43 protein-coding genes and 5 pseudogenes (1 of these 48 cut by a window edge) are annotated in these 57671 nt (G+C 44.0%); 12 read left to right on the top strand and 36 right to left on the bottom strand.

Going from position 1 to position 57671, the window contains the following annotated elements:
- From PTE_RS13175 to PTE_RS13095, 17 genes are all read right to left on the bottom strand, one after another.
- Window positions 1-78, bottom strand: partial view of a hypothetical protein gene (locus PTE_RS13175; RefSeq protein ID WP_241826174.1) — the 5' end (the start) only. Its footprint begins 1161 nt before the window's first position; 78 of the gene's 1239 nt are visible here — the first part of the coding sequence; the start codon lies at window positions 76-78; its stop codon lies beyond the left edge, outside the window.
- Window positions 79-188: 110 nt separating this feature from the next.
- Window positions 189-2732, bottom strand: coding sequence for a type VI secretion system ATPase TssH (gene tssH / locus PTE_RS13170; RefSeq protein WP_036847218.1), 2544 nt, complete (start codon window positions 2730-2732; stop codon window positions 189-191).
- Window positions 2725-6228 carry a type VI secretion protein IcmF/TssM N-terminal domain-containing protein gene (locus tag PTE_RS13165; protein WP_036847215.1) on the bottom strand — a complete coding sequence of 1168 codons (3504 nt, stop codon included), beginning with the start codon at window positions 6226-6228 and terminating at the stop codon, window positions 2725-2727. The genes tssH and PTE_RS13165 overlap by 8 nt, the downstream gene beginning before the upstream one ends.
- Before the next feature lie 15 nt (window positions 6229-6243).
- Window positions 6244-6867: a DotU/TssL family secretion system protein gene (locus PTE_RS13160; RefSeq protein WP_036847212.1), complete on the bottom strand. Its 624-nt coding sequence runs from the start codon at window positions 6865-6867 to the stop codon at window positions 6244-6246.
- Window positions 6864-8261 (bottom strand): type VI secretion system baseplate subunit TssK, encoded by a 1398-nt coding sequence (tssK, locus tag PTE_RS13155; RefSeq protein ID WP_036847209.1) that lies wholly within the window; start codon window positions 8259-8261, stop codon window positions 6864-6866. Before tssK ends, PTE_RS13160 begins: the two co-directional genes overlap by 4 nt.
- A 4-nt stretch (window positions 8262-8265) precedes the next feature.
- Window positions 8266-8925: a type VI secretion lipoprotein TssJ gene (locus tag PTE_RS13150; protein ID WP_036847206.1), complete on the bottom strand. Its 660-nt coding sequence runs from the start codon at window positions 8923-8925 to the stop codon at window positions 8266-8268.
- Window positions 8918-10015 (bottom strand): type VI secretion system protein TssA, encoded by a 1098-nt coding sequence (tssA, locus tag PTE_RS13145; protein ID WP_036848335.1) that lies wholly within the window; start codon window positions 10013-10015, stop codon window positions 8918-8920. Before tssA ends, PTE_RS13150 begins: the two co-directional genes overlap by 8 nt.
- 13 nt (window positions 10016-10028) lie before the next feature.
- On the bottom strand, window positions 10029-10328 hold the full coding sequence (locus tag PTE_RS13140) for a PAAR domain-containing protein (RefSeq protein WP_021323682.1): 300 nt from the start codon (window positions 10326-10328) through the stop codon (window positions 10029-10031).
- 11 nt (window positions 10329-10339) lie between these two features.
- Entirely contained in the window at window positions 10340-10924 is a 585-nt protein-coding gene (locus PTE_RS13135) for a DUF6931 family protein (RefSeq protein ID WP_036847203.1), read from the bottom strand.
- A gap of 33 nt (window positions 10925-10957) precedes the next feature.
- Window positions 10958-12964: a type VI secretion system Vgr family protein gene (locus PTE_RS13130; protein ID WP_036847200.1), complete on the bottom strand. Its 2007-nt coding sequence runs from the start codon at window positions 12962-12964 to the stop codon at window positions 10958-10960.
- A 21-nt stretch (window positions 12965-12985) separates the two neighbouring features.
- Window positions 12986-13963: a type VI secretion system baseplate subunit TssG gene (tssG, locus tag PTE_RS13125; RefSeq protein WP_036847198.1), complete on the bottom strand. Its 978-nt coding sequence runs from the start codon at window positions 13961-13963 to the stop codon at window positions 12986-12988.
- Entirely contained in the window at window positions 13954-15765 is a 1812-nt protein-coding gene (gene tssF / locus PTE_RS13120) for a type VI secretion system baseplate subunit TssF (RefSeq protein WP_036847194.1), read from the bottom strand. The genes tssG and tssF overlap by 10 nt, the downstream gene beginning before the upstream one ends.
- Window positions 15766-15770: 5 nt before the next feature.
- Window positions 15771-16217, bottom strand: coding sequence for a type VI secretion system baseplate subunit TssE (gene tssE / locus PTE_RS13115; protein ID WP_036847190.1), 447 nt, complete (start codon window positions 16215-16217; stop codon window positions 15771-15773).
- 54 nt (window positions 16218-16271) lie between these two features.
- Entirely contained in the window at window positions 16272-16766 is a 495-nt protein-coding gene (locus PTE_RS13110) for an Hcp family type VI secretion system effector (RefSeq protein WP_036847187.1), read from the bottom strand.
- A gap of 51 nt (window positions 16767-16817) precedes the next feature.
- Window positions 16818-18299 carry a type VI secretion system contractile sheath large subunit gene (gene tssC / locus PTE_RS13105; RefSeq protein ID WP_036848332.1) on the bottom strand — a complete coding sequence of 494 codons (1482 nt, stop codon included), beginning with the start codon at window positions 18297-18299 and terminating at the stop codon, window positions 16818-16820.
- Between the two features lie 7 nt (window positions 18300-18306).
- Entirely contained in the window at window positions 18307-18840 is a 534-nt protein-coding gene (gene tssB / locus PTE_RS13100; protein ID WP_036847184.1) for a type VI secretion system contractile sheath small subunit, read from the bottom strand.
- Window positions 18841-19524: 684 nt separating this feature from the next.
- The gene (locus PTE_RS13095) at window positions 19525-19899 is read right to left on the bottom strand and encodes a VOC family protein (protein ID WP_036847182.1); all 375 of its coding nucleotides are present in this window, start codon (window positions 19897-19899) and stop codon (window positions 19525-19527) included.
- Between the two features lie 522 nt (window positions 19900-20421).
- Between PTE_RS13095 and PTE_RS13090 the strand changes: the two genes are divergently transcribed.
- A complete protein-coding gene (locus PTE_RS13090; RefSeq protein ID WP_036847180.1) occupies window positions 20422-20754 on the top strand; it encodes a helix-turn-helix transcriptional regulator in 333 nt (110 codons plus the stop codon).
- A complete protein-coding gene (locus PTE_RS13085) occupies window positions 20744-22000 on the top strand; it encodes a type II toxin-antitoxin system HipA family toxin (RefSeq protein ID WP_036847178.1) in 1257 nt (418 codons plus the stop codon). The genes PTE_RS13090 and PTE_RS13085 overlap by 11 nt, the downstream gene beginning before the upstream one ends.
- 102 nt (window positions 22001-22102) lie before the next feature.
- On the opposite strand, the pseudogene PTE_RS26545 reads toward PTE_RS13085, so the two are convergent.
- The 6 genes and pseudogenes from PTE_RS26545 to bla form a co-directional block, all read right to left on the bottom strand.
- Window positions 22103-22204, bottom strand: a pseudogene (locus tag PTE_RS26545) (multidrug transporter subunit MdtI); the annotation flags it as partial.
- Entirely contained in the window at window positions 22168-23448 is a 1281-nt protein-coding gene (locus PTE_RS27010) for a cupin domain-containing protein (protein WP_036847176.1), read from the bottom strand. The gene PTE_RS27010 and the pseudogene PTE_RS26545, both read right to left, overlap by 37 nt.
- Window positions 23449-23461: 13 nt before the next feature.
- Window positions 23462-23602: a hypothetical protein gene (locus PTE_RS25745; protein WP_157890179.1), complete on the bottom strand. Its 141-nt coding sequence runs from the start codon at window positions 23600-23602 to the stop codon at window positions 23462-23464.
- Window positions 23603-24116: 514 nt separating this feature from the next.
- The gene (locus tag PTE_RS13075; protein ID WP_036848329.1) at window positions 24117-24533 is read right to left on the bottom strand and encodes a type II toxin-antitoxin system VapC family toxin; all 417 of its coding nucleotides are present in this window, start codon (window positions 24531-24533) and stop codon (window positions 24117-24119) included.
- Window positions 24533-24787, bottom strand: a complete 255-nt coding sequence (locus PTE_RS13070) for a type II toxin-antitoxin system Phd/YefM family antitoxin (RefSeq protein ID WP_036847174.1) — start codon at window positions 24785-24787, stop codon at window positions 24533-24535. The genes PTE_RS13075 and PTE_RS13070 overlap by 1 nt, the downstream gene beginning before the upstream one ends.
- 114 nt (window positions 24788-24901) lie before the next feature.
- Window positions 24902-25789: a class A beta-lactamase gene (gene bla / locus PTE_RS13065; protein ID WP_036847172.1), complete on the bottom strand. Its 888-nt coding sequence runs from the start codon at window positions 25787-25789 to the stop codon at window positions 24902-24904.
- A 746-nt stretch (window positions 25790-26535) separates the two neighbouring features.
- Here bla and PTE_RS13060 point away from each other — a divergent pair.
- Window positions 26536-28389 carry a polyurethane esterase gene (locus tag PTE_RS13060; RefSeq protein WP_036847170.1) on the top strand — a complete coding sequence of 618 codons (1854 nt, stop codon included), beginning with the start codon at window positions 26536-26538 and terminating at the stop codon, window positions 28387-28389.
- A 74-nt stretch (window positions 28390-28463) separates the two neighbouring features.
- Here the strand turns inward: PTE_RS13060 and PTE_RS13055 are convergent, their stop codons facing one another.
- On the bottom strand, window positions 28464-29135 hold the full coding sequence (locus PTE_RS13055; RefSeq protein ID WP_245219050.1) for a helix-turn-helix transcriptional regulator: 672 nt from the start codon (window positions 29133-29135) through the stop codon (window positions 28464-28466).
- A 168-nt stretch (window positions 29136-29303) separates the two neighbouring features.
- On the opposite strand from PTE_RS13055, the pseudogene PTE_RS13050 reads away from it, so the two are divergent.
- Window positions 29304-29564, top strand: a pseudogene (locus PTE_RS13050) (IS110 family transposase); the annotation flags it as partial.
- 13 nt (window positions 29565-29577) lie between these two features.
- Here the strand turns inward: PTE_RS13050 and PTE_RS13045 are convergent.
- From PTE_RS13045 to PTE_RS13035, 3 genes and pseudogenes are all read right to left on the bottom strand, one after another.
- Window positions 29578-30132, bottom strand: a pseudogene (locus PTE_RS13045) (IS982 family transposase); the annotation flags it as partial.
- Between the two features lie 174 nt (window positions 30133-30306).
- Window positions 30307-37725: a TcdA/TcdB pore-forming domain-containing protein gene (locus PTE_RS13040; protein WP_241826198.1), complete on the bottom strand. Its 7419-nt coding sequence runs from the start codon at window positions 37723-37725 to the stop codon at window positions 30307-30309.
- A gap of 519 nt (window positions 37726-38244) precedes the next feature.
- Window positions 38245-38797 (bottom strand): annotated as a pseudogene (locus PTE_RS13035) (IS982 family transposase); the annotation flags it as partial.
- 241 nt (window positions 38798-39038) lie between these two features.
- Between PTE_RS13035 and PTE_RS13030 the strand changes: the two are divergent.
- From PTE_RS13030 to PTE_RS13020, 3 genes are all read left to right on the top strand, one after another.
- Window positions 39039-39359, top strand: a complete 321-nt coding sequence (locus tag PTE_RS13030) for a TonB-dependent receptor domain-containing protein (protein WP_036847168.1) — start codon at window positions 39039-39041, stop codon at window positions 39357-39359.
- Window positions 39360-39528: 169 nt separating this feature from the next.
- Window positions 39529-40227, top strand: coding sequence for a helix-turn-helix transcriptional regulator (locus PTE_RS13025; protein WP_036847167.1), 699 nt, complete (start codon window positions 39529-39531; stop codon window positions 40225-40227).
- A gap of 235 nt (window positions 40228-40462) precedes the next feature.
- The gene (locus PTE_RS13020; protein ID WP_036847166.1) at window positions 40463-40780 is read left to right on the top strand and encodes a hypothetical protein; all 318 of its coding nucleotides are present in this window, start codon (window positions 40463-40465) and stop codon (window positions 40778-40780) included.
- Between the two features lie 128 nt (window positions 40781-40908).
- Here the strand turns inward: PTE_RS13020 and PTE_RS13015 are convergent, their stop codons facing one another.
- The 5 genes from PTE_RS13015 to PTE_RS12995 all read right to left on the bottom strand — a co-directional run bounded on the left by PTE_RS13015 (window position 40909) and on the right by PTE_RS12995 (window position 46653).
- Window positions 40909-41349: an OsmC family protein gene (locus PTE_RS13015; RefSeq protein ID WP_036847165.1), complete on the bottom strand. Its 441-nt coding sequence runs from the start codon at window positions 41347-41349 to the stop codon at window positions 40909-40911.
- A gap of 120 nt (window positions 41350-41469) precedes the next feature.
- On the bottom strand, window positions 41470-41904 hold the full coding sequence (locus tag PTE_RS13010) for a DUF29 domain-containing protein (protein ID WP_036847164.1): 435 nt from the start codon (window positions 41902-41904) through the stop codon (window positions 41470-41472).
- A gap of 102 nt (window positions 41905-42006) precedes the next feature.
- A complete protein-coding gene (tyrP, locus tag PTE_RS13005; protein WP_036847163.1) occupies window positions 42007-43215 on the bottom strand; it encodes a tyrosine transporter TyrP in 1209 nt (402 codons plus the stop codon).
- Between the two features lie 44 nt (window positions 43216-43259).
- Window positions 43260-45179, bottom strand: a complete 1920-nt coding sequence (locus PTE_RS13000) for a pyridoxal phosphate-dependent decarboxylase family protein (protein WP_036847162.1) — start codon at window positions 45177-45179, stop codon at window positions 43260-43262.
- 457 nt (window positions 45180-45636) lie between these two features.
- Window positions 45637-46653 (bottom strand): NAD(P)H-quinone oxidoreductase, encoded by a 1017-nt coding sequence (locus PTE_RS12995; RefSeq protein WP_036847161.1) that lies wholly within the window; start codon window positions 46651-46653, stop codon window positions 45637-45639.
- A gap of 317 nt (window positions 46654-46970) precedes the next feature.
- Here PTE_RS12995 and PTE_RS12990 point away from each other — a divergent pair, with 317 nt between their 5' ends.
- The gene (locus tag PTE_RS12990; RefSeq protein ID WP_036847160.1) at window positions 46971-47213 is read left to right on the top strand and encodes a FitA-like ribbon-helix-helix domain-containing protein; all 243 of its coding nucleotides are present in this window, start codon (window positions 46971-46973) and stop codon (window positions 47211-47213) included.
- 7 nt (window positions 47214-47220) lie between these two features.
- Window positions 47221-47907, top strand: coding sequence for a hypothetical protein (locus PTE_RS12985; protein ID WP_051477398.1), 687 nt, complete (start codon window positions 47221-47223; stop codon window positions 47905-47907).
- A 46-nt stretch (window positions 47908-47953) separates the two neighbouring features.
- On the opposite strand, the gene PTE_RS12980 is transcribed toward PTE_RS12985, so the two are convergent.
- Together PTE_RS12980 and PTE_RS12975 are read right to left on the bottom strand one after the other, a co-directional pair.
- A complete protein-coding gene (locus PTE_RS12980) occupies window positions 47954-48724 on the bottom strand; it encodes a glucose 1-dehydrogenase (protein WP_036847159.1) in 771 nt (256 codons plus the stop codon).
- 233 nt (window positions 48725-48957) lie between these two features.
- Complete coding sequence (locus PTE_RS12975) at window positions 48958-51369, bottom strand: DMSO/selenate family reductase complex A subunit (RefSeq protein WP_036847158.1); 2412 nt, start codon at window positions 51367-51369, stop codon at window positions 48958-48960.
- Between the two features lie 404 nt (window positions 51370-51773).
- On the opposite strand from PTE_RS12975, the gene PTE_RS12970 reads away from it, so the two are divergent.
- Window positions 51774-53381 (top strand): ABC transporter substrate-binding protein, encoded by a 1608-nt coding sequence (locus tag PTE_RS12970; RefSeq protein WP_036847157.1) that lies wholly within the window; start codon window positions 51774-51776, stop codon window positions 53379-53381.
- Between the two features lie 342 nt (window positions 53382-53723).
- Here PTE_RS12970 and PTE_RS12965 read toward each other — a convergent pair whose 3' ends face one another.
- Window positions 53724-54974, bottom strand: coding sequence for a hypothetical protein (locus PTE_RS12965; RefSeq protein ID WP_036847156.1), 1251 nt, complete (start codon window positions 54972-54974; stop codon window positions 53724-53726).
- Window positions 54975-55559: 585 nt separating this feature from the next.
- On the opposite strand from PTE_RS12965, the gene PTE_RS12960 reads away from it, so the two are divergent.
- Window positions 55560-56159 carry a lytic polysaccharide monooxygenase gene (locus tag PTE_RS12960; RefSeq protein ID WP_036847155.1) on the top strand — a complete coding sequence of 200 codons (600 nt, stop codon included), beginning with the start codon at window positions 55560-55562 and terminating at the stop codon, window positions 56157-56159.
- 83 nt (window positions 56160-56242) lie between these two features.
- Window positions 56243-56383: pseudogene (nadS, locus tag PTE_RS12955) on the top strand (NadS family protein); the annotation flags it as partial.
- A gap of 87 nt (window positions 56384-56470) precedes the next feature.
- Here nadS and PTE_RS12950 read toward each other — a convergent pair.
- On the bottom strand, window positions 56471-57637 hold the full coding sequence (locus PTE_RS12950) for a glutathionylspermidine synthase family protein (RefSeq protein WP_036847154.1): 1167 nt from the start codon (window positions 57635-57637) through the stop codon (window positions 56471-56473).
- Between the last annotated feature and the right edge of the window lie 34 nt (window positions 57638-57671).

Here is a 57671-nt window from a genome sequence, read left to right as displayed (position 1 = left end):
TTGCAAACTTAGCAGTGCCAGCGCAAAATTAACTAGCGTAAAAATAAACCAAAAGACCACTATCTTTTTCATTTTCATCAGGATCTCATTCCGTAACATTGGATGTTACATCATAAGATAATAATAGCAGAGAAAGCAGCTTCTTACCGTAAATTGATAATGCTAGATCGTGATAGTTTCTCTTGTTATTACGATAACTGTATTTGGCCTTCTATAACATCCAGCCATACATCTTCATTCACCGGTGCATCTCCTAACAGCAACTGATCTGATAACAGAGGCAAGACGAACCGGGTTAACAGGTTATCAATTTCACGGGCACCACTTTCTGCGATCTGGCATCCTTCAGCAATAAAATCCACCAGCGCATTGCTATAGTGCAACTCGCATTGGGTTACTTGACGATAACGCATCACAACTTTATTCAGTTTATGGTGCACAATGGCATGCAGCACTTCGCCATGTACCGGCAAATAAGGAATGACCTGCAAACGACCTAAAAATGCTGGCGTAAAGATACGTTGCAGTTCCGGCCGGATAATTTCCTGAATATCTTCAAGTGTTGCCGGATGAATTTCCCCCTGTATTTTCACGCCTTGCATCGCTGCACGCATCACCAAATCCGATGCGGCATTAGTGGTCAGGATAATCAACGTATTGCGGAAATTAATCTGCTGTCCTTCGGCATCTTCCATCATGCCTTTATCGAACACTTGGAAGAAGAGTTCCAGTACATCAGGGTGTGCTTTCTCAACCTCATCAAGTAGCACCACGCTGTAGGGCTGATGGCGAACCGCCTCAGTCAGCACGCCCCCTTGCCCATAACCGACATATCCTGGAGGAGAACCTTTCAGGCCGGAAACAGAATGTGCTTCCTGATATTCCGACATGTTGATGGTGATCAGATGATGTTCACCGCCATACAACTCATGAGCCAATGCCAGAGCAGTCTCGGTTTTCCCCACACCAGAAGGACCGGCAAGCATAAATACGCCGGTCGGCTTTACCGGATCAGCCAGTTGTGCTTTAGCAATCCGAATCTGACGAGCTATCTGACTAAGCGCATGATCTTGCCCCATTACCCGTTGACTCAGGCGCGTTTCCAACTGGCGTAGCACATCGCGTTCATTTTCCACCATCCGCCCAAGAGGTATCCCCGTCCAGCCGGCAACAATATCTGCAACACAGGCAGCATCAACGCAGTCAAATACATAGGCATGCTGATGGTGGCGCTGACGCAGTTCCGCACGCAGCACAGCTAACCGTTCGTTGTGTTCCTCACAGGTAAGGATATCGTTCACTAACTGACGTTGCGCGTGATATTCCGGCAAAATTTTCTCTAGTGATACCTGCAATTCGGTTTGACGCTGTGCCAACTTTTGTAATTGGGTTTCATGACCACCTTCACGCAATAATGCTTCCTGTTCGGTGGCAATGTTTGCCAGCATGGCACGCAGATCTTCAATCGGCGCAGGTTCGTCAGTCTGTGAAACGGCAACACGGGCACAAGCGCTATCCAACAGACTAACTGATTTATCCGGCAACTGACGTCCGTTGATATAACGGCTGGATAATACAACGGCTTCTGTCACCGCCTCGGCAAGCACGTTGACGCCATGATGTTTTTCCATCGCCGGCGTCATGGCGCGCAACATGGCTGTCGCCAGCTCGATCGAAGGCTCTTCAACTTTGATCACCTGGAAACGACGCGCTAACGCTGCGTCTTTCTCAAAGTACTTCTTATATTCTGCCCACGTGGTTGCAGCGATAGCACGCAATTCACCACGCGCTAACGCCGGTTTCAACAGATTGGCCGCATCGTTTTGTCCGGCCTGACCACCCGCGCCAATCAGAGTATGGGCTTCATCAATAAACAAAATCACGGGTGTGGGATATCCTTTCACCTCATCCAATAATTTCTGCAAGCGACTTTCAAACTCACCTTTTACGCTGGCGCCCGCTTGTAACAGCCCCATATCCAGCGTAAACAATTCGGCCTGAGCCAGCACTTCCGGCACACGGCCATCGACGATACGTTGAGCAAGCCCCTCGATCAGTGCTGTTTTACCGACACCTGCTTCACCCGTTAATAACGGGTTGTTTTGGCGGCGACGCAGCAACACGTCAATTAACTGACGAATCTCCCGTTCACGGCCCAGAACCGGATCCAGTTTGTTATCACGCGCCGCCTGTGTCAGGTGATGAGTGTATTGCGCCAGCGCGGATTGGGTATTATCTCCAACGGGAGCGGTAATGTGCTGCGGTTCTGTATGTACCTGTGTACGCAGCCACTGTTCTATAGCATCGGTGTTACACTGTAACGCTTGCTGTAGCTCCAATGTGAGTGAATGATGCAGTGACGGATTCATTATCAGTGCCGCAATCAGCGCCTGCGAGGTAATCTGCAACGCTCCCCAGTGGGTACTGGCGTACATCCAGCTCTGTTCCATCCATTTTGTCAAGTTAGTCGCCAGTACCGGAGGACGATGATTACCGCTGCGTAATAACGTCAGTGACCGCTGGCAGGCATTCAGCAACGCGATAGCATCAATACCACCGTGGTGACACACCTGTTCCATCATCGGCATCTGTTTTTCAAACAAAGCCAGCAACAGATGCTCAATTTCCACTTCATGATGGGTACGCCGTACTGCCAGATTAGCGGCCTCATCCAGACATTGACGCGCTTCCACCGTTAATTTACTGACGATCTGTTTAAGATAACTACTCACTTTTAGGTTTCCTTAATTCATTCCAATATGTGGTGATCTGTAACGGCAACGTAGAAAGGGTTCCTTTCGCCACTACCGGTTCACTTAAATTTAACAACTGGCTGTCCAGTCGGCTGCGTTGTTCCAACAACGCCGTTTGTTGCTGCTGATGTTGCTGCCATTGCCGATACAATGCTGAAACTTCCTTCCCTCCGCTGATCTGATAGCGCACGGTGATGTTATTGATACCCAGCGCACTTAATTCATCATGTTGCTGCGGGAATGCCTGTGCCGCTAGCGTCAATTCACCACTGGAAAAGGCATGGATAAATTTCAGTAAACCATCAGTACCAACGTAGCTTTTACTTAGCGTAAGGTCGGGGAAATACACTTCAATCTGTACCTTACTGCATGATCCCGGGCTCCAGTGCAAGGTCCTGCTGTCATTGAAATTCATGCTTTTGAGTTGTTGTACGCCATCATCACAACTCAGCGTCACTGAACTGCCAACTGGCAATACCCGAGCTCCTCGGTTGGCCGTTGCGGGCTGACTAGTAATCATCACCTCCGCCGATTGATCTTGTTCCGGTTCCTGCTGTTCAGTCGCCAGTTCACGCTCACTTTCCAGCAAGTTGAGTTTCTCTTGCAGGCGCCGACGAATATCAGATGTCGATGAAAGCATGTCGTTCGGCTGGATCAGGTTATTGATATAGAAAATGAAATCATCGTTAAACGGAAAGACCACATCTTCTATTGCCTGGCGCTGAATGCCTTCAGGACGAATATCCAGCGCATACTCTGCGGTATCCCGCACGAACGCATTGCTGTACTCATACAGCCGCGAGTTTAATTCCCGGCCATCAAACAGTTCCTGTCTGCTTAATTTTTCCATCGGCCAGATCACTTTGCTTTCCCACTGTGTCTGCAATTGACTAGCAGCACTTAAGAATGCATAACGCAATACCAAATGTGCATCACCCTGATAGAGTCGCCACAAGGTTTCATTGACAACTTCATTCTGTTTATTTTCGGTTTCATGACGCCACAGAGTGAAAAGATTAAATAAGGTACGTAAACCGTTATCATTCAGCTCCCCTTTCTCGTTACTCAGCGCATTTTTGACCAACAATCCGGTTTCTATATCACTAAGCAATTCACGCTGGCTATTTAACTGCACAGCCTGCCGGTAGGCGCGATAACGTGTCAGCGCGTTGTCATCCAGCTGCACAGAGATCTGCGGTGAAATGCCAAGCCATGACATGATGCGCTGGCGCAAGGAGATGTTCCCCAGCGAGATGCGTTGCATCACGTTGCTTTTTTGCACATAACCATGCAGTTGCCATAAACGCTGTTGCGTCTGCAACCAAGGCTGCTGATCTTCCTGCGCCACCGTAGATAAATCACTCTCCAACTTCTTTAAGAAGGAGATATAGGGGCTATCATATTGACCTGTTGCCAATATCAGCGCTCTCCAGTTTCTCTTGCCGCGTACCCACTCTTCCGCTTGTGGCATAACCTGGGCGAATGCTAACCATTCTGACTGGCGCTGATTCTGATACTGTTGATAAAACGAGCGCTGCAAAGGAACAAAAACTGCGGGTTTGTGAAGCGCTTGTGCCAATTCATCCAGAATCGCCTGAATATCACGCTCACCTGCCTGGGTATAAATACCGCGAATACGGGCATTAATTTTGGTGGCATCATCGCTGACCAACGGCCAGAAATCAACCAGCGTCAGCGAACGTGTTCCTACGGGTTGTTCATCGGCTAAAAGCCATTGCCAATTACCGGTATCCTCCAGTAAGGATTGCAATACATTCCGCCATTGTTCAAATTCCTGCTGTGCGTTGTCCTGCTGATACTGTGCCAGACGCAGAGCCACGCGCTGTTCTGCCGATAAAGGATCATTTTCACCGCTTAACAGTGAAGCTGAATAAACTGGCATACGCTGTAAAGTTTCCAGCGTAGCGCCATGCGCCATTGCTTGTTCAATATTGATAAAACGCGCCCAATGTAAAGCCAGCAGTCGTTTTTGCGGTGCTTCAGCGTGATGAAAGCGCGCAAGCAAGTGTGTAACCACCGACTCCGGGTTGAATGCCTCAACCGGTGCTTGTTGCTGATAGTCCCTCGCCATACGTTGTTCCATCGTATGGGTAACCGGATAAAAAATCAGATGTGACAGGGTTTCCTGCAACCAATACTCAACCTGCCGATAACGCAAGTAACTGCGCTCAAGCGGGTTTACCTCATGGATATTTTCAATCTGCATGACACCACGCCAGGTAGTGGTTAATGCATTACCTGCTCCATACACCAGCATCAAACTGAATATGATAACCAACGTGCGTTTGATCAGTGTTCGCCAACCTGTCAGTAAGACGGCATCATTACGGTGAACCTGCCCGGGCAGAGATTCACCCAACAAACGGTGGCTGAAAACGCCTTCAATTTGCTGTGGTTCCGCCTGATGTTCCGCAGTAAAAAACATGCCACGCAACAGACCATGTTCCAGATAATGATCATGATCAAATAATGCGCTCAGGTAGTAGCCCAGTGCCGGTTGCAGTTGAGCAACAGTTTCCGGCAACGCCAACACTTCAGCTTCCGGTTGTTGCCGTTGTTGATTGAGCAGTTTAAGGCGCATAGCTTTCAAGGCGTTGACAATAGTGCTCATACTCTTGTCCAGCACATCGGTGACATTACTCTCCGTATGATGCTCAATAAAATTGCCCAGCAATTCAGCACGTTGTTCTACCGATAGTTGTGCGCACCAGTGGTTAAAACCCGGCAATGTTTCACTATGTGTGAGGATCAACCAAACCGGCAGGCGGCGTTCCAGACGTATCTGTAATGGCTCCAACTGCGCCCGCACATTGCGTGCTGCAATATACAGCGCTCTGTTGTCGCTTTTTAGCAACTGCTCCACTGACAGGCAAACCAATACACCGGCGGGCTTACGGACTTGCGCGATCCAGCGTATCAGACGCATCCATGCTTGCCGGTACAAAGATTGTCCTTCGGTATAACGACCAGAAACCACCATGTACATAGCACGGCGGAAAAACCACCAGCGACAAGTAAAGGTATTCTCTGTAAGCGACGGCAGATTCTTCCCTGTCATTGGCGCCACATTACAGTGAGCTAATAGTCCCTGTTTACCATTACCACGCTCTCCCACCACCAGAAACCACGGCGGCATGGATCTGTTACGGTGTAACAGCGAACGAAACCGGCGCCAGCTTTGTAAACGTCCTCCCCACCACCAGTGCTGATACAGTAAATATTCCAGGCGATTACTTCCTTTCCGCCAGAATTTATTTACCCCGCGCAGTTTATTGGTTATCTGAGGTAAGAATGCCATTGCTCCACGCAGCAGTAATAACAACAGTAATAGGAAAAGAAACAATAACAGGCCACTTATTGTCGGCCATGAAAGTGCCACTGCAATAGCTAAACTGAGTAGCAGAAAGACAGCCATCACGCTGAACCAGCCAATGGCATAAAATAACTTTTTCATGTTTAATTTCCGAATTTATCGGCCAATATTCAATAAATAGACGTTGATGAAAATATAAATTGATGCAAGAGATAACATTAATAATATTAATTTAACGCGCCATTTATTATTGGATCGTCTATTTTCCATAAGATTATCGCACGTATTCATTAACCGATGATTTTCTAAAGAAATATAACGACGCAAAGTATCAGGAAGATTCTCTAATTCCTGCTGGATAATATTATGCAATTCCAGATTATCACGTTTGCCATAACGACCATAAAACCCAGAAAGCAGACAAAAAACATAGACTAGCCGAACCGGGTAATTATCCGGCACCAACGCGGCAAGACGATCAAAAAACGTATTTCCACCAAGCTCGGCATCATAAAGCTCTGCCTGCAATGATGATTGTCGCCAAATATTCAATTCTTTTTGACCTGCGCACAAAATGGCTTCATCTGCCCAAACCACCACCGCGAAGTTTGCCTCTTCAATATCCTGCAATCCATAACCATGCAGACGCGCTTTATTTTGTGCCTGCGTCAGTGCGGCTAACAGTGTTTGCCGCAACTCTTCGGCATGATTCACCTGTTGTTGAATCATGCGCAGCACACAAGTGAATACCGGGATATAACAATCTAACAAATGCATCATGATGCTCTCACTATAACGATCTCTATCTGCAAATCGTCTGGCACATCAGCCCAGTGCACCGCCACACGCTCACTCTCTTCTACCTGCCGCCACAGCGCACCACGATTTTCTACCCGGAAATAATGCGTATTTGTCCGGTTAGGTAAACCATGCGGGGCAATTTCCTGGTAATACAGACGCACACCAGGCAAAGCGCGATTAATAATGCCGTCGATTTGTTCCGCCGCGGCCAGTTTAATCAAACGATCATCAGGAATTTCACGTTCGCTATGGGTAAAGCTGTCAGAACGCAGCACCAGATAAACCCGTTGCTGTTCACTCACTCCCGCGACATTGAACATGGCATGATAATAACCGCGACTTTCCTGTTGCAGAGGGATGACCGTATTCGGTTCCAGCACCAATGCATTGAGTAGATCGGTAATTGTCCGTTCACAACTATTGAGAGTCAGGGCTAGATTCAAATGCTGATATTTTTCCAGTACTTCTTCTTGCCCGTTCCACTCCCCTAAAAAAGAGCAACGATCAGTAAAACAGGAAAGCTCACTGATCAGTTGGCGCAATAGCCCAAAAATCTGTAAGGGATGAACATCCCGCGCCTCCTGGAAATGATGTAACTGCACGACATAACGCGCCAGAGTACGCAACGTCAGCAATAATGTGCTTTTTTCCTGGGTATAAACTTCCCCTTCCAGCGTTTGTGGACGTTTCAATTCTTCCAATTGATGGACACGTCCAGTCAGCTCCTGGCACAGTTGCTCAATGCGTTGCCCCAGTTGTGGCGCAGCATATAGCGTCAAACATGGTGGCAGATAGCGGTTATCCAATTCAATGCCGTCACCGGTACAGTGCAGTTGACCCACCGGCAACAGGGTATAACCCGTTGCTTGTGCAATCTCATCGTGCAGGAAAAAACGTAAGTTATAGGTAAGTTGTTGTACTTCTGCTTCCGGTCCTTCACCAAAAGCATCCCGCATACGCTGTTCTTGCGGCCATGTTACCCAACGGCTGGTAATATTACCGACACTTCCGCTATCCGTGATGCCGGTAACGTTACTTTGATTGTGGCTGAACATACGCAAGCCAACATAAATGCGCTGCGGTTTTTCGCGCACCAGCCAGCAATCACGTAATGATCGGGCACTGAGTACCCCATTGACACCACAATCCACATAACAACCCTCGGGAAAAATAAACGCGGCATCATGGACACTAAGCTCTTCATCACTTAGCGCAGCTAGATTGAACGCCAACTTCACCACACCAAATGCATAAGGTTGAGTCAGTAACTGATAACGCCCTTGCCAGTATTCATGTTGCAGCTCATGCGCCTGAAAGTGTTGCGGTTGTAAATACAATCCTGAATACCAATACATCGGTTTATATTCAAACATGACGTTATTTCCTCAATGGGTTTTTGTCATTGCCGGATCCGACTGTTTGTCCGGGGAAAATCACCTCATCCCCAGCGTTGCCTGCGGAGAAATCACTGCGGGTAATGGCATAACGCCCCAACATCAGCTCAACATTCATGGGAATAAATTCAGCATTCCAGGATTTATTCCACCAACCGCGCGGCTCAAGACGCAACGGTAGCGATAACACACGTACATGAGTGCTATTTGGTGCAGGGTAATAACCGGCAATCAATGCGATATAACGTGCCTGTTCTGCTCTATCAATATGTAAAGAGACAGATTGCCCCGGCATCATCACATAATTATCAAGCTGTAATATCTGTTCTGTTGCACCGGTGCCGGCAAATAAATTACGTAACAACACCGGATTAGCCAGTAATTTATCCAGTTGTTCGCGTTTTTCTGCCTGAGCAATTAATATCGTGCAACTATTCGGTATATTATTAAAAACATTCAGTTGCGCATCGGCAGTCATTTTTAAACGAATGGCATTACTGGCATAAATTGGTTTGGCCTGTTCAATCGCCTGCAAGCGTTTTTCATTATTGGAAATAGAATCACTGCAACCACTGATTAGAAAAATTACTGTTAATATTAAAAAACTGCGTTTAATGACATTATAAAAATTTATATTATTCATCTTGCCCTCTGTTTTTATCCGGCCCTTTTATCACGCGCATAATTTCTTGTAGCGCGGAGGTATTATCCTCCATCATTTCCTCCAGCCATTCGGCCATTCCCATATTCGCCCAACGTGCTGCCCGCTCCATTAAATATGGCACTGGGCTGGTAGGTTCATTCTGTCGAAAATAATTGGCGATGTTGATCATTTGCTCAATGGCAATAGCGCGCATTTCATGATGCGTCCGACCTTCCGCCAAAAAAGTCGTATTAATGCCGTTTGACTCTTTTCCTCCTGGCACGGTTTCTTCATTGCTGTATTTCTGAGCTGATCCCGGAGCAACAATTTCACGGAAACGTTCGATTAATGCCACCAAACTTTGCAGATGTTGCGTACTGGCGCTCATACTGTTGCCGGATGTTGGCAATAAACCAAGCATGATCTGTTGCAATGCTCCCAGTGCGTTACGGACCTGTTCAGCCTGTTCCAGTAAACGGTTAAACTGTCCGGCTGGTGTAGTGCGAATACTGTCGTCACATTCAGCGATACCAAAATAGCCATCACTGATCAGAGGAGCACGTAATTCACTATTAACAGCGATACGTTGTTCAAAATATTGCACTCGTTGCCAGACATTCAGGCTCAATTTGTCATCATCAGTCAGTGTCAGATTGTCCAACTGTTTCACCAGCTGTTTATCCAGCCAACTCAGGCGGCCAAGACGAGCATCCGCACTGTTTTCTCCATCATCATCCAGAGGCGGATAAAGCACCGGCCAAAACGTTTCCAGCAAGCGGGTCAGTAACGTGATACCACCGGCGATACCTTCCAAACCATACAGCTCCCCTTGTGCTTGAGTTAACCAACACGCTATCTGCAAGTCTTTACTGTGTTTTTCCAGTACTGCCTGACACAACGTTGAAACCTGCATCCAATCAGCCTGACGGGTTTCACATCCCCATGTATCGTCCTGGAGAAACTCTTCATCGGTTTCGCGTGCCGCATTTATCTGTTCAAAAATAGGCTCGTATTCGATATCACATCCTGCCGGTTCATCAGCAGAAATTGGATGTAAAAAACGGGCGATATCTGTTTGTGCTAAATTCACCGTGATTTCCATTTCAGGCAATAATCACCAACGGGTAACCGGTGGTAATTGTGCCGCCATGCGCGCACAGATCACCGAGTCTGGCCGCCGGCCTCCCACCAATCAACACTGTCGGGCTGCCCATCACCACCGTATCCGGCGGACCGACGCATACCAACAGTGATCCCATTGTTGCTGCTGGCAGACCACCAATCAGTACCGTCGGTACGCCTGGCGGCATAATTGGTCCGCCCACATGGGGTATGGGGGGTACCGCCGGCGACATCATTGGACAAATATGCATATCACCCACACGAGCTGCTGGCATTGGCATCATTGTTCTCCTTATAACGTGGCTTCGTGGTACAGATAGTTTTTGCGTCCCTGATCCTGTGACGGCGGCAATTGTTTCAGTTGACTGTGTGCCAGTTGAAAAAATTGATCAATGTACAGCGCTTGCTGTTCCGGTTGTTCGCCATATACATGCAGGATCAGACACAACGTATCTGCCAGTGTGGCAAGTGACTGCCACGGTTGCGGATAGACTGCTTCCAGATCGGGCGTTGTCATGCTGCCTTCACTCCAGAAAACTGAAAGCACCAGACAGGAAATTGGGTTATCAAACCCCACAATCTGTGCCTGTTCGAACAATTCATGACGCAGCGGATCACCGCCATTAGCTCGCCAGCGCCGTACTTGTTGCAGCAATGAACGCTGCTCTTGCATCAGATCTCGTTCGTAAACGCAGGAGATAAATGTCAATGCCAGTTCCAAAGCCTGAGCATATGGCAACATGAAAACGGTGTAGAACACCGCGTCTTGCCACAACATTTCCTGACTAAGCGCCGATAGATTCTGTTCATGTACTGCATGTTGCCGTAATACCAATTCCGCCTGGGGAGAAAGCCGGCCGTGTCGTAATTTAGCCATTGTTCTAAACTCTTGTTATTCGTTGATCTTGCATTAACCAATCTTGGTTAAAATCCCTTTCACCATGGCAATGCCGGTAGCATCCACCTGAACAATGCCGCCTTTTAACTGTGCCATCGCACTGCCTTCGACTTTTACCGTGGTTCCGGTGAGTTCCGCCATACCGCTGCTCTTCAACGCCAGTTTCCCTGAGCCTTCTACTGTGACCGTCGGCGCTTTGATGGTAATCCCCGCCGGGGTAATCGATATTTTGCTGGCACCAACTGTCAGCTCAATTCCCTGACTTGCGGTAATAGTGCATTGCTGACCAACATTAATTTTAGCGTTGCCTCTGGATACTTCCAGCGCGTAATTACCTGCGCTAACGGTAGTGGTGAAATTGCCGCGATCCAGCGTTTGTTTTTTATCGCCTTTTTTCACCTCGGTTAACGCGCTGCCTTCACTCAGAATTAACGTGTCATTGCCCTTTTTAATTTGGGTATCACGTTTTTCTTCGATTTCCCATTGCGCGTTGCGATCGATCTGCGCTGAAAAATCATTCTTTACTTTCAGACGCATATCTTTTTGTGAATGAAGCAAAACAAATTCTTCACCTTTTTTATCTTCGAAACAAAGCTGATGCCCTTGCTGCACCGTACCTTTTGCGCTACTGCGCGTGGCAATGCCGCTTTGTGTTTTCTGCCCTGGCAGCGCAAACGGGGGCGTCTTCACTCCGTTATAAACCGTTCCGGTTACCAACGGACTATCTGGATCACCGTCAACAAAACTCACCAATACTTCACTACCCACACGTGGCACAAATTGCGCCCCAAATTTTGCGCCATTCCAGAATTGGCTCACTCGTACCCAGCAGGAACTGTCATCATCTTTTTTGTGTTCTTTATCCCAGTGAAACTGGATTTTAATCCGCCCTTGCGCATCGGTATGGATCTCTTCTGACGACGGACCGACAACCAGCGCAGACAACACACCGGAAATATAGGGCCGAATAACAGAAGGGCGCGGGCGGAAGACTTTATTCGCCGAAAATAAAGCGACTTGCGACGAAAACAGTAATCCGCCTTCTTCCAGGTTACTTTCCGCTTTTAATTGCTGGTGGCCCACCGCATACCGACCATCGGCACTGCCGTGTCCTTTCAGCGTAAACTGATGTCCAACCTGTAAACCGGGATAACTGTTAACGGCGCGCGCGTAATGTGACTGTGATTCCCACTGTTCCATGCACAGCGCTGCCTGTGCCTCCAGTTGATTACGCTCCTCCTGACGTCGGTCGTCATAGATAGAAAGCTTCGGATTGACGGAATAGCCGCTGTTCGCTTTGGCACTTGCGCTTACTGCCGTGGCGTTTTTAACGTTATAACCATTCATTTCCGCTGAACCTGGGATAATCATGCGATGAATATGCCAGGCACGTAGCCCATATCCTTGCTGATCGCCGATCTTCGATTGATACGGCAATACAGCTAAAGGCGCATTAGTAAACGTCGAAGGGTGATCAGCCAACACCAATACATGACGCCCCTCTTCATGGCGGAAGAAATAGAAAATACCCGCCTGTTCCAGCTGGCGCGCCACAAAGTCAAAATCTGATTCCTTGTATTGCATACAATATTCAAGCTTCGGATAACGGCTTTTTAACGCCAGTTCAACGTCGTTAAACCCACGTTTATGGAAAATATCGCATACCATATCCGGCACACTGATGCGCTGATAAACGCGCAGATTACGGGTTAACGTCAGCATTTTCAGCCACGGTTCAATGCGTGCCTGATAACAAAACTGGCCGTCGGTAAAACCTTGTTGCTGTAATTCAGTCAATATGCCATGCACAATACGGTAATTTGGCGCTTCACCAATACGAAATGCCAGTGGCTTACCGATATAAGGCTCCAGCTTGTCCCAGTCTGCGCTGGAATAGAGCTGAACAGAAAATGAATAAGGCTGAGACAAATGTTCTTCACCTTCGATTTTACTCAGCGCCACAATATCTGACAGGCTACCGATAACCTGTAAAAAACGATTTTTTTGCCCTAACAGCATATTTTTACCTGCATTTTTTATTTAAACTGCGTAAGGACTCGCACATTCAGCCAAATACACACGCTGAATATGGCTATCTCCAGTATCCCCTAAACAACCATCCCACCCCAATCGGCGGCTGCCATTTAACATATTGCCCTGCCCACTATGCTGCACCAGTAATTCCAGCGAAAAGGAGAGCAGCGGCCCGGCAAATTGCCACACCCACTGCGTCAATCTGCGATGTTTTTCATTTCCCGGCATAAAAGCGGCGTGCTGCCAGGCGGCAAACGGCCCCAGCTGAATATGAAACCCTGACTGAATATCCCAATAAGCATGACCCAACATCGGGCTATCGCCCAACAGGCTGCGACCCAGGCAACAACAATGTGCCTGTTCAGCATATTGCCAGCGCCCTTTAAAGGGATGAATACTGACCGGCATGTTAAATTCCCGCTGCAACAGATGCTGCAAGTTCACCATTGTGCGAATCGGTGTCGCCAGCAACCCAACACAGGCGGGATGAATGCACTGTGTTTTACTTTCGGTTAATTGTCCGGCTACCGCCGCAATGACTGCCGGCAGTGCCTGATAGCTTTGCAGTTCTGCGTTGACATATAACCGGTATTTCTGCCATGCCTGAAAACGCAAGCTAAGCAGCCGATGGGTAAAAATATCAATAAACGCCTGGGCTGATTCGTCGCCGTAGCGATAACGCCTATCAATCAGCCATTCGGTATAACTCAACGGTAATGCACCAAAAGTTCCTAATAGGCCAAAGTGATGCACCGCCATACGATACTGTTCGTGCTCCTTTTGCGCAGGCATCAGGGATTCCACTTCCCTTTCCGGTGCCTCCAGTGTCAATACGGAGCTGAACTGCACTACATCGTCAGGGGTAATCACCGCTTCTTCACGCTGACGATGACGACAGCGTTTAAGCAACCGGCGTACATTCTGATAAAAACGACCACCCGCCAAACGCACTCTGTTTTCTACATTATTGCTTGCTAAAGCCATGTCAGTTTCCCGCTGCGACGTGGCCAACGGCGCGTACTATTATTAACCGTCTCCAGCTGTGTTACGGTTTGCGTGAAGCTGTTAATTGGCGCATACATAGCGATAAAACGTTCTAACAAACTGCAATACAGATAAAAATCGACAAATTCGCTCGCCTGTGCTTGAAAGGTCAGCGTTATCTCCAACCCTCGCGCCAGAGAATAAGGATCGGCGGGGTTTAAGCGCGCACTTACCGGCGCAATGGCAATCTGCTGTAATTGTGCAATCAACCTCGATATGGCCGGATCACTGAGCAGGTTGTAGAGTTCCAGCGTTTCTTTTAAGCACTGAACTCCTTGCGGACCACTCAGTAACATTTGGTTCAAATTAAGTTGCGACACCAACTGCCAGTTCAACGCACAACTTGGTTGTGGACGTACCGGCAACCGGGGGCGGATCAATCCCAGAATTTTTACACCAGGCAAAGCACTTTCCGATTCGAAATCCCCGTCAGGATGACCGTTACTCAACTGCTGTGGTACATCACGGTTAGTACAGGTCAGACTCAGTATCACCACATCGCTTTCTGGTTTTAGCTGTTCGCCGCGACTATCAGAAAAACCGATGAACATATTTATCCCTGTGTCGTTATGTCTTAGTGAGGGGTGCGGTGACGCCTGCCAGAATAACGGGATTTGCTCATCAAATTGTGTATGTTCAATACCGAATAACGGCGGCACCCGTCTGGAACTCAATTGCTCCTGCTGACGGCTGACAACCTCAACCTGATCGATGGTATAGACTTCCATGCTTTGTGGACGACGCGCATCCGGTTGAACCAAGTATTCATGCTCAGTTTCCAGCGGAATAATCGGCTCCGCCTGATGAAGAAACAGATTGACGATGGGTACACAATTCAACCGGAAGGTTTCGTTGCTGACTTTATCACTCATACGTTCAATACGACGCAACGCTACGCAATCCTTAAGCCGGAAACGATATTGCAACTCGCCTGATAAACTAGTGATCAAGCCGGCATCAGGCAGCGGAATATCCAGAAATAAAAATCTTTCCGGAAAACTGAAATAATCGCGGAACAGGTGGTGAGCTGGATTTATCAATAAATCATCGGCACACAAGTTGTCTTGTGGATCAAAACCCACCACTTGAATATCCCGACTATTCATGCTGAATATGCGCTCACCCAACCGGCATTCCAGTTGCTTAACTTGTGCCGACAGTAATTCATACAAGCTGTGAGTCAGCACTGGTGCACCATGTAAGTACAAACGAATATGGCGAGCCTGAAAACTGGCACCTGGCCACAACGTAAAATTCAACGTTAAAATAAAATCCCGGTCGTAAGGGTCCGGCGTCAGCTCCGCGTGCGTTAAATCCAACGGCAACATTTCCAGTGGATATACTGTACGGAAACGGCATGCTACATCACCTACCGGCTGAGAAATCAATGAGGTATGCCGTGCTACCGTCATCATCCCGGTAACGCCGGATGTTTGCGGATCCTGTTGAAACTGCACTAGCGATACCGACGGTACCTGACGCAAAAACTGCGGTGCCAGTACTTCCAACATGGCGTTACTTAGCTCCGGCATATCTTCATCAATACGTTGGTGGATTTTTGCCGTCAGAAAAGCAAAAGACTCCACCAGACGTTCTACATGCGGATCTTCCGAAACGCCCTCCGCGAACCCAAGACGTTTGGCTATTTTAGGAAAACGCTGAGAAAACGCAGCGCCATATTGTCTTAAATAATTTAATTCCCGGTTGTAATAAGTCAGTATTTTCTGTGGTAATAGCATCATGTTGTTTATTGTAATTTATCCCATGAAATTGAATAGGTATAAGCGGTACTACTCCATGAAATAGAAAACACCACCTGTTCATTGAAAAAATTTCCATTCACCCAGAAAGTAATATTCTCCGGCGTATTTTTCTGTAATGTAATAACGACATTTTTCAAGCGTGGTTCGAACCAGGAAATAGCTTGGTAAATATTATTGCTCAGTGCATCAATACGTTCATCATCGGAAATATCCACATTAATGACATCGTAAACACCATAATTTAAAACTGATTTCGGCAACTCCCCAAATAATGGTGAAATTGCAGAGATCGGTCTTGATGAAAACAGCATGCTCAAATCGGAAATCAGGCTTTGTACGACTTCCTGACGTGACCAGTTCAGCGTTACACCACGTTTTTCATCTTGTGGATAATCGTCTTTCAGACGATGGAGAAATGAGGGCTGAATCATAATATCTTTCCGGGCAGAAACCGCCGGCCAAAGGCCGGCAGTAAACAGTAAAAATTACTGTTTCTTGTTCTCGATAAGATCCCAACCTTCTGGACCTGCTTTGTTGCCTTTGGTTCCGTCTGGGCTGAGTGGGGTGAATGTCCATTTAATTTTGGAATAGGTGATAGAAAACTGCTCTTGTGGGAATTCACCACCACGTGAACAGGTTTCATGGACGTCGGAGATAATACATTCGTCCATTTCAACTTCCGCGTAAGGATGCATTTCCCCTTTGAAAATCGTACAGATTTCCAGTTTCACTTTCTTAATCGCCGTACCCTGCGCCACTGCGGACAACAATTTGATAGAACTGATGTCCATCACCTTCACACAGTCAATGGTACGGAAACCCGCTGCACCAACGGTAATCTTACGTTTACCACTGTCTGCGATACGTGCGTGGTTGAACGCACCAAAGTTGACATGCTCCAGCTCAATCCAGTCTTTATGCTTGCTGTCGGTACTCTCACCTTTAATACCATCGATTTGTAAAAAAATTGAAGAACTCATAATTAACTGCTCCGTTATAATAAATAGGATAAATTTTAATAAATAGAATAATCAAGCTGCCGATGACGGCGGTAAATCAGCAACCAGCCGTAAAGACATACTTAATCCTTCCAATTGGAAATGCGGCCTTAAATAAGCTACCGCTCGATATGTTCCAGGTGCTCCTGGAACTTCAACAACATCAACTCTTGCCTCACGCAATGGGTGGCTTGCTTTAATTTCTGCGCCGACGGTATCAGAACCAACAATATATTGGTTGATCCAACTTTGCAGATAAGACTGACATTCTCCGCGGGACATAAAACTACCCACTTTGTCACGCACGATCATTTTCAAATAATGGGCGAAACGAGAAGTCGTCATAATGTATTGCAATTGTGTCGATAATTTTGCGTTGGCATTTGCCAGGTCAGAATTATATTTCCTCGGTTTGTTAGGCGACTGTACCGAGAAGAAGGCGGCATAGTCAGTACCTTTATAATAAACCAGAGGAATAAACCCTAATTCCGCTAACTCTCTTTCACGGCGATCAGAAATGGCCACCTCAGTCGGGCATTGCAGCATCTTTTCACCGGACACAGAGGAATAATGATGGGTCGGCAATGCCTCTACCAATCCCCCGCCTTCCACACCGCGAATTGCCGCGCACCAACCATATTGTTCAAACGCAGCCACCATACGGCCCGCCAGTGCATAAGCGGCGTTAATCCACAGATAACTGCTGCTGTCCCCTTCTTTTACCTGCTCCTCGAAACAGAATTGTTCAACCGGGATGGTTTTTGCCCCATAAGGTAAACGGCCAATCACCCTCGGCAAAGTCAAACCGACATAGCGGGAGTCATCGGATTCCCGAAAACGCTTCCAGCGCAGATAATCGGATGTTTCAAACAATTTGGACAAATCACGTGGACGTGGCAGTTCACCAAAATCATTCAGCCCTAACATACCTGCGTTGGCTGAACTGATAAACGGGGCATGGGCTGCCGCTGCCACATGGGAAATCTGCTCCAGTAAATAAAGATCTTCCGGACTGTTATCAAAGTCAAAATCACCGACAAACGCTGAATAAGGTTCACCACCAAAGGTACCGTATTCATACTCGTAAACATTCTTAAACAACATTGACTGATCGAAATCAGACGCCGATTTAAAGTCCTTAATCAAATCGGTTTTTGTCGCATTCAACATTCGGATCTGGGTATTATTAGTTTCACTCTGGTCAAGTAATCCCTTAAGCCCTACCCAAGACGATTCCAGACGCTGTAATTCTGGGTGATGCAACACCTTGCTCAGCTGAGCGGACATCAGTGCGTCAATCGCGGCGATACGCTCTTCAATGCTGTTTACTAAATCACCAGAAACCACCAGCGAACCTGACGTTACTTCGGCCAGAAACTGGTCAAGCTGGCTTTTGACCCGATCACGATCGGCTTCCCGGCGAATGGCTTGGGTGTTATCAATAATCTGATCAAGAAAATCACCACTGGTTTCCGTCGTTTTCAATTCTTGCTGTTCAACAACGCTCTGTTCCATGTTTTCCTCACTGTGCATTGTTATTTTCCGGAGTGACGTCATCCGCCGTATTTTCTGTGGCTGGCGTTTCCGTCTCTTCATTTACCTGTGGTAATTTGTCCGCATGTTCAGCAAGAATTTCCGCCAGACGGTCGCGCAATTTTTCATTGCTCAATGCACGGCCTTTCAGATCGCTTAATTTGCTGCGAACCTCCAGCAAATTACGTAGCGGTTCAATCTGTTTCGCCAAATTCTCTGGGGTAAAGTCCGCCATTGATTTAAATTGCAAATCGACATTAATAAATCCGCTTTGCCCAGGCAGCGCACTTTCAACCTGTAATTCCAATGAAGGCGTCAGACCTTCCATCACCGCATTAAAATTATCTTTATCAATATGCATGAAACGACGTTCACGCATAGGAATTGATTGTTCAGCAAATTGACCAATGACACCAATGACCAAGGGCAATTCTTTTTTCTCGACCGCACCACCTAATTCAACATCATAAGTAATCTGAACTCGGGGCGGTCTCACTTTATCAAGCTTACGTTGAGTATTCATGGCACCTTTATACCTTTATATATGACAGGAAGTGCAAACTTACGTTAAACCGCACCAAACCTGATTGAATAACCGAACAAGATGAGATAGACGAAGAAATCAATTAACGTCTATTTATAGCAATCTAATATGCTGTGACACATTTAATGATATTTAAAACCCACCGTGTGTCGGCTGGTAAATAAGTTCTCATGTATATTAATTTAATGCAATACTTACGGGGTTAAATATAATATTGTAAACCTTGTAAATTAATTTAATTGTTTGTATTTAAAGATAAAATTAAAAACACAGCATTGTGGTTAAAATGTATTTTCATACTTGTCCTATTTTTTACCTACTATTTTTAGAAGTGAAATTCTGATTAGTCAGAAAAATTAAAATATAGATGTAATTAAAGGGTTAATTATGGTTTTCATCATAATTAACCTGAAATGGTCATATTGATTATCGATTTGTTAGATTTTAAAGTTTTTTATTAAAGAATAAAGAGAAAAATAGGAGGTAAGAAATAAGTGGGTAAATGTGATTTTTCAATTCTGAAAAGCAATCAATTATCTTAGCTTTATTTTTAATAATTTCATGAATATAAAGGGTGTCTCAGAAAAAGGAATTTAATCCTCCTGATTAAACTCCTTTAAGAAAATTTTCACCGCAGTCGTGCCAGGGAAGTTAATCTAGCTTCTAATCCAGGGGGCATACTCGAATAATATGACCGTCAGGATCTTCAACGAGGAAAGTACGACCAAAAACTTCAGTATAAGGTTCTTGCACGATTTTGATGCCGGGGTTCTTCCGCCATTCCTCAAAGAGGCGATCTACATCTTCGTGGGATGGCAACATAATGCCGATCTCAGAGAACCGCGGGACAGCAGCATCTGGCTTGGTTCCGCCAGACCAAATAGCAAACAGTGCTTCGCTGTCGGCAGCAAATGCCACATAGCGGGGGCTAGAAAACACGGGTTCAGAATTGAAAAGTGTCTGGTAGAAAGCTGTCGAACGTTCGATATCAGATACGTAGACAAGCTGAAGATTGGGTTTGGGAGATACTGTCATCATGTCATTCTCATGTAAGTTAGATTTAATATAAGAAAGTAAAAACAAGCTGTTGTATGACTCAATCATGTAACAGGTTGTTATTGCATTGCACTTATCATTTTAAAATAATGTTAATTACATGTATATATATACATGTAATTAAGATAATGTGTTTCTAACGAGTCGCAATGGAGGGAAGTTTATTAGGCGTACTTAAAAAATTGGCATTTCATTTGATTGAATTATGGGTATTCAGTTACGGGTAACTACAGAATTCGGAAAAAATAGTACACTAAGCCATGAGTGCCAGTTTGAAGCATAGTTTAACCTGACACTCTTTGCTTAGCGTACTTTAATTTCCCTTTCGCCAAACGACCCCTATAAGAATAATCCTTTGAGTTTTACTCCCATACCTTGTACCTCACATGGTCATTATAATGGTCATGTGATATTGACATCCTCATTTCAACAAACCATTATAATGACCACTATACTGTTCATTAAAGCCTATAAAGACCAAAATAAAAGTCAAAAGGAGGGAGTATGTCAAAACATAGAGCCTATTCTAAATTCTCCCAAGAAGCAGCCATGCTACTCGGAGAACAAATCAAGCTAGGCAGAAAACAACGTCGGTGGTCAGAAAAGAATTTGGCAGAACGTGCGGGTATATCCAGAACTACACTGCAAAAAATTGAAAAAGGAGATATGGGCTGTTCTATAGGACTAGCATTTGAGCTAGCTAATCTTGTAGGCATCAACTTGTTTGAAAGGGATAAATTTCCTATCTCAGCACGTATAGAACAAACAAGAGATAAGCTGGCTTTGCTACCACAACGCATTCAAGAAGAAAAGAGAGTGGTATACGATGACTTCTAACAACAAAGAAGTTTATGTTTGGATATGGTTACCAGAGCAAACTGAGCCAGTAGTAGCTGGCCGCCTAGAAGAATTTAATGGCCGCATTTTATTTAACTATGGTAAAAGTTACCTTGAAAGATTAAATAGCCAGCCGCTACCTATCTCAATTTATGAACCGGAATTACCATTAAAATCAGGTATCATAGCCCCATTGAGTGACCTAACAATGCCTGGCTGTATCCGCGACGCATCTCCTGATGCGTGGGGTCGTAGAGTTATCATAAACAAAATATTAGGGTTAAAAGGAGCGGATACAGAAACTGCTACATTAAATGAAATAACGTACCTTCTTGAATCTGGATCTGACCGTATAGGCGCTTTAGATTTTCAATTGTCCCCATCCGAATATACTCCCCGATCTATAAAGAATGCCAGTCTGGAAGAACTTATTCAATCAGCAGAACGAGTTGAAAATGGTCTACTACTAACACCAGAATTAGACCAAGCACTTTTTCATGGCAGTTCAATTGGTGGAGCACGTCCCAAAGCACTCATTGAGGATAAAAACAGCAAATATGTTGCTAAATTTTCCTCAAGCAATGATCTTTACAGTGTGGTTAAAACAGAGTTTATTGCTATGAGACTCGCTGAACTATCCGGCATTAATGTTGCCTCAGTAAAATTAACAACATCTGCAAATAAAGATGTACTACTCATTAAACGATTTGACCGAGAACATACTCAAAACGGTTGGTTACGAAAATCAATGGTCTCTGCTCTAACTCTATTTGGATTAGATGATATGATGGCTAGATATGCTAGTTATGAAAAATTAGCCGAGATTATACGATATAGTTTCACTAATCCCCAAAAGACATTAGAGGAGCTATTTTCACGATTAGTTTTTAATATATTGTGTGGTAATACGGATGATCACGCTCGGAATCACTCCGCATTTTGGGATGGCAAAAATTTAAGTTTAACCCCTGCTTATGACATCTGTCCTCAGGGTCGAGCTGGTAATGAAGCATCTCAAGCGATGCTAATAATTGATAATAAAAATCTAAGTCAATTACGAACTTGTTTAGAAACTGCACATAATTTTAATATATCAGAGGAGAAAGCAAAAGAAATCTTCAATAGACAAATATCAATAATCCAAGATAATTGGGATAATATCTGTGAAGAAGCCGAATTAAGTGAAATAGATAAAAAATTGCTCTGGCATAGACAGTTTTTAAATCCATTTTCTATAGAGTTTTGAGAGCATTTAAAGAGTTACCAAGATATTAAAAAGCTTCAGTTAACCCGAAAGAATCAAATGTTACCTGAAGTTATCATTTTATTATAATTAACCACTTAAAATCTACGCCAATTTAATCATCACCATCCCGAGCAACAACAAAACAATACCGCCCCAACCTTTACAATTCAGACGTTGATTAAACATAACCCAGCCGGCAGTAATCCTCCCAGCCTGCGCAACTGTTTCACCGTAACAAGCAGTGCATCCAGCGACACACGTCCTTCAAGCTCTGCATGCAGATCGCGCGCACTGAATGGTATCTCAGGAATGGTCTTCAATAATCTGATACTCACTTCATTTCGAACGAGGCGAATGTGGTTCCCGTGGACAAAGACCAGTAAATCCTCGTCCACCTCAATAGTGGTTATCGGAAAGTCAGGGTCGCGGATCCAGCGTGTATCCGGCGTAATCATGTCATCCTGGAAACGAACGTAAGAATAGCGCAGATGCCGGCGGCTTGAGGCTCTTGCCATATTTTCAGCATATATTCGTCTCAACCACCCCGCCTGAGAATACGCACCCTTTTCGGCCTGTTCCACGACTTCATCAATAGAACCTCGCAGGCCTTCTTCGGTAATGGCATGTTGAAGAGTATTCGCAGTTACCTTGGTAGCTGAATACTTTGATATCGCAAATGCAATACCAATTGAGAAACCCTCTGTATTACCAATATGGTACCAATGCGGTGGCAGCAAAAAGACATCACCCGCTTCGATGACAAAGGTTTTACCATGAGGTACCAAGCGTTCCGGCTGGAAGCAGTTCTTTCGTTCACCATTCAGTCGATGAAACTCTTCTCGGCTGAAAAGGGTCATCTCCTTGGTCGTGGGGCCAGTATGGAAATGGACAATTGAGGTGTAGGGATCATCAATGTGAATGCCAAAAGGCGTGTAGCCGTAGTTGCCGATAAATAACGTCACCTCAACCGTACTCCGCCAAGCGCCTTGAGCTTCGACAACCGGCGCGAAAATGCGAGCCCCCATCCGAGCCAATGGATCAGACCATTGTTCAGCACCATTCACAATAATGCCGAACTTGTTTCCAGCAGTAGCTCTGGATACATAGTCCTTGAAAGCCTCTCCCACCCGAGGATGATTAAATAAAACCTCGTTCTCGTACTGAGGGCTCAACATGCCGTCAATATACACTCGAAACAAACCACTGATAGCCCGTTCAGCTTCTGTAGACATGCTGGCAAACAAATCAAAGAATAGAGCATCATCGAAAATTACCGGTTCGAAAACCCTCTTCAATAAAAGAGGAGCCATTTTGCACGGCGTCTCGACGGGATTATATTCATATGCAGCACTGGAGGATTCATGAGCACAGATGTGTTGATAAAGCGGTTCCAATCGTTGCATAGACAATGCTGAAATCAAGGCATTGTATTGAAGCATGTCAGTCATCAGATTAGCCTAATTAAGCATGACAAATTTGACGAACAGGACACGCCCCTGAAATCTGGGGGATGTCTTCTACAACTTCTAAGCCGAGATCTTCGACGTTAGCCCCTGCCTGATCACCATTGCTTTCCATTACCGTCTTTCTATCTTCGCACATGATAACCTCCACCGAACAAACTCACCTTGCGCCCATAACTTTTGCGCAACAATAAAATAACAAATTTACTTTAATGTTACAATTAAATTAATTGTTTTTTTATTGACATTGTGATGTAAATCATATATTGAAAATCGAGTTCATCGATGACTATCCTCACTCTCGCTTTCATGATTTCAATAGCCTTGAAATACTGAGTAATTTGTCAGATTCATAGAGAGCCTTATCCACCTAAAAGGCCAGATATTTTGTAGTGTTAATGGCTTTTTTTGGCAATTTGAGAAATTCGATAAAAGTGCAAAACTCATCACGGGTAATAATCTTAATTTAGCAAAAAAGTATCTCTGAACTGAGACACTTTCTTCTATATTGGTAAATATTTCATACTCGGCATTATAAGATACCAGATAATATTTATAAATAATTTTAATGTATTTTAGGGTGGGAATGTTAAATTTCTTCTATGTGGCAGAGGCTACTTTCCCGAAAGATAACGTCCACATACAAAAACTAACTAAATCCAAGGGTTCAATATTGGCACTCCAGTCAACTCAAAATCGGCCACGTTCCGTGTGACGACGGTCATACCATGAACGAGTGCGGTTGCCGCGATAAGTGCATCACGCTCTGAGCATGGATCAGGTACATGCAGCCGGGCGCACCGCAACGCTACAGCCGTATCTACCGGTAAGATCCGCCCAGTAAATTCCGGTATGACATGGTGGTTAAACCATGAACGCAATAATGCCCCTTGGATTATGTCTCGCCGTTCAATCTGTAAGATGCCGGTTTCCAGCTCCATAATGGTAATGGCCGATAGGAAAAGCTCCGCTGCATCAACACTTTCAGCCCATGAGGTAACCCCAGTATTAGCCTTACCCGCCTGAACTTTCCGAAGCTCGGACACGACATTGGTATCAAGAACAAACATCATGAGAAATTAGCCGGACGGCTATTAATGGTAGCTCGCGCCGGATTGAATTCAATATCTTCAACACCGGGCATTGCCAAAGCATCAGCGATGTTTCTGCGTTGCTTCGTGATCCGTTGATATTCCTCAATAGTCAGCAGGACATGCGCTGGCTTGCCGCGATCTGTGATAAACACAGGACCACTTTTGGCAGCCTTCTTTGCCCTACTAACATCCTGGTTGAGTTCTCGGCTTGATAAGGTTGTGATTGACATAGTACCTCCTAATATAACAATCAATTTATGTAGGTACGTTACTACGTAATTATCAAGGAGGCAACTTTGGTGTTACTGACACTCTTAGCACAATTACCTGTATTCCAGAAAAAATCACGCCAAATGCTTCATCACCAATCGCGTAGTTGAAGCCAGTACATCACGGCGTGACTCAGCGTCTTTCTGATGTTGGGTAAAATAAACCGCGAGAACTACAGGTGATCCCCCTTCTGGTGGCCAAAGTATGGCGACATCATTACTGGTGCCGTAATCACCGCCACCCGTTTTATCGCCAACGACCCAACCGTCCGGTGTTCCGGCTCGAATACTGGCATCTCCAGTGGTATTCCCTTTGAGCCAGCCAACCAATTGTTCACGTTGTGGTGCAGCCAGAGTCTCTCCAAGCACGATTTTCTTCACACTGGTCGCCATTGCCGCTGGTGTTGTGGTATCTCTGGGATCATCGGGAATAGCGCTGTTCAAATCAGGCTCCCAGCGATCGAGCCGGAACGCTCTATCACCAAGGCCTTGAGCAAAGTGGTTCACCGCTGCTAACCCACCTAATTCTTTAATTAACAAGTTCGCCGCAGTGTTGTCGCTGTATTGCAATGTTGCGGCACATAATTGTGTGATATTCATACCTTGATTCAGGTTCTTGCGGGCAATTGGAGCATAAGACTGTAAGTCGGACTCACTATAATTGATATGTTTTGCTAACAGTTCTGATTGGGACATGCTTTTATGCAACACCGCTGCCACCAGCATCAGCTTGAAAGTACTACAGAAAGGGAAACGTTCATTCCCCCGGTATTGGATCTCCTGACCATTCGCAGTATTAATCAATGTCACCCCCAGACGACCTTTTGTTCTGTTTTCCAACTCAGCAAGTTGTTGATGCAGTGATGAAGGAATCGCACCAGCCCATGCTGGAAAAGTGAAGTTGACCAAAGGAAGAGTAATACCTGCTAATAACAGCGAACGTCGCAATGGGGAGTGTTTCATGTTTAGATCTCGTAGATAAATGGTGGAACTACGTGGGAAAAATACATTATAGAGAGAAAAAGAATCTATTGCACTAACAGCAACAACTTATCCATGATAGATTCGTCTGTAAGACTGTATAAAAATTCGCACAACAAATATCAAAACGAAAGTTTATTATTTGTTTTTACAATTTAATTTTAATTAAAACAAAAACATAATAATAATCTTATTATTATGTTTATCCATAAAAACCCAGATAAAAAATAAATAAAAACAGTTTTAAAACCAGATTTAAATCTATTAAATAAACCTATTTTTAAGAAAACATTTATTAAATTAATAATATTTACGCTATAATCTCATTATTCTAACAAATAGAAGTTTACTTTACGTAAACCAATTTAGTGAATCAGCGATAGAATTTCTCCACCAGAATTCACATATCCACACTTTTATTATAAGTATTAAATGGAATTAATAGATCTCTATTTATAATGGCGTGGACTATTCACTATCTATCTTTTAGTCACTGATGATAAAAATGTCAGAAGGTTTATTCTCATTCGTGCAACCTTTTAGCATATAAACAATATTTTTGCAATATATAATTTGTAAAAATATCAAATTTTCATGATGGCTCACTAATTTATAAATTAACAGATGGTTACTCTTTAAAATCCTCACATAGATCTATACTTACCTAGTTCGTTAATATTTTTAGAACACTCTTTTAACCTTATTTTAACCTCACAAGGATATGCATCATGGGTGTTTTTCAGTATAAAGATTTTGATGACACGACTTCTAAAGAGTTATTTTCTGACGCTAAAGCTATTTCCGGGTATGCTTACCATAATCTAGGCAGTGGATTTGCCGAAGGGTATTACAACTATGGTTATGGTTTGGGAATGCCATTAACGCTGGTGACTGCACTTATCGGTAGTACGACCTCACAGGGCGTCTCGACTAAATTGCCCTGGAACCCAGATGCAGAAAAACAAGCACGGGATAAACTGAACGAAGCGGGATGGTTTACTATCAGCGCTGATGAGTTGGGCTATAAGGGTAAAACGGATGCTCGTGGTACCTTTTATGGCGAAAAATCAAGTCATTCCACTGCCCAGGCTGAAGTGATGGGAAAATATGACGCTGACGGTAACCTAACATCAATTGGTATTGCATTTCGTGGCACTAGTGGCCCCCGGGAATCAATAATCACCGATACATTCGGCGATATTATTAATAATGTGTTGGTAGGTTTAGGGAAAACAGAATATTCGAATAACTATACACCAAACGCTTTTGGCCGACTGTTAGATCACGTGGCTAACTACGCCAAAGCTCATGGTCTGGCTGGGAGCGATGTTCTGGTCAGCGGCCATAGTTTGGGTGGGTTAGCGGCGAATAGCATGGCGGGATCCAGTGAGACGAAATGGGGTGGGTTTTATTCTCAATCGAACTATATAACCTTCGCTTCACCATCGCAGTATGAGAAAGGTAACAAGGTGCTGAACGTGGGATATGAGAATGACCCGGTATTCCGTGTACTGACTGGTACCAGTACTACTGCGGCGTCAGTGGGCGTGCACGATGCTCCAAAGGATTCGGCGACAAATAATATTGTCAACTTTAACGATCACTACGCATCAACCGCGTGGAATCTGCTTCCCTTCTCTATTGCCAACCTGTCAACCTGGGTTTCTCATGTCACACCTTTCTATCAGAGTGGTATGCAACGGGTTATGGATTCAACGTTCTACGACCTGACCCATAAAGACTCTACGATTGTCGTTAGCAATCTTTCCAACGTCACCCGTGGCAATACCTGGGTAGAGGATTTAAACCGGAACGCAGAGAAACATACTGGCAGTACTTTTATTATCGGTACTAACAGCAATGATCTGATTAAAGGTGGCAAAGGAAACGATTATCTGGAAGGTCTCGACGGTAATGATATATTCCGCGATGACGGTGGATTTAACATGATTGCTGGAGGGAAAGGCCACAATACTATTGACTTACAGAAGTCGTTAAAAGGTGCGGAAATAGCCTATGACAAGGCGGGAACATTGTATCTGCGCGATGCACACGGTGATATCACTATCGCCACAGATATCGCCACGATAAGAAGCAAGGAAAGTACCTGGTTGTTTCTGACCAAAGAAGTGAATTCGCAGGTCAGAGCCGACGGTTTGCACTCCAACCAAGGGGTGAAGCAGTACGCCAATTCAGTAACCGGTAATGATGGGAATGATACCCTCACTTCCAAAACCTCCGGCTCCTGGCTGTTCGGTCTGGATGGTGACGATACTCTGATTGGCTTCGGCAACAACAATGTCTTTGTCGGCGGTGAAGGTAACGATGTGCTAAAAAGTCAGGGTAATAACAATACCTTCCTGTTCAACGGCGATTTTGGACAAGATATTGTTTACGGCTACAATAAAACCGACAAACTGGTATTTCTGGGCACAGAAGGCAGCAGTGACGAAAAAAATAGTTATCTGGATCACGCTAAGATGGTGGACAATAATGTGGTGTTTACCTTTGGACAAAACTCAGTCACTTTGGTTGGAGTAAGTATGGATAGCCTGTTCGCAGACAATATAATATTGGCATAACACAAAAATCGTGCGATATCCCTATCCATAATGTGGCCATGAAGAATGGCCACCTTTTGGCAAAACAGGCGTTTTTACTTAATTTCCGCTGCCATATGTTCGGTAAATGGTGTGTGAACCACCGCATATTTCACCTGCCATGCTTTAGGGTTGATCAAGTAATGTTGCCGGAAGCGTTTAGAAAAATGACTTGGGCTGGCATAACCCACGGCGGTAGAAACATCAGTGACACTCATCCCTTTTTTTAATAAATCTTCTGCGGTCGTCATACGGACATTTTCCAGATATTGATGAAAAGTACAAAAAACAACAGCACGAAATCCCTCTTTTAATTTCCGCTCATTTAAACCAACCGCTTTTGATAGCGATTTTATCGTCCAGGGATAATGATAATCACTGTTAATTATTTTTATTGCATTGTAAACGGCGCGGCGCTGCAAGCTGTTGATCACATCATATTGACAATCATAAATTTGAGCCGCTACACAAGCGAGTATCTCTAATGCTTTCGCCTTTAAATAAATCTTCCTTATACTACCCTTTAATTGACACTTTTCTATTTGATTGACTATCTGCATAAATGGTGGGTAGATAGGGCATGCCATCATCAATACATCACTGTAACTACCGTTTTTCTCAAAACCAGCAGCTAATTGAGTGAAAGACGGTAACTCCTGAGCTGCAATTTCGCTCAATGAAAAACGAATATCGAGAATATGCCATTCTCCACAGCCAAAGGAATTCATGCCACGCGTTATCTTAGGAGAATAGAAAAACAGCATTGTTCCTGAATTTATATCTAAAAGGGGTCCAGGGTGAGTAGACCTATCCGGTCACCCAGATAGGTCTACTCACCCTGGACCCCCTGTAGGCGTATTTTGACAAGGTGATTTCTTTTACATGAGGCCATCGCCATGAATAACATGACACTTATCGGTATCGATCTCGGCAAACATACCTTTCATATCCACTGCCAGGATAAATCAGGTAACGCCCTTCTCCGTAAAAAATTTACCCGAACCAAGTTAATGGAGTTTTTAGCCGGATGCCCTTCTGCAACCGTGGTGATGGAGGCTTGTGCCGGCGCGCATTTTATGGCAAGACGAATAAATGATTTAGGCCATGAAGCTAAATTAATTTCACCGCAGTTTGTCCGGCCTTTTGTTAAAAGTAACGCGATGCTCGACTTTAACATCCTATGACGTTGGCTTGTTGAAACCAGCCGCGTTGACTTTTACCTTGTTTAAAATTGGCAAAAATACCCAACGTGTGAGAAAGAAGCTTTCTCGCTATTCGATTGCTCAAACGCCACAAATCCCTTGTCCAGCACTTCTCGATAGCAAATTGTCCGGCGAGTTGACCAATCACCGTTTCAATTAAACGGCGTTTGGTATTAATGCGCTTTCTCGTTTCTCTGGGGACGGGATCATCCATATTGGTACGCATCGGCGTAATCATTTCAATGCCCTGTTTCTTCATTGCCTGTTTAAACTCAATGCCTAAATAGCCTNTATCACCGAGTAGATACCCTTTTATCGGAGCGACCAAATCCCAGGCTGCTTCACGCTCACTGATACTCGCGGGAGTCAACGTGCCCCCTGTTACTACGCCCGTTTCATCTATCATCAGATGCCCTTTAAAACCGTAGTAAGTTTCGTTCTTGGCGGCACAGTACCCATAATCGGCTTGCCCTTTAATATTGGCGCTGCCTTTGGCTCTTTTGAAGCAAACACCCAAATGATAAAGTCTTGTTGTGACATAGCCTTTTGCTCCTTTATTTTCCAAATGAAAGGAAAGGTTAAAACCACCGTCTTTAGACGGTGACTTTGACTTTAATTTTTTGACATATGCGCGTTTACGAGGTGCGTGGTTCGACGACTTAAAGTTATAAAGGTGCGGCTATGTCATTTCAACTCATCATGAAAGTCGAGCATCGCGTGACTCTAACTTCTCTGTACGCTCAGATAGCTGTATACTGAGCTTACCTCCCCTTGGTACCAGCTCGAAACGGCTAACACCGGGGGGTGATACCGTCAGGTTGGTCATTATTTCCAGTAAGTGACTTATATTTATCTTATCCTGCGTCTGAGCTCCGCTGCTGCTTTCAAACCTCATCTGGCGCTCAGCTGCCTGTTTAATATTGACAATACATATACTAGTGTCTTTTGCTGCATGATGAAGCAGCACGAGGTCTTGGTCACTGTGCCACAGTGACAGGTTAGCTATGCTGGTATCAGAAAACCGGATGACTGAATTCTGACCCCGATCATCTATCGTGATATACCGGTAGTGAGTCAGCACCTCGGGGGAGGAAAGACAGTAATACAATCTTTCTGAACGTCCGGTGATGGCCAGCCGATCGGTGCCCGCCAGTTGTGGCAGCAGGATTTTTCCATTCGTAGGAACCTGACCCACCTGCAACACCAGCCTCTCCGGTGTTCGGTTAACAAAACGGTAATTCCCCACTGGGGCGGGGATGGATTCTCCTTCGCTGACTTGCCATAAATCTCCGGTAGTCTGGTCATGGACATAACTGGCCTCCTGCCCGGCGACCTGACCCAGATAATGCAGAACATGATCCGGGTTAAGTATGCTGGAACGAAGTGTTTTCCTTTCCTCCGGCAGATACCATGCAGGATAACCATGCTCAGAAAATAGTCTAATGGCTTGTGGTAATTCAGCCTCATTACTGAGTGCCAAAATGGCTGAGACAATTTGACTGTCCGGGCGATCCTGCACATGCCAGGCAATCAGCATCGGGCGGTCTGTCATCTTGGCATTAGCTGACAACAGTAAGACCGCGCCGTCCGGGGTTTCCAGCCGGAGTGTATTGCCCTGACGAACCGCACTGCGGTATTGATGGCTGGCCCGGAGCCAGGGTTCCGCTGCGGCAGGTTCCCCAGAGAGCACCCGCTTTTCACTCAACTGAAGGTCAGTCTCTGTCGACAATGGCTGGCGATATAACTGATGGTTGTCGGTGTCAAAAATCCATGCTTGCCTGCCATCTTCCGCTAAACCAAGATAGACCAGAGTGTGTTCTGTATTGAGACCAACTCTGCCCTGCACCACCAAATCTGCCTTACGGTCATACCAGGCACTGACGGGTTTTCCGTCTCTGTCCCGCAACCCCAGCAGCAGCAGGGTGCTGAACTGATCTGGAGTATCCCGTAGCTGGCTCAGTGCGTCCGTCAGACCCTGATGGTGAGGTTGCAGCAGCCAGTCTGCCGTCACTCCGATCAGACGGAGACTGCCCTGATCGTCTGCCAGCCACAACTTCCCATTGCTAGAGAGTGCAACCAACTGCTTGTTCACTATGGATACGGATCTGATATCATCAACCGACAGCTTGCTGGCCGGAGTGCCGGACAGGCCATTATCCTGCTGAAAATAAAGACTATGTCTCTGATGGCTGTAAAAATAATAACCCGGTTTATCACCGGCCGTGGTGAAAACGTAGGTAAAATCCGCCGTCAGGGTCAGCAAGTCCGGATTTATCCGGTTCATTCTGACCACATTTTGCAACTGTTTTCCATCAGTTTGTAACCAGTAATGTCTGTCCACACCCGCTACTTGCCCAGAAAGGCTGATCACCTCCGCCAGGCTGCCCTTAACCTGACGTTCCGGCGCGCAGAGATCGACGGTGAACCTCTGAGTCGCTGCCTGTGGTGCCAGCAGTCCATTAAACTCACCGTCACTGGAACCGAGGGGAACAGGCAACGAGATTTCTTTACCGACTTTATCCAGGTTCGCCAGCATGGCCGTATTCCCGTCAACTGCCACCAGTTTCAGTGCTTCCTCTTCCACCTGATAAGTATACGAGATACGGTTTTCATCCCGCTGCTGTTCCACCACAAACCAAAGCTGATCATTGCTTTGCATCACGCGACTACTGATTTCCCCCTGATCACTTTCCGGAAACATTGTCGGCAGATACTGCCGTAGAACTTCGCCACTGACAATATCCACTTGCCAGAGCGTGGTATCCCGGTAAAACCATGCCTTATCACCCTTAACTTTCACCAGCTTAGCAGAGTTGAGAAACTCTGCTGCGTCAGGGACGTTGGTGTAAATCATACGATCACGACCGGTTTCATAGAATGCAAGGCCGACAGGACGGCTTTGCGGTGGTGAGTGTCGGTAGTGTTCCACCATTACATATGGCCTGTTGTGATGATCAGAATTGCTTAACTGCCTGAGATGATCATGCAACGCTTTCAGGCTGTTAAACTGGTCAGCATTCGTTTCAATCTCTTTTATCTGCCACTGCTGATTCTTTTCGTCCTGCTCGACAGAAAATATTCCTGTATCATTTATCAGGGAAATATTATCCGACTTTTCAGGCAGGGTTATCTTTATACTGCCAATATGCAGTTGTCTGTTATCTTCTTTGCTGAGACTGGGATTAACATGGGAGACAATATGACGGGCATCCAGTATCCAATGGGTATTGATGTCATTTCCTTGTAAGGACAGAGAGACACCCTCCTGCAAGCTGATACGGTATTTGCCCTTTCCGCCGGTCAGTTGGTAGGACAGAAGCCCGTGAACATTCTCCGACAACTGAGGGATGACAATATCCCGGTCTTCATCGTCCAGAATAATGTCAACCGGTGTTTCAACAAATTTCGGATTTATACAGCGTATTACGCGCTCTGAGGGAAAAAAATAAAAATCAAAGTCGAATCGTCCGTCTTCTTCCAGTCGTCGCAGAACGTCAAATCCCCGGTCGTTGCGGTGAGTGACGAAGGGCAGGATCATATATTCGTAATTAATGTAGGACTTCATAGTAACAGGCAAGATCAGTATGTAGCTGCTTCTGGGATGAAAGTCAACCTGTGCCTGTCTGTAACCGATGCCTTCACGGATATTAATTGCATGGTTTTTATCAGTATCAGCCGATCTACTGGGCCACCAGAAAAAGTAATTACTCCGGCCTGAGCCTACTGAGTAGGTCGGGTCGTTGCGATAGAGATACTGGCTGTCAAAAGTCAGATTACCGTGGCGCAAATCGAGCTGACGGATCACTGCGCCGGGGATCGGCTCCATCACCATATGGCGGCTGCCATCTTTTGCCATTTTTTCCGTCTGTCGGTATCCCCCCTGCTGATAAGCGGCTTCCAGATCGGCAAAATAATTGCCTACCGCCTGTGCATCACTGGTCACCCTGCCGAATTGCTCGGCCAGGGCCGTAAAACCAATACCTAAACCAGCCATTGGCACTGCCAGCGAGGAGGCAAAACCCGCAACAATGGGGGCGCCGAAGATCCCAGCGCCAATACCCACGCCAGTTGTCACTAGGCCAGCACAGTCAAACGCCAGCTGAGTACCATAAACCGCCCGCTGGGGTTCATTCTGTGCATGTGCCAGTTCTAGGCTGTCCAGTATCACACTGGAGATATTTAACACCGCTCCAACACCCGTGCTGGCATGGGACAACGATGAAGACAGACTACTGGTCACTTCCCGGCCTTCACTGGCCGCCGCCCTGTACAAACTGATGAGTCTAGCACCGTCCTCCAGCACACCATGAGCCATCTGCGTCAGGTTAACATAAGTGTGCACCTGCAGTGCGGTCTCTAATGTCTTGGGCATCGTATTGGGTACATTGTCACTGGCTACGGTGGTGCGGCTTTTATCGGCAAGAGTCTTAACGATAAAGGCGGTATTCAGTCCGTACACAGCTTCGGCTTCGGGGATACCTGTGCGCCGAGTGAACTTCCCTGCAGTATACTCGTGGGTTTTTCTGACAACCTCGAGATCGCTATCATAAGAATGAATAAAATCAATAATACGCTGGTCATCCGTCGTGAATGTCCGGGGCGGAAGCTCAGACCGTGCTGTATTAATAAACTCTAAAGAATAACTTCCTGGCTGGGACTCAGCTTCCCTGAGGCTACCCAGTACTGGCAGCCATTCTTCTGCGGACAGTGCGTTTTTACTGTACAGCTGCTTCGTGGCCTGCTGAAAATCCTCTGCACGGTTAAGCATCGCCAGCAGCCGAATGTCAATCTGCGCATTGTCTGGATTATTTCCCAGTGGCGGGTTAACCATACCTCCTGCCGGGATTAATTTACCGGGCGTTTCTGTTACGTCCCATACACTATGCTCCGGATTAAAAACAAGCGTGACTTTATTACCGTTTTCCGTGAGTTGTTTCCGGCCTTCAGGGCTGACCATAATTTGAGCGGTATAAGCCTTAACAGAACACGGCCGAATATGCTGGTCAAGCGACTGAGCAAATTTTAGCGCATAGCTTTTTTTACCAGCCAGTGAACAGCTCACCATACTGATATGTTCAGGAGAAGTTTTAATGCCGGAGTCTGTATAGAACTGGCTGAGTTGTGACGCCAGAACTTCCGGCATACGGTTGGCCAACGTCTGGTAATTAAGTTTATCCCCACCATCGCGGCTATGACCAACCAGTTGCCAGCGGATTTTTCCTTTATCATTCAGGGTAGTCACGTCACCATGAACCACTTGGTATTGACCCCGGTCATCCAGCTGTACCAGCACCGAATCAGGGTGTTTTCCTGCCAATTTTGCTGCGGCTTCCCTGACTACAGGGTCGTTTTCAAGTTGAATAATCAGCTGACCATCAAAGCGGGACATTCCACCCTCATGGTAAGCCCCAACTATAGGCTTTTCCCAGTCACTGACAGGTTTTTTATCGAACGGAGCAATGCCCTCTGGTTCATGACGGTAACGATCTTCCTCCTGATCCAGCAGCGCGAGCGTTGGACCAAAGCGGCCAAAACGCGGTGAATGGAACTTCTTAGCCTCTGGCAAGCCCTGATTGATGATCGGCAAGACTCGCTCCATCACTCCGGCATACAGTTCACCCTGTAACATCTTTTCTCTGCCTATATCGCGGTACTTGTCGAACATCTGTAACATGTCCTTGCCGATACTGTCCGCCCCCTCCGGTTCGTAACGCGCAGCGACGTAGAAGGTTTCAAAGAACGAGTGATAGCCGTTAAGGATCATGAAGGCCGCATTGGCCATCTGGAAGTTCCAGTATTCCTTGACGCTCAACGTGTGACCGAACAATTCCGGCAAGACGTTACTGACGGTTTGAGTGGTCCCGGAAATCCCTCCCAAAAACGGGGTGTCCAGATTATTCATATAGCTCGTGGCTTCATTTTTAGGGGCGGGACGGAACTGGTTGTAGCTGCGGTATTTATCTTCTTTGATCTGGTACGAGTCATCGGCATCTGCCAGCTCCGGGTGGGTATTGAGGATAAGATACGGGTCGGGCTGATTCAGCCGGTTATTGATTATGACCTTGTTGTCACCGCTTTGCGACATCAGATCAGCATGTGGATTAACCGGCACCGCTGCCTTGGAAAAGCTATCGGCTACCAGGTGCAGGGCATGGAACAATGCCTGCTTGCGCAAGCTCCGGCCCTTATTGCCCAACAGCAGCGCCTCGGCTGTCTGGTACAATTGCACATCGTTAACTTTCAGGCCCTTTGGGCCGCTCAATAACAAGGTGAACAGATTTTTGTCCAGTGACCGCTCAACCGCAACCTGATCAAAGACATGTACTTTCGGGTCGTTTGGATGCTGTGCCGCGTTGGCACTGGCGACCCGTTGGTTTTCCGCGTAGATAGCCTGTTCACGCCATTCCTCGTACAGCGGTGCCAGTAGCAATTTGGCCTGGGCAATGTCACTCTGCACATAGCCACCTTGCAGGATATTGTTCACATCATGATTTTTTGCCAGTTTCATCGCCAGATCGAACAACAGCGAGTCGTTATAGCGATTCTGCCAAACTGTCTCGGCGAAGGCCCGTTCCCACAGTATCTTTTTCAGGTTGTTGCCCTTGATATCGCGCATGCTGTCACGGGGGAACTCTGGCATTAACACCCCTGCGGGGGTGATGTGGTTACGTTTGAGCAAACGCGTCAGCTGTTGCTCAAATTTAGTGCATTCGAGGGTTCCTTTGAACTTACTATACTTGATATCACCGCTACGCAGTTTTTCCAGTGTCTCGAAAAAGGCGGCGTTGTGTCTATACAGGCTGTCGGTCTGCGCCTTGCTCAAGTGACTGCTGCTGACCTTGTCACCCTCGACGGTCATCATTACAAAAGGTGTCGCGGAGCGGTAATCGTAGTCCTCAGGCATTTCCAACAGATACTGGTGCTCGGTAAAACCAACCGAGCGTTCAAGCTCATGGATATTGACGAACGACCCGTCACGGTCCGAGTGGTAATTGTTCTTGCCAAACCCTTCGACGCCGATAGTCTGGAAGCTGCTGAAGATATCTGCGTTTTGATTGATCAACTCGCTCAAGGCGCTAGTCAGTGGCACTTCGCGGGTGGTATTTGGCGCTTGGCCGAAGACTTGGATCCCAATCTGGTTTTGACCCTTGCGATCAACGTTGGTCAATAACAGTTTGTGACCGTTACTTAGCAACTGAGCCTTGAAGCCTTCTCGTAAGGAGTGTTCCGACACCAGGTGATTGGCGAAGTACTGTTCGACGAACCTGGTTTTGACTAGTACTGAGCGAATCGGTGCATAGGTCGGCGAGCGAAAAGAAGGTGGTTCACTCTTGAGCCGGTATTGTTGATGCCAGGCCAAGGCGCGGGCTGGAGTACCGAAGGAAAAGTTGAATACTCCTTCCTTGGGTATGACCAGCTTGCTGCCGTTCTCTAAAAAGAAGTCCTTGAAACGACCATCGGTGCTGGTATTGACCAGCGCAACGTACATACGGATGTAGCCAGGGCGCTCGTTCTCCATCATCAGCAGTGAAATGTTCACAGGCAGATCATCGGAGGCTTGAGGGATCTTGACGAGGGAGTCGAGGGCCGTGGTTTTCTGCTGCTCAGGCGGTGCATTGAGAAATTTGTTGTAGCGGGCTTTGACCACCTTGTAGGCTTGCAGCCTAGAAAAGCACTCCACGTATTCTGGGGTAAATGTGGACTCAGCCACCTGAATGTCTAACTGTTCTTCCAGTTGGCTGATCTGCGTATTCAGCTGGTCTTGCTTGGCCGGTGCATTGGCCGTCAGGCCTGTCACCTCCGGGGGGGTGGCGCTGCCGTTATTAAGCTTGATCAGAGCTTTTTTCCAGGCATTGTCATAGCTCGTGATGGCCATCTGCTGGCGCGTGTACAAATAAATGTCGCGGTCCAGTTGCTGCTTGTAGGCCATGGTCGGGGTATTGGGTATGGGGTCTATCTGCTGTCGTCGTTGCTGTAAAATTTGCAGCTGGTCGCTCACCGAGATAGGGGACTCCTGAAGGCACTGAGCGGCCAGCACATTCAGTGTACTCTGCTGCATTTCCAGCAGGCGGTCGTCAATCTGACTGATATACTCGGCACGCTCATCGGAGTTCATGTTGAACCATTCGGTTTTCCGCTTGCGCTTGGCCGCCGTGAGCTGTTGATCTATCAGGGTATTGAGCAGTGTTTTGAGACTATTGGACATATAAACCATTATCGTCATCCTTTGTCTGTTTTTGAGTGAAGTTCTTTGCGCCGCGAAAGTTAGTCATAATTTCTACAGGCATCTAACCATATAGATAACCACTATCAGTAATAATTAAAATTGGCAATTACTATTTAAAATAATAATTACATATACCCAATGGATTTCAAGATGCATCGCGGCGGCAAGGGAGCGAATCCCCGGGAGCATAGATAACTCTGTGACCGGGGTGAGTGAGTGCAGCCAACAAAGAAGCAACTTGAAAGATGACGGGTATATATAAATTGATTGATAACGATGATGTTTGTTATCTATTTGTTTTCTTTTTATTTCATTATCTGGGTATGACGTCAAAAGATTTGGCAACACTCAAAGGCATTGATATGACATTGCACTTGTTATCAGGTTAATTGAACGCGATGCTCGACTTTAACATCCTATGACGTTGGCTTGTTGAAGCCAGCCGCGTTGACTTTTACCTTGTTTAAAATTGGCAAAAATATCCAACGTGTGAGAAAGAAGCTTCCTTGGTATTCGATTGTTCAAATGCCACAAATCCCTTGTCCAGCCTTCTCGATAGCAANTTGTCCGGCGAGTTGACCATCACCGNTTCAATTAAACGGCGTTTGGTNTTAATGCNCTTTCTCGTTTCTCTGGGGACGGGATCATCCATATTGGTACGCATCNGCGTAATCATTTCAATGCCCTGTTTCTTCATTGCCTGTTTAAACTCAATGCCTAAATAGCCTNTATCACCGAGTAGATACCCTTTTATCGGAGCGACCAAATCCCANGCTGCTTCACGCTCACTGATACTCGCGGGAGTCAACGTGATCCCTGTTACTACGCCCGTTTCATCTATCATCAGATGCCCTTTAAAACCGTAGTAAGTTTCGTTCTTGGCGGCACAGTACCCATAATCGGCTTGCCCTTTAAAATTGGCGCTGCCTTTAGCTCTTTTGAAGCAAACACCCAAATGATAAAGTCTTGCTGTGACATAGGGCATAATATGACTCCTGATGGTTGTGCTGCGTATTACGGTGATTTTGACCATTGATTTCGGTGATTCCGATCGCGTTTTTCCCGCGTGCTTTTTCTCTCTTTGTTTTTACTCTATGTAATCAGTTTACGCCAGTTTTCGCATCGACTCACCCTTGAGTTGTTCGCACTAACCGCTTCAATCCAAAGAACTTCAATTTTCCTTAGCGGGTGTTATTGCAGAAATGACCACGGAACCCCTAAATGCAGGTTTCGACTATCTGATTGATCAAACACTGTTACCGGGTAACCTCTATTTCAGTGCCGGTGCTCGTTACTATTCAAAAAGTTACTTTGATGCAGCAAATACCCTTGAACAAGGGGGGTATACCCTCTACGACGCTTCACTCAGTTTAGAAATGACACATGGCATTAACATAAAACTTTACGGCGAAAATCTGGGTGACAAAAAATACCGAGTCTCCAGTTTCCAAGTAGGGCCAAATACACTCAATATGATAAGTAAGAGCTTGAATGTTGGGTTGGATGTGAGTGTTGCACTATGACGCAATAATAGGGCTGCTTTATCTGTTGATGCAACTCTGGGCGTTCAAATTCCTTTGGGCTCCGATTGTAGAACGCTATCGTAAATCCGGTTCGGGGGATATCAATCCCCCATCGTATTATGCCGGTCATAACTAATGAAAGATAACGCCTTAAGGGGACTACCTATATATGAATCAACCGAGATGCAAAAATTTTCCTTTGATTACTCGTCAGCTAACAAATATGTGGGATAAAAGTTCTGAACTGTGGTTTGTAAAAGATACAGAGTTCCGTTTAATTTATGGAAATGAGGCATTTATTAAAGTTAATAAACTCCCTAAAAACCTTGATATTATCGGGTATTCTGAAAAAGAATTGCTGACGCTATTTAGTCATTTTGCCCACTTGTTTGAAGAACACGACAGTCAGGTCTTAAAGCATATGCAGAGAATATCAGCTATAGGGATTTACCCAAAGGGGAAAGGTAAACAATTTAGATCTTATTTTTATAACAAATTCCCATTAATGGATGAAAATAATCAATGTATTGGTGTGGTTTCTCATGCCAGAGAAATAGAATATTTTGCAATGGCTCATTATATTAAACATCATATATTTTCCCCTGTTAAATTTAAGCCACCAAACGATATATTGAAAGAGAAAGAATGGGTGGTTATTTTCTTGTTTTGTTGTGGTCTCAGTAATAAAGATATATCGGTCAAAATGGGTATTTCATGCCGTACTGTGGAAAAATATTTCGAAGATATCTATGAGAAACTTTCTGTTGGATCAGTTATGGAGTTAAGATTATTTTGTAAAGAAAATGGCTATGATCTTTATGTTCCACCAAAATATTATAAACCTATGGGATATTTTTTATTAGATTAATATTACGGCCTGCTAAGTTATTGGCATAATTAGCGCCCCTGCTCTATAATAACCCCCTCTATTCTAAAAAAGAGTGGGTTATTAGTTAATTTCAATAAAGTCAACAAAAAATCATTCTTATATTATTTGTTAAAACAAATATCTTTTATATTGGCAGTAAATTGGTGCAAAGATTATTCGCATACTCTACACTTCAAAACACCAAATTTTCTTTATTATTAACCAGGAGTTGAGTATGAAAAAATTGATATCTATGCTATTTATTTTTATTGGTATGATGAGTGCCCCCGCATTCTCAGCGGAAACGAACAGTGGCGTTGTCAAAGTTGCAGAAATGAAAGCTGATTGGGACAATCCTGCACATTATCTTTATACCTTCAGCGGAAATTTAGTCGGTAATTGTGGAAGACCAGGTTATATTTGGTCAGGATCAAGCTCTGAAAACGTTAATAAACTATTAAGCCAAGCTTATGCACAGGGTTTAAATATTAAAGTTGGCATAGAGAATGTAAGTTGTAATATCACTACGGTTTACGTTATTAAACAACAGTAATTAATTATTATATTATTATATTATTATCAACAGGATAAGGAGTTAAAAATCCTCCACTTCATAGTAGAGGATTTTTAAATTAGCTTAAACAATCTTTCCTTTACGTAATTATTTAAACACGGCGCCTATTATTCGCAATATATTTCAGTGGCGAAACTTGGCGTATTCTCAATGGTGTCATGAACCGGGCAAGTTTTATTAATAAAATCGACAAAAGCATGAATTTCTTCTTCACTATTGTCAGCTTTAATATAAAATTTTGTCACTATTTTAGAAAAACCTAATTTCGCTTGTTTATTTCTACCAGTGAAACCATCAGTATCAAGCTCACCTTCCAGATCAATGTGAATATCAATTAAATTAATTTTATGCATTTTAGCAAAGGCTTTTGCCACGATACATTTACAGGCCCCCAAGGAACAGAGCAGAGCCTCAACAGGATTCATCCCCTGGTCAGTGCCACCTAAATTACGTGGCTCATCTAAACAAAAGGAGAAATCTCTTGATGTACATTCAACTTTCAATCCAGCTACAGATTTTGCTGTGGCAGTAAATAGTTCTTTCGCCATGATCCAACTCCTTATAATCAACATTCGTTTTTCGTAAGGTCAAACACTGATTGTTATCATAACTTTTAATTTTTCTTTTTTGTTTTTAAAATGCTTATCTTGCTTTCAGCGTCACAAATCTTAATCAGGGTAAAACTCAGAAGACAGGATTTGGGAAATACTCCAAATACATACATCAGGAAACTCATCCAACCCCGTTTCATTCATTGCTGATGCGACGGCTTTCGACCAAACAACATCAATCCAATCTGAATCGCTTAATTTCGTCTTTAAACTGAGTGATTCTTTTAAGCCATAAAGAATTTCTTTTCTTTGCGCTTTAATTGTTCTTTCCCAACTTGTTCCTCTATAACTTGGCTGATATTTCCATTTCAGTAAATGAGCAATTAATACTCCCATGCGGCTAGCCAATTCACGCTGTTCACTCTTACCTACGTCTTCGATCTCCTCAGCAATGTTGACTATGTCAATCTCAGAAAATTTACCGGCACGCAATAATGCCGCCTGCTCATTTGCCCAGGCGACTACATCAGTTTCGTAACGTGTATGATTCATAACTGCCCCCACTAATAGGCCTGCCATACAAATAATTCATATGGCAGTTTGTCAGAGAATACATTCTGGGTCAAAAAAGAACTTATCTTCAAAACAGCATGTTCATCCCACTTTCGGCAGCACCCCACTCACAAGCGCGATCTGAATTGCTATCACAGCAACACCACAGGCAAATACCAGCGCCAATACTGGTTTACCACCTAATACCCGATACCGGCGTTCATTGTGCTGGCGGGATCTAAATGCCAGCAGGCTGGGTAATACCAGCGCCAAAATGGATAAAGCAACTGCGGCATATCCCAAAGCCATTACAAAACCTTTTGGATAAAACAGAGCGAAAACCAATGGGGGAACGAAAGTCAGCAACCCAGTCTGCATACGCCCTGTTATATTACTTTTACACTTAAACAGATCACCCAGAAAATCAAACAGACCAAGTGCAACACCAAGAAATGAGGTAGCGAGCGCTAAATTGGCAAACATTTGTACTGAAAGCTCCGTTTTCGGTGAAGCAACAACTTCACGAATGCTGTGTAATAAGCCATTCAACCCTGAGTTTTCAGCTAAAATACCAACAAACGTGACGGAGTTGATACTGCCCAACGTTGCTAATTGCCAGAAAATATAAGCGAGTAGCGGAATGGCGCTACCGATAATAAACACCCAGCGTAATTTACGTATATCTCCATCCATATATTTTACAATGCTGGGAATACTGCCGTGAAAACCAAACGAGGTGAAAATCACAGGAATTGAGGATAAGACTAATCCTTGTTCTAATGGCATAGTCAATAAGTTGGCATGCTGAACATGCGGCATCATCAGTCCTAACATCAATATTAGGAAAATAATTTTTGCACTGAAAAGTACCCGGTTAACCATATCTACTGAACTGGTGCCAATGCAAACAACCCCACCGCCAATCACAGTAAACAACGCAACACCGATTGAAGCTGGCAAGGATAAATCAAACCATTTATTGATATTGGTTGTCAGTAATTCCCCTGCACCACTGATATATGCAGATGTCAGCGCATACATCAGAAACATCATGCTGAAACCGGCTAATATTTTACCGCTACTACCAAGATAACGTTGTGCCAGCGTTCCCAACCCCGTATCAGGAGATTCATACTGATAAACTTCAACCATCAATAATGCGGTATAGCTCATCAAAACCCACAATCCAACCAGCATGATAAAACTTATACCAAATCCTACACCGGCGGTCGCTAATGGCATGGCCAGCATTCCAGCACCAATCGTAGTCCCGGCGATGATAAAGGTACTTCCAAGAGTACGGTTTTTCATATTTTTTCCCTTCAAATAAACAGCAAATGTTTAATAATAGAAAATCAGGCGTCTTTCTTTTTTTCTTGTTCATCAACGATCTGAGTCAGTTTTTTAATAAAAATCTTCTGGAGCCGTTCCCAATACTCGTCAAAATCATCAATATTACGCAAACAATGGGTCATGACTGCGGCACGTAGCAGATACAGGCTGTGAACTTTCTCCCATTCTTCCCGGCTGAAACCACAGCTTTCAACATAATGCCAGGGAGTATCACCATATTCTCCATAACCAAGAGAGGTGGAAGAGGTCAGAAAATCATTAGTGTAAGTACGGCCAGAGGCATATGAACAAAGCTCATACATGCGTTTATTAAGGCGGTTGTGATGCCCCAGATCGTCATTGCCTTGCTCTTTAAAAGTAAAATTGACCATATGGAAATCAGGATGCGGCATGGCATGAATTTCAAAACGACGTTTACCAACAACAAGGGGCTCTGCCATTAAAAGTTTTTTAGTCATCCAATTGGCTGCCACAATGCCTGAAGCAATCACTTTTCCATAGCCGCTGATATTCAGTGGAACCAATCGGTGTGCAGCCCAAATTGCGGCTGCGCTAGCCCCAGCTTTTGAACCCTCCATAATCGAAGCGCCGAGCACCACATGCCGGTTAACAGGTTGCTCCGATTGCGCCTCAACGTCTTCAAACACATAAGCCGCACGGTAGGAAATCAGGTCAACAATACGCTTATCTTTCATACATACCGCACCGGCTGCATATTGAATAAATCCAACTTTATGTGGGTCTACGGTAATCGAATCAGCCTGACACATTGCCCTGAAACTTTGATAAATTTCAGGCTTAGGCCAAATAATATCTTCAGGAGTAATGTCTAATTCACGATAACGGCGGATAAGTTCATCATATTCCATCAACTCACCCTGTTCGTTAAGAAACATTGCGCTGGCATACCCTGCATAAGCCGCATCAATATGCAAATAAAATGAGACGCCATAACGCTCTTCACACTCTTTACGCAACGCAATAACTTCATCAACTCGATCAATGGCACCTACTTCAGTGGTTCCAACGACAATCACCATAGCCAAAATCGGTTCGCCCTGCTCTATCAGGCTGAACGTGATTTCCCGCATTTTTTCAACATCAGTACGATAGTTTTCATCTACCGGCAGTGAAACAATGTGCTCTTGACCGATCCCCAGAACATCCACCGCTTTCATCCATGAATAATGCTTCGACTGCGGAACCAGAACTTTGCCAAGCATTCCTTGCTTTATCCCAATACCACGGCAAGAAAGTTCACGAACTTCTTCGAAAATACCACGCCGTTTTAATTCATCAGTCAGATCCAGAATATCTGATGACGACATATTCAACAGTTGTTGTTCTGATTTATTCTCGACCAAATCACAGGATTGCGGGTGTTTTGCAATGGCAAGCGGCATGGTTTTTAAATTACGCGCAACCCATAATCCCTCATAGTTGGCAACGGTTCCACCGGATGTGATATGCCCCCAGGCCCGGCGGGTGTCATAGCCAAACATCTTGCACAAATCCAACCCTGCTTCAATTTCCAGCTCGGTGGTTGTCGGGGATGACTCATGAGCACAATTGTTCGGGTTGTACATCATCGCCATGACATAAGCGAGATTAGAAACCATTAAGGTATCGGCATTGATATGCCCCATATAGCGAGGAGAAAACCAGGGAACAGAGGTGTTTTTCAATTTTGCAGAGAGCTGGTTCAGAATCCCCTCCGTTCTATAAAGGGTTTCTCTGTAATCAGGTTCATAACGATCTACTGAAGTTACCAAGGCGGGATCTTCTGGATGAAAATCAGAACGCCAGTGCATATGCTCACTTACGGCATATTCCATCATTTCTCTAAAAAAAACCGCATTTTCTGATTTAGGGCCTAAAAACAACGCATCAATGTTTAAGTGCGAAGTAAACTGCTTAGTCATAATCACCTACCCTTTTCCAACTGACAAAAACGACTGTCAGCAACAGAGAGATTTCGATTTTCTTTATTTATTAATGAAATCACTATCATTCTCTGATAAGCAGACAGAAACTTTTATGCCACCTGACTTACTAAAAGCTGGTAATACCTCAGTAATCCAGACATTAAAAAAAACCTATCAGGTGAAATTGATTAGTCATTAACATGTCTATAACCGATCATTTGTTAATAGATATAGTCCATATTTGTTAAAATATTAATAATAATATTAAATATAAATTCTGATTTTGTGCGCGAGGACAAATAACGGATAAAAACCAAGCAGAAAACAGAGGGGAATAATAGCTTATTAGATATTAAGCTTATTAATCATAAGGATTTTTTCTAACATGAAACTGTTAATAGGCAAAATGCAGGGCTACCCGTTGAAAATAGCCCTGATTTAAGAAGAAGTACTTTCAAGACGATACATTTACCAACATCACTTTGCCGATAACATCACCCGCTTCCATCATACGATGTGCATCAGCGGCATCTTTCAAATCAAATACTTTACAAATTAATGGGCTGACTTTTCCTGATTTCAGCAGTGGCCAGACATATTCTTCTAATTCCCTGGCTATCTCTGCTTTTTCCTCCACACTGCGTGAACGTAATGTAGAACCCGTATGAGTCAGACGTTTTTGCATTAAAGACATCAGGTTAAGGTTTTCAGGATCCCCTTTCATCATACCAATCTGAATAATTCGCCCGAACTTAGCAGCAACTTTATAGTTTTTATTGACATAATCACCACCGATTAAATCAACAACCATATCAACGCCGTGATTACCCGTTATTTTCAATACCCGATCAACAAAATCTTCTTTTCGATAATTAATAACAAAGTCAGCGCCTAAACTGTGTGCAACTTTAGCCTTCTCATCCGAGCCGACGGTGGTAATCACTTTGGCGCCGAAGGCTTTTGCTAACATAATAGTGACACTCCCTATTCCAGAAGTCCCACCATGAATCAGCAAATTTTCTCTTTGTTTCAACTTGCCAGTCTGGAAAACATTAGCCCAGACCGTAAAAAAGTTTTCCGGCAATGCCGCCGCCTGGACAAAATCCAACCCATATATGGGTAAAGCTATGGAATCATGTACCAGGCAATATTCAGCATAACCACCGCCGGCAACAAGAGCGCAAACCTTATCGCTAATATTCCAGCGTTCACAACCTTCACCTTTGGCAACGACTTCTCCTGCAATCTCTAGCCCTGGTAATGGAGAAGCATCAGGTGGTGGTGGATAAGAACCCATTCGCTGAAATATATCAGGTCGGTTAACACCCGCCGCAGCCACTTTAACGAGCAAGTAGCCTTTTTCTAATCGTGGTAATGGCGTCTGAACCAGATGCAATTTTTCCGGGCCGCCAGGCTTAACAATACTGATCGCTAACATATATTGGGGTAATGAATTGATTTGGCTGTGCATACATACCTCTTATTTCTTCTGACGATCCTTTTTATGGATTTCGTTTAATATGATAAGTGGGATTTGAAGTGCCGTAGGACAAAAAACCCATTAAACCATGACCATAACAGAAAACTGTTATATGACAAATATGTGAATAACTCAGAATAAGTCATTACCAACATCATTGTCGGTTATCTGTTCGTTTTTTCTCACGAGTCGTTTCTTTTCTTTAAAACTTTTTCATCTTGGAGCCGCAGAGGTACAGTTGATAAATGTTGTCTTTATGATGTCATTAATTTAAAGTGCAATCATTGATATCAAAAAGAGGTATTGATATGTCATCTGTCACTATTCGCAATTTACCGGATGAGGTACACCGCGCTTTACGTGTGCGAGCCGCAATGCACGGTTGCAGCACCGAGGCGGAAATCCGCAATATTCTGGCCGCTGCTGTTAAGCCAGAAGGACGTGTACGCCTAGGAGACGCACTTGCCGCGATTGGCCGCCAAGTGGGGTTGAAAGACAAGGATTTTGAAGGTTTTCAGCGTGATAAGATACCAGCCGAGCCGATGGTTTGAGGTACGAATGGAGGCAACAGCCGAAGAATCCAATAACCGGGTAATAAAACCGACAAGTGGGTTTGACCAATCTGAACTTATCAAAGCACGCGTCATCAACCTTGCCGATCATTTTATTGATGTGCTTAGAAAAAAAGATCCGGATAGTATTTCTCTATTATTGACTCTACCTGATGATGAGTTTTGGGCGGAAATCAAAGGACGGGCCAATTATATTAAAGTAGTGGAAACGGTCACTCCGGAAAAGAAAAAACATGAGGAGTTTATCGAAAGCAGGAACGCTTTCCTTACCTGTCTTGGGGAATTCGGCGGAGTTTATAAGTCCAGCAAGGTGGCTGACATATTAGGCATAACCCGCCCGACAGTAAATAAATATGGTGAGAATCATAAACTCATTGTACTCAACTGGGGAATTGAAAACTTATACCCTGTTTTCCAGTTTTCGGTAAATAAAAAAACCAGTAATAAAGGATATTTAAAAGGTGTTCCGGAAATACTGGCTAATATAGGGAAAGTAAGTGACGTCAAGAAATGCCATTTTTTCATCCGTAAAATCAATACATTTGAGCTTGATATGGGTATAGACGGATCTACAACAGTACTGGATATTCTCAGAAATGGCGCGTCCAATGATGAAATTGCTCAATTAGTGAGACTGGCGCAGATCTTCGGCTCTTCTGACACAAAAGCCTGAGCAAGTGTTATTTATGCTATGGTGTAAAATCTGAGCCAATAAACGATCACAGCACCACTGTTTGCCCACCATCGACAAGTAGAGACACACCCGTTACGAACGACGCAAGATCCGAACCTAACCACACCACCGCATTTCCTACCTCTTCTGGCTCACCCAAGCGCCGGAGTGGCATCCGTTCACACAATGCATCAAACATTTTGGCGACTTCAGGCGAAGAAAGCGGAAGCGCTGTATTGATCAACCCTGGACATACCGCATTGACGCGGATACCCGCTGGCCCAAAAGCATCGGCCAACGCAGCTATCATCATATTTACGCCCGCTTTGCTGGTGGAATAAGCTGTCGTGAGTTGACCCGTCCTAATGGATCCCATACTCGACGTTGCCACGATACTCCCACGTTTGCCCAGTTTCATCATCTGTTCAGCCGCCGCCTGTGCACCGAATAGAACGCCATCAAGATTGACGTTAAGCAGCTTGTGAAAATCGTCCGGACTAATTTGTGGGCCATCAGTGGATAACGCAATTCCGGCGTTACAAGCCATTAGATCAACACCACCAAACGGCGTAGAAACATCGACCAACGAGTCCATATCACTCCGTGAAGTGACATCACACTGATGAAATATCGCTTCCACATTCATCGAACGAAGACGCTGGACCAGCGGTGTTCCTCCTTCACGAGGTTGGTCCGTAATGTCACCGATGATCACAACCGCTGCACCATGACGGGCAGCCGCCAAAGCAATACCCGCTCCGATGCCACTTGCCCCACCAGTGACAATCACAACTTTGCCTTCTAGCATACGATCCATGATGTACCTCATTATGTCGTGTGTGTGAGATAAACTATTGTTTTATGGTATACAAGCTACCTCTTGTGAGATTATTCCGGCAATGCTTGAAAGAGGTGTTTCGGTGAGATAATTTTGGTTTTACAAGTTATATCTCACTTTTCTTGAATACCTAACATATATCCGAACCTCCGGCTATCGTCAGAGCAGTCTTTGGCGTTGATTAGACTCAGGGAACACAATATGCTATAAATTCACTCATGCTTTTTTACCTCAACCAATAATGTTAGATGAGAGTTTCCGTGCGCAAGTGCTGTTTTACGGGATGATGTCAACACATTGACACAACCACCCCAATCAACACCATTTTTATCCGGTTGCCACCATGCACCGGCTGGCATTGCCACCACACCGGGAATAATACGTTGAGTAACTTCAGCAGGAACCATAGAAATACCACGATCATTAAATACACGCACCAAATCCCCCGATTCAATATTGCGTTTCTGTGCATCCATAGGATGAATCCACAATTTCTGGGTTTGAACTTCCTGTACCCAAGGGTTTGAATATTGGGTTGAATTAGAGCGGTTTTTCCCTTTCCAGGTAATTAATTGCAATGGATATTTTTCAGTTAATTTATCCTCCGGCCCTTCAAATGCCGGTACATAATGTGACAATGCCGGGATTTCAGGATTTTGCATGTCGTACAAGCGCTTAGAAAATATTTCTATTTTTCCTGACGGTGTTGGAAATGGATGATTTTCCGGGTCACGAATATTGTCTTCGAAAGCGACGTAGGGCGGTATTTTGAAAAGATGTTTATGCGTACTTTGTAATTCTTCAAAAGTTGGCAAATTTGCTTCCGGCATTACCTGACGATTAGATTCCATAATATGAGCTATCCACTCTTTTTCGTCACGACCTTCACTGAACTCACGTTCAACACCCAATTTTGCTGCGACTTCGCGTATCCATTCATAATCAGAACGCCGTTCGAATTCAGGTTCAATCAGCTTTGATGACAGAATGAAATAACTGCCGGTACCCCAGGGATAAGCAATATTCCAGCGTTCCATAAAACTGGTTTCCGGCAATAAGATATCTGCATATCGGGCACTGGGCGCCAGGTAAAGATCACTGGAGACAATGAACTCAATTTTAGATTCATCTGCCAATATTTTGACTGCCTGGTTGATATCTGGGTTTTGATTGGCAAGATAATTACCCGCAAGTGAGAATAACACACGGATATTGGTGTTTAATTTATCGGCATTAACCAAACCCTCTTCCGGGGTAACTTTACTGGCATCATCGGCGGCCTGAACCCAATTCATAACGGAGATTTTTTCTTTTACCGGGTTTTTACCCAGATCAAGCCCGTACAGATATTTATTCCCCGCAACACCCCCGAAACCTGCTGCCCACCCGCCTTTTTTACCCACATTACCGGTTATTGTGGCTAAAATTGTTGAGCCACGTGCGACACGTTCGCCACAGATATGACGTTGCGGTCCCCATCCCTGCATCAGGGCTGCGGGTTTAGTGCTGGCGTATTCACGAGCAAGCTGACGAATTGTATTTGCCGGCACTTTAGTGATTTTTTCAGCCCATTCGGGTGTTTTTACCCTGCCATCTTTAGCGCCCGTTAAATAAGCAACCAAAGATTCATTGGCAGGAACACCCTCCGGCATATTGTCTTCATCAAAACCAATGGTATAACGATCAATAAACTCTTTATCGTGCAAATTTTCACTGACAATCACATACATCATTGCATCCATCATCGCGTTATCGGTTGTTGGAAGCAAAGGAATCCATTGGTCAGCCAGCGAGGAAGCAGAATCGGAATAACGGGGATCGACAACAATAAATTTGGTGCCGTTTTTCTTCATTTTTTGGAAATAGTGATTGGTGTGACCAAAAATAGTTTCAGCCGGATTATGGCCCCAAAGAATCACCAATGGCGTATCTTCCAAAGTATCCAGTGTGCTGCCGGAAGTTGCCACACCATAGGTATAAGGTGTCGCTGCCGCTGTATTACCCATACTCACGGAATGGTAAAATTGTAAATGCCCGCCGGTAATATTCAGTAAACGACGCAACATTTTATCACCGGATGATACACCCCCGATTACGGCTGTATTAACGCTGACATAGCGACAAGCCGGGCCATATTTCTCAGTCATGTGTTTCAGCTTATCTGCAATAATGGTTGTTGCCTCATCCCAGGAGATTCGCTCAAACTTCCCCTCTCCCCGCTTGCCAACCCGTTTCATCGGATATTTTAAGCGATCAGGGTTATAAACAAATTTGCGATAGCCTTTGCCACGAACGCAAGCCCGCATAATCGGCATGGCTTCATCAAGTTCATGATCCGGTCTGGTGGTTATCCGGGTGACGACGCCGTTTTTAACATGGGCGCGGATATCACATCTTCCCCCACAATCAAACGTACTACAGGTTGGTACGACTTTGGTTTCGCCGGTATCGACAACGCTAACTGGCAGAGATCCCTGATTTTTTTTCTCCTCTGCAACCGTTGTGCGGGCAGAAACAAAAGGGACAGAGATAAGTGCTGCACTGGCCTGAACAAAACGACGACGGCTGACCACCAACTCATCACTCTGTTCATTGACTTCATAATTTATATTTTTATTTTTCATAATTAGCCTTCATATTGCATTTCATGAGTATGATGCATGTTATGCAGGAAAAACGGGGAAAATTTTGATAGTGCTCAAGTATAAATATAATTTAGTTCACATTTTCTTGGAAAATTTTACTAAATCTGGTTAACTCGTTAATGCTGAAAAGAATAGAAGAAAGGTATCACTGATGCTATTTAAGCATAAGGATCCAGCCCTCTTTCTCTTTTCAAACTTATGGTAAGAACAAATAGGATATTCAATAGAATAAGCTTGCCAACGACTGAATGACGACCAGAGGATTTTATAACAATAAACATATCTCCGTATCTGGACAGGATTATTTCCAGAAAAATCAATACCAAGTGTTTATCAATCCACAACATCAATTTAAAAAATGAGATATTATTGGAGAGAGAATAATGAAGAAAGTAATAAAGAATATATTTTTATTCACTGGTTTTATAGTTGGGAATTTAACATTATCTCACGCGGCAATTATTCCAGAAGATACAATCTTAGCAGTTAAGCAAGATATCGTTCGTAATAATGGTTCAGAGCCTGTCTCTCTTGATGTCCATAAAGTTGAAAATGATGTTGAATTTAATATTATTCATGATTTTTTCAGTGGATTAGTCAGCACAGGCAATGATGGAAAAATCAATCCTGATTTAGCGACTCGTTGGGAAACCAAAGATAATAAAGTCTGGTTATTTTATCTAAGAGAAGGCATAAAGTGGTCTGACGGTTCACCTATTACTGCGCATGATGTTGTCTTTAGTTGGCGACGTTTGGTTGATCCCCAAATTGCGTCTCCATATGGCAGTTATCTTGGAAACATGCATATAATCAATGCTAAAGATATTATTTCCGGCAAGAAAAAAACCGATGAATTAGGTGTTAAAGCATTGAGTAATCTGACAGTGGAAGTCACATTAGAACAACCCGTATCCTATCTTTTACAGATGCTGGCTTATCCTGTTATGGTGCCTGTCAGCCAAAAAGCCATTGAAAAATATGGCGATAAATGGACTCATCCAGATGTATTTGTTAGTAGTGGACCATTTAAATTGTCTGAATGGATTGTTAATGAAAAAGTCGTTGGCGTCAGGAATTCTCAATATTGGGACAATGCACATACTGTTATTAATAAAGTTACTTATCTTCCGATAGCATCGGAAACAGCAGATGTGAATCGTTATCTGGCCGGAGAGATAGATATAACTAAGAATATTCCATCAGTTTTATTTCAATCTTTAAAAACTAAATTAGGCGATCAAGTTCACATTACACCCGCATTAGGCGTTTATTATTACGATTTTAATAACCAAAAAGTGCCTTTTAATGATGCTAGGGTAAGACAAGCATTAAATTTGGCTTTAGATAAAGAGATAATAGCACATAAAGTCTTAGGGCAAGGCCAAGAACCCGCCTATAATCATACCCCACCCAATACCGGAGGAATGAATTTAGAGCAACCTGATTATGCATTATGGACGCAGCAGGAAAGAATTGAAAAAGCCAGGCAGTTATTAAATGAAGCCGGTTATGATAGAGATAATCCATTGAAATTTAAACTTCTTTATAATACATCAGAGGAGCATAAAAGAATTGCGATTGCCGCGACTTCAATGTGGAAAAAAAATCTGGGTGTAGATATTGTTTTGCAGAATCAAGAACGAAAAGCACTGTTAGATGTCATTCATCAAGGTAATTTTGAGATGGTGAGATATGCACGGATTGCTGATTATAATAATCCTGCATCGTTTTTAAATAACTTTGTGGCTAATAGTTCTAATAATACTTTCTTATATAGCAATGAAACTTATGATGATTTGATAAATAAAGCCAAAGCAACAAATGATCGAAAATACTTTCAACAAGCAGAAAGTATTCTGGCAAAAGATGTACCAGCAATTCCTGTTTATTATTATATTGGTGCCAGATTAGTAAAGCCTTATATTGGCGGATATTATCTTAGCCCACTCGGTTTTGTGTCGTCGAAAGATCTTTATGTTATTAAACATTAGCATAACATTCTTGTAGCATTTAAGTGGATATTACGGTTTTGAACAGCTTGATTTGTTTTAAACCGTAATATATTGGCCTATTACTCCAACTCATAAATTCAAGTGCCATGTATTAATCTCAATAAAAAGGACATTAACACTGTTGAGTTATGTGTCTAGAAAATTGAAGATACACCAAATGAATTTCAGAAATAATCCCATCCAATATGGGAACAGAATGATACTGTTCCCATCTCTTACTTATTTCCATCCAAACAGTTAATACACGTTATTCACTTCAATGTATCGTTAAACATTACAGGATCATCACGATAAGCGTTGAGTTTATCTCTGACCCAAGAGTCAGGAATTGGCAGATTTCTCGATCCTGATATTCAACACATTCTGGTCACCAGAGTTTATCGTGATAGAGCTAGGCACAGAAACGACATAAACTGTTTTCGAGATGATAAAATTGCTGGCTTCAACGGTGTAGGTACCTGGCTTGACAGGAACTGGCCACGTTGAACTTCCTGATATAATCTGGATTTGTTGTTCATAATCCATCTCTTCAGATGATAATCGGATTGATAATCCACTTTGTAGTACATCACCGGTTTCTATTGTTACTGTTAATTCAGGGAAATCGGTCGTATCTATATTGTCTATTGTGACTAAATTGGCAGTGTATTTAACATCAATTAGTTCATTTTGTAATTCCACTGGAAGAACGTTAAAAGTGTATATCTGGTTATTGAGGTTTACCGTGTCAATAACAATATTAACCACTCCGCTACTGTTTAATTTACGTAATTGAGTGGTTTCATTAACTTTAGTAGCGAAATTAGCAATCATGTCACCGTTTATCGCATCTAATACCGTGACGTTCAATATCTCATGTTCAAGCCCCGGAATATTATCAACGGTAAAATCAATGGAGCAGTAGTATTCAACTTGACCAAAGTCAACCGACGCTTCTGTCGTTTCGCCTGTAATAACCTCTATCGTAGCCGGAGTAACCAGCACTGGAGCCACCACAGTTAAATCTCCATTTTGCAGATCCGGAGCACTCAACGAATAGTCACCGGCCAAGATACTTTCCAGCTGAGTTGTGCCCATTACCATATTTGTTGATACTGAATATCCGCCTGCGTTAGTAACCAATACAGTAGGTTGAAGATTATCCAATGCAGGATCAGGTGATTCTGCACAGGTAATATTAACCGTGCCATTGATCTCTGGTGTACTGTCTGCGGCAAAAACAAAGGAATCAAGATATTTATTGGGATCTGTTGTCAGATCTCCATTGACACCAATGGTTATTGAATCTGAATCAATAAATATATATGGATTTGGGAAGGTTATTGTTACTGTTACAGAAAATGTATTGGCATCAATAGAGATATTTTGAACGTCAATATCCCAATTTTGCCATTCGGAAAATGATAGATTTATATAAGTTGGCAATATTTTAGCCGGAGAAAGAAAGTTAAAACTCAGATAGTTATCAATGTGAACCTGCTCTCCAGTATCATAATGTAAGTTATTGACAGTAATAGAGCCATAATAAGGTGTAGCACCAGGATCCACAACAGCATTATATAAAATACTCACTATAACCTCTTCTATATATCAAAATTGAAATAATATCCCTTGGAATTGCAAGGACTGCTTTTCCCCTAATAGAAAGCGAATAAATTAGCTTTCTGAGTAGAAATTGATAATTCAATTGGCACTGATTAAATTAAAAAGAGAAAATTAATATGGTATAAAATTTAACTTTACTAAACTAATATATTTTTTATATATTTTTACGATATAATTTAATATTTTAATCAATCTATATCATTATTACATATCGATAGTTTTTACCATTCAGATTATCTGCATAAGAATAGACTTCCAAAAATACATCACCATAACTATAAGTAAGTGTTTTTAAGTTAATAAATGCTACCAAAACGCACAGATTGCTTATGGCATGAACCATGTCAAATAAATTAGGAAAATCATATCCTTTTATATTATAAAAAATAATAACAGGCACATTTTAGACAAACTTTCAATAGCTTAATGTAATTAGATTATTAATCAATTTATGAAATGGATAATCATATTATATTCACCTAAAATGAATGATTAAGTCCCGGGGCTTTATTTGTCATAGATAAATCATCCTGTCTGATGGAGGACACTATTATGTATAAACATAAAGTGAGAAATATGACTTTAGCCACTACAATAATTGCCGCTTTGTTTAATGGTGCCTGGGCTCATGGTTATATTGATAGTCCAGGAAGTCGTGCATTCCTTTGTTCTGCTCAGGGAAATAAACAAAATACGGATTGTGGGTTGGTTAAATATGAACCTCAGTCTCTTGAAGCTAAAAAAGGCTTCCCACAAGCAGGTCCAGAAGATGGTCACATTGCCAGCGCTGGCATTGGTCACTTTGGGGAGTTGGATGTCCAAACAGAAGATCGCTGGAAAAAAATCCCTATTACTACCGGTAATATTGAGTTCAAATGGGAAATTGTCATTAAACACAAAACTGCGAGCTGGGAATATTTTATTACCAAACCAAACTGGGATCCCAATAAGCCTTTAACCAGAGAGCAATTTAATAGTACACCTTTCTGTTTTGAGGATTACCAGGAGAAAATGCCAGGGAATCAAGTTATTAATAAATGTACCTTACCAGAAGGATATCAAGGTTATCACGTTATACTGGGTGTTTGGACTGTCGCAGATACTCTTAACGCATTTTATCAAGTCATTGATACAACAATTAATCCTGCCTGATATTTAGTACATATTATATAATAATTTGGGAACAGCAGGGTGCTGTTCCTTTTAAGAGAGCATAAAAAAGTGTGAGGTGTAGCATGAGTTTTTTTGACGAGTTGAAAGCATCCCTCGAAGAAGCAGTTGCAATTAAACAAGGTAATAAAGCCGCAGAGCGTGTGACTCGATACGAAGTTGCCGACGTTAAAGCTATCCGTGCTCAACTGAATATTTCACAGGCTTAGCTATCATCCAAGACAATCCTAATTTCTATAAGGCTCTGGCTACGCATTGATTAGCAGTTGTGTCTCCAAGCACAACACCTGTAATCAGCCCAAAATAATATGAGGCACGCATAACGATGTATCCTTCGTGATTAAGCCAACATCTTCTCTCACCGATAAACCAGCCGGTCTGTCATTAATGAGCCAGCTACCAATAAGAACGTGGTTATCACCGAACTTTGGCAATGGGGTATATTGTTGTACGATATAACCTTCTTCCCCATAAGGCCCACCGACTTTCTCAATTATCTTGCCATCTTTGTGAATACTGATATTTGATCCTTCACGGCTAAATATTGGCTTTATTACGTAATGGGTCAGGCGTTTAGCTTTTGGGTCATCAGCAAAGTAAGATTCAAGCAGGTTTGGATGTTCTGGGAACATTTCCCAAAGCAACGGTAAGATTGATTTGTTCGAGGTGATGCACTTCCACATTGGCTCAAGCCAGTTAACGCCAGCAGTTGCCAGGTGTTGAGCATACTCTTCGCGAAACATGAACTCCCACGGGTAGAGTTTGAATATAGAGTCGATGATCTTACGATTGTTGTCCGTAAACTTACCGCATTCACTCAGGCCAATATCTTCAACATAGACAAATTCTGTGTGAATACCGGCATCTTTGGCACAATCAGCCATGTACTCAACCGTACCCCTGTCCTCTTCTGTATCCTTGCAACATGCAAAGTGAAGTGTGTTGAATGGCAGGAGCGGTTTAAGTTCATAGAAGCGATCCACAAGCAACTCTTGTAATAAGTTGAACTGGTCCGCGGAACGTGGCACTTCGCCACGGTCAACTTTGTCTTCCAGCCACAGCCAGCTAAAGAAGCCAAGTTCATAGATCGAAGTCGGCGTATCCGAGTTGAACTCTAATAATTTCGCCGGATTTTTACCGTCGTAGGCAAAATCGAGTCGGCTATAAAGGCTCGGATCTTGGCGTTCCCAGGATTCACGAACCAACGGCCACATTGTCTCTGGAATTTGGAATTTAGCCATCAGTTTGTCGCTGCTAACCACTCGCTCTACCGCTTGCAGGCTCAACTGGTGGATTTCTTCCGTCGGATCTTCGATGTGTTCCTCAATCTGCCTGAGAGTGAACTGATAGTAACGGTCTTCCGTCCAGTACGGTTCATCATCAATTGTGTGGAAACCAAAACCAAATTCTTTTGCACGCACTTTCCAATCATGGCGTGGTGTCGTTGGGATCTGTAGCATTACTTTGACCTCCCGATACTTCTTGTCATCCTGA

Origin of the sequence: Photorhabdus khanii NC19, assembly GCF_000517265.1 — a bacterium.
GTDB classification, from domain to species: Bacteria; Pseudomonadota; Gammaproteobacteria; order Enterobacterales; family Enterobacteriaceae; genus Photorhabdus; species Photorhabdus khanii.
This window is presented reverse-complemented; position numbering and strand designations above follow the sequence as displayed.

Coding starts and splice junctions, on each gene's coding strand:
- PTE_RS13165 (WP_036847215.1), bottom strand. CDS start 6,228: ATGAAAAAGTTATTTTATGCCATTGGCTGGTTCAGCGTGATGGCTGTC.
- PTE_RS13160 (WP_036847212.1), bottom strand. CDS start 6,867: ATGATGCATTTGTTAGATTGTTATATCCCGGTATTCACTTGTGTGCTG.
- tssK (WP_036847209.1), bottom strand. CDS start 8,261: ATGTTTGAATATAAACCGATGTATTGGTATTCAGGATTGTATTTACAA.
- PTE_RS13150 (WP_036847206.1), bottom strand. CDS start 8,925: ATGAATAATATAAATTTTTATAATGTCATTAAACGCAGTTTTTTAATA.
- PTE_RS13140 (WP_021323682.1), bottom strand. CDS start 10,328: ATGCCAATGCCAGCAGCTCGTGTGGGTGATATGCATATTTGTCCAATG.
- PTE_RS13135 (WP_036847203.1), bottom strand. CDS start 10,924: ATGGCTAAATTACGACACGGCCGGCTTTCTCCCCAGGCGGAATTGGTA.
- PTE_RS13130 (WP_036847200.1), bottom strand. CDS start 12,964: ATGCTGTTAGGGCAAAAAAATCGTTTTTTACAGGTTATCGGTAGCCTG.
- tssG (WP_036847198.1), bottom strand. CDS start 13,963: ATGGCTTTAGCAAGCAATAATGTAGAAAACAGAGTGCGTTTGGCGGGT.
- tssF (WP_036847194.1), bottom strand. CDS start 15,765: ATGATGCTATTACCACAGAAAATACTGACTTATTACAACCGGGAATTA.
- tssE (WP_036847190.1), bottom strand. CDS start 16,217: ATGATTCAGCCCTCATTTCTCCATCGTCTGAAAGACGATTATCCACAA.
- PTE_RS13110 (WP_036847187.1), bottom strand. CDS start 16,766: ATGAGTTCTTCAATTTTTTTACAAATCGATGGTATTAAAGGTGAGAGT.
- tssC (WP_036848332.1), bottom strand. CDS start 18,299: ATGGAACAGAGCGTTGTTGAACAGCAAGAATTGAAAACGACGGAAACC.
- tssB (WP_036847184.1), bottom strand. CDS start 18,840: ATGAATACTCAACGTAAGCTTGATAAAGTGAGACCGCCCCGAGTTCAG.
- PTE_RS13095 (WP_036847182.1), bottom strand. CDS start 19,899: ATGATGACAGTATCTCCCAAACCCAATCTTCAGCTTGTCTACGTATCT.
- PTE_RS13090 (WP_036847180.1), top strand. CDS start 20,422: ATGTCAAAACATAGAGCCTATTCTAAATTCTCCCAAGAAGCAGCCATG.
- PTE_RS13085 (WP_036847178.1), top strand. CDS start 20,744: ATGACTTCTAACAACAAAGAAGTTTATGTTTGGATATGGTTACCAGAG.
- PTE_RS27010 (WP_036847176.1), bottom strand. CDS start 23,448: ATGACTGACATGCTTCAATACAATGCCTTGATTTCAGCATTGTCTATG.
- PTE_RS25745 (WP_157890179.1), bottom strand. CDS start 23,602: ATGTGCGAAGATAGAAAGACGGTAATGGAAAGCAATGGTGATCAGGCA.
- PTE_RS13075 (WP_036848329.1), bottom strand. CDS start 24,533: ATGTTTGTTCTTGATACCAATGTCGTGTCCGAGCTTCGGAAAGTTCAG.
- PTE_RS13070 (WP_036847174.1), bottom strand. CDS start 24,787: ATGTCAATCACAACCTTATCAAGCCGAGAACTCAACCAGGATGTTAGT.
- bla (WP_036847172.1), bottom strand. CDS start 25,789: ATGAAACACTCCCCATTGCGACGTTCGCTGTTATTAGCAGGTATTACT.
- PTE_RS13060 (WP_036847170.1), top strand. CDS start 26,536: ATGGGTGTTTTTCAGTATAAAGATTTTGATGACACGACTTCTAAAGAG.
- PTE_RS13055 (WP_245219050.1), bottom strand. CDS start 29,135: ATGAATTCCTTTGGCTGTGGAGAATGGCATATTCTCGATATTCGTTTT.
- PTE_RS13040 (WP_241826198.1), bottom strand. CDS start 37,725: ATGAACTCCGATGAGCGTGCCGAGTATATCAGTCAGATTGACGACCGC.
- PTE_RS13030 (WP_036847168.1), top strand. CDS start 39,039: ATGACCACGGAACCCCTAAATGCAGGTTTCGACTATCTGATTGATCAA.
- PTE_RS13025 (WP_036847167.1), top strand. CDS start 39,529: ATGAATCAACCGAGATGCAAAAATTTTCCTTTGATTACTCGTCAGCTA.
- PTE_RS13020 (WP_036847166.1), top strand. CDS start 40,463: ATGAAAAAATTGATATCTATGCTATTTATTTTTATTGGTATGATGAGT.
- PTE_RS13015 (WP_036847165.1), bottom strand. CDS start 41,349: ATGGCGAAAGAACTATTTACTGCCACAGCAAAATCTGTAGCTGGATTG.
- PTE_RS13010 (WP_036847164.1), bottom strand. CDS start 41,904: ATGAATCATACACGTTACGAAACTGATGTAGTCGCCTGGGCAAATGAG.
- tyrP (WP_036847163.1), bottom strand. CDS start 43,215: ATGAAAAACCGTACTCTTGGAAGTACCTTTATCATCGCCGGGACTACG.
- PTE_RS13000 (WP_036847162.1), bottom strand. CDS start 45,179: ATGACTAAGCAGTTTACTTCGCACTTAAACATTGATGCGTTGTTTTTA.
- PTE_RS12995 (WP_036847161.1), bottom strand. CDS start 46,653: ATGCACAGCCAAATCAATTCATTACCCCAATATATGTTAGCGATCAGT.
- PTE_RS12990 (WP_036847160.1), top strand. CDS start 46,971: ATGTCATCTGTCACTATTCGCAATTTACCGGATGAGGTACACCGCGCT.
- PTE_RS12985 (WP_051477398.1), top strand. CDS start 47,221: ATGGAGGCAACAGCCGAAGAATCCAATAACCGGGTAATAAAACCGACA.
- PTE_RS12980 (WP_036847159.1), bottom strand. CDS start 48,724: ATGGATCGTATGCTAGAAGGCAAAGTTGTGATTGTCACTGGTGGGGCA.
- PTE_RS12975 (WP_036847158.1), bottom strand. CDS start 51,369: ATGAAAAATAAAAATATAAATTATGAAGTCAATGAACAGAGTGATGAG.
- PTE_RS12970 (WP_036847157.1), top strand. CDS start 51,774: ATGAAGAAAGTAATAAAGAATATATTTTTATTCACTGGTTTTATAGTT.
- PTE_RS12960 (WP_036847155.1), top strand. CDS start 55,560: ATGTATAAACATAAAGTGAGAAATATGACTTTAGCCACTACAATAATT.
- PTE_RS12950 (WP_036847154.1), bottom strand. CDS start 57,637: ATGCTACAGATCCCAACGACACCACGCCATGATTGGAAAGTGCGTGCA.